Genomic DNA, 46,748 nt, shown 5'->3' on the forward strand with positions numbered 1-46,748 from the left:
TTAAGGAGCAGGCAATGTTTTTAATAAATGGTAAATCAATAGAGCATGTTTCTGTCAAAGATCGCTCCTTTCAATATGGCGATGGTTGTTTTACGACAATGCTAGCGTTAGATGGTGCTATTCAGGATTGGCCTTTGCATATTGAGAGAATGGAACGTTGTCTCGACCTACTAGGTATTGAACATCCTAATTGGCATATATTGCGCGAAACTTTAGATAAAATGTCGGCAACATCGGCTAAAGTGGGGTTAAAACTGCATGTCAGCCGAGGAGAAGGTGGGCGAGGTTATAGTCCTACGTCGGTCAGTGCTCCCACTATTACTTTGAGCGAGTTTCCATTCCCTCCGCACTATGAAATCATGCAATCGAATGGCATTGAGTTAGGTGTGTGCGAACAAAGATTAGGCCATAATCCATTACTGGCAGGACATAAACATAACAATCGCTTAGAGCAAGTTTTGCTAAAATCCGAAATGGATAGGAAGGGATATGTTGATGGCCTTACGCTTGATATTGACGGTAACGTCATTGAGTCAACTATGGCCAATGTATTTTGGGTCAAGGATAACCAAGTATATACACCATCATTAGCAAAGTCAGGCGTGGCTGGGGTAATGAGAACAGTAGTACTCGATTTATTACCTGAAATAGGAATCGATGTAATAATTGGCGAATTTGCACTTTCTCATGTGCTTGAAGCAGATGAGCTGTTTTTAACCAATTCACTTCTTCGAGTTGCGCCAATTGTTAAGGTGAATCAGGCTCCGTTTCCTATTGGCAAGATCACGACACGTATTCAGGAGTATTTAAAACAGTGATAAAAAAAATAATCGTTGGGCTGATTCTTTTCATAGCTGTTGCGGCAGGTTCATTTTGGTTTGTGAATGGCCAAGTTAACCAGTACCTTAATCAACCACTGCTTATAGACAGCTCTCAGCTCGTCACGGTTGATAGTGGCACCAATTTAAAAGAAGTATTAAAAGACTTAACGCAGAGGAACTGGATTAGCTCGAGTCCATATGCGCGCATTGTCGATAGATTTAGGCCCGATCTCACTGATATCAAAGCAGGGACTTATGATTTTAAACCGGATGAAACGCTTGGTAAAATTTTAGCGCTTTTAGTCTCTGGTAAAGAACATCAATTTTCTATTACTTTCATTGAAGGCAGTCGCTTCTCCGAATGGATGAAGCAATTAGAAGATACACCTTATATCGAGCATACGCTAAAGGGCATGTCCGAGGCAGATATTGCCGCCAAACTTGGCATAAAAGAGAAAGATTTGGAGGGGCTATTTCTTCCACAAACTTACAACTATACCGCCGGGACTACAGATTTAGAGATATTACGCCGAGCCCATAAAGCATTGTTTAAGCACTTAGACGAGCTATGGAAAGATAGACAAAAAGATTTGCCGATAAAAACGCCATATGATGCATTGATTTTGGCGTCGCTTATCGAAAAAGAAACGGCTATTGAGTCAGAGCGTATCACCATTGCCTCTGTGTTTGTCAATCGCTTAAACAAACACATGAGACTGCAAACTGATCCTACAGTTATTTATGGTATGGGTAGCGCTTATCATGGCAACATCACCAAAAAAGATCTCAGAACGCCCACTCCATATAACACCTATATTATTCGTGGGTTGCCCCCAACCCCTATTGCTATGGCAGGTTTAGCCTCGATCAAGGCAGCACTGCACCCCGGTGAGAGCCCCTACTATTATTTTGTCGCAAGTGGCACTGGCGGGCATGTCTTTTCTAAAACGCTTACGCAGCACAATATCGCCGTTAGGGCGTATTTACGGAAGTTAAGAAGTAACAAATGAATAATGATGCAAAATTTATTGTTGTTGAAGGTCTTGAAGGTGCAGGCAAAAGTACTGCGATGAAGGCGATCAGAGAAACGCTCTCCCAACGAGGTATCGCTCAAGTTGCCACTACTCGTGAACCAGGTGGAACGGTCCTAGCGGAAAAAATGCGTGAATTGGTCAAGCTTGAAATCGAGGCTGAGGCTTTACAAGACATGAGTGAGCTAATGCTAATGTACGCAGCACGTGTTCAACTAGTGGAGACAGTAATAAAACCCGCGCTTGAGGAAGGCAAATGGGTCATAGGTGATAGGCACGACATGTCTTCTCAAGCCTATCAAGGTGGTGGGCGTCAAATTCCTGCTGAGACCATGATGAATTTGAAAGCAATGGCATTAGGTGAGTTTAAGCCGGATTTAACTTTGTACCTCGATATTGACCCAAGTGTGGGCTTGGCCCGAGCAAGAGGGAGAGGTGAGCTTGATAGAATCGAGAAAATGGATCTTAGTTTCTTTCACCGTACCCGAGAAAAGTACCTACAGCTAGCCAAAAACGATGATACGGTCATCACGATTAATGCGGAGCAAAACATCGATCAGGTTGCTGAGGAGATTGCCCAAAAGCTTAACCAATGGCTAGATGTACAAATAGTATGAAGAATGAATTATACCCTTGGCTAGAAGGGGTTTGGAGTCAGTGGAAGCACAACCTAGACATAGACCAATTTTCTAACGTGAGTTTGCTCGTTGGAGCTTCTGGCTTAGGAACCAACGAGCTGGTGAGAAAGCTTTCTCTTGCGATTATGTGCACCAACCAGACGACAGAACCTTGTGGTTATTGCCATAGTTGTAATTTGATGGCATCAAGTACTCATCCTGACTACCACCTGTTTAGGCCTGAGAAAGAGGGGAAAGCGATCAGTGTCGATCAAATTCGTCAGTGTAATAAGTTGGCTCAAGAATCTTCACAGCTTTCTCATGCTCGTTTGATCGTCATTGAATCTGCGCATTCTCTCAACGAATCGGCGGCTAACGCACTGTTGAAAACGCTGGAAAGTGCCCATTCAGGCTGTTTCTTTGTTCTTTTGACAGACAAATTAAATTTGCTGTTGCCGACTATAGTGAGTCGTTGTCAGCAATGGTCAATACCAACCCCATCATCGCAACAAGTTACTGACTGGGTGCAAAAAGAAACCCGAAAAGCATGCCCACAATATGTGGCTCATATTTGCAATTATGAGCCCTTGAAGACACGGGACTTTATCGAAAGTGATCAGCTAGCTCGATATCAAGATATTGAATCCTACTTTCTTAAATATTTACAAGGCGAAGAAAGTTGGTCGAGCACTGTTGCAACGTTGAATAAAGAACCAGAATTAACACTGACTTGGATTTGGTACTTAATTAGTGACGCGCAAAAATGGCATTTCCAGCTGACTGGAGAACAGGCCACACCAGGTAGCGAGCAGCTTAGCGCACTTCGCTCCTATGATTGCTTATATAAAATGAATGTCGCTCTAACTAACTTGATGCAGCAACTCAAATCTAGCTCTGGACTAAATAGCGAGCTACTAATAGCAAATTGGTTAATTGAATACGAAGAGGACACATGTTTGTAGATTCCCACTGCCACTTAGACAAACTTGACTACGATAATCTGCATACTGGTATTGATGATGTGTTGGCTAAGGCAAAGCAAGCCAAGGTAACAGATATTCTTTCTGTTGGCGTCACTCTCGACTCATTTCCCAACATGTTGGAAATGATTGAACCTTATGACAATGTGCATGCTACTTGCGGAGTGCATCCACTTGATGTGAACAGTGACTTTTCTTTAGAGACCCTGCATGAATATGCTCGTAATCCAAAAGTCGTTGCAATCGGTGAAACAGGCTTAGATTACCACTATCAACCGGAAACCGCTGATCTGCAAAAGCTCAGGTTTGAGCAGCACACTAAGCTGGCCGTCGAGCTAAATAAGCCCCTGATTATTCACACCAGAAATGCTCGCGAGGATACGTTAGAAATTTTGAAAACACATCAGGCAGATCGCTGCGGTGGTGTCATTCATTGTTTTACGGAAGATCTGCCATTCGCACAGGCAGCAATGGCACTTGGTTTTTATATCTCTATTTCCGGTATCGTGACGTTTCGCCAAGCAACAGAGCTTAAAGAAGTGGTCAAAGCCTTGCCTCTAGATAGACTTCTTATCGAAACTGACTCTCCCTATTTAGCTCCTGTACCCCACAGAGGAAAACAAAACCAGCCAGCGTATGTGGTCGAAGTCGCTGCCTATATTGCCCAATTGAAAGGCGTGCCCCTGTCTGAAGTTGCATATAAAACCAGCGAAAATTATAAAAATCTTTTTTTTCGATAAAAAATAAATAATGACGAACCAGTAGAAGCTTAAGCGCGTTTTTTGTGACTTAAGTCAATATTAGTTCGTCATTTGACCATGTTTACTAATTCTGTTGAACCGATCAGTAAAAATTTACCAAGATGTAATTTCGTTACATGAAATAACAAATCTGCTGAATTTATTTACGCAATGAAATTAATGATGAATCTAACATAGACTATAAAAAACATAGAGTTATGTTGGAAATGTAATCTGTTTCACTCGATTTTAGACTGTGATCTGTCTTTAGTTTTGAAACTTATTTTCGTAACTGTCTAGAAAGTTAGATTGACGTCAATATATATTTAGAGCCGAAAAATATAATGCAACATCTGGTTACATCGTAATTGAGTACTAATGTTTAGGCTGCGGGGGTGTGCCTTTAGTACTCAAATATTAAAACTCTAAATATTATATCAGGAGCATATACATGAAAGCTTTTTTCGCTAAGCTGTCGCAATCGTTTGGGTTGTTGATGGCCTTGCAATCAGTAGCGGACATTGTTTCGAGTTTTACTCGGCCAACAACACGTTTGATATTGACCTCATTAAATCGAAATAATCAATATAAATGGAGCGCGTTGTCATGGTAGATAAGAAAAATATGTCTGCTGCTGAAGCCATCATTGACGGCTTGGGTGGACCAGGAAATATTAAGTTCATGACGTGCTGTGCGACACGTCTTCGTTTTGAACTTCATGATGGCTCGTTGCCGGATAAAGCAAAACTAGAAGCCATTCCTGAAGTGATGGGTTGTGTGCCACAGTCGGGTGATCGTTATCAAGTTATTATTGGTGGCGCGGTAATGACTGTCTTCAACCAGATTAAAGCACTGCCATCGATGAGCGGTGAAAAAGGTGGCGAAGATAGTGAAGCCAGTAAAGGCGCTGCTCAATCGAATGATGACCTTAAAGAGTCTATCCGTAAAAGCGGTGTACGTGGCAAGGTAGCGTGGATTGATAGCTTCTTCGAATACCTTTCTGACTCATTCCGTCCAATTCTTGGCGTGCTACTTGGTGCATCTTTGATCATCGCTCTTCGGGCGGCATTGAGCTCTTTAGGCATTGTTGACTTTAATGACCCGTCAGCAGGTTGGGTTTTAGTTAACTCTATGTGGCATACGGTGTTCTACTTCTTACCAATCATGATTGCTTACAATGCGTCGAAGAAGCTAAGTGTTGACCCTTGGGTTGGGGCTGCGATCATGGGTGCTTTGATGACACCTGAGTTTGCTAGCTTGAAAAATCTTGCCTCTACTGTAGTCACAAAAAACCCAGTATTAGGTACTGATAGCTACGTGGCGAATATTTTTGGCCACCAAATGATTTGGTACGATTATTCAGGTTCGGTTTTTGTTCCTCTTATCATGGTGGCGGTTCTTGCCTTAGTATACCGTGGACTGAAGAAGATCTTCCCTGAAAACGTGCACATGGTATTCGTGCCATTCTTGTCGCTCGTTATTATGATTCCATTGACAGCCTTCTTCCTTGGTCCACTAGGTGTGACCGCGGGTACTAAATTAGGTGTTGGTCTAGCTTGGATGAACACGCATGCACCTTTCTTATTCGCGATCATTATTCCGATGCTCTACCCATTCTTAGTGCCACTTGGATTGCACTGGCCGCTCAATGCGTTGATGCTATTGAATATCCAGACACTAGGTTACGACTTTATTCAAGGTCCAATGGGGGTATGGAACTTTGCATGTTTCGGTGCAACAGCAGGTGTTCTATTCTTGTCTTGGCGTGAAAAAGACTCTTTGATGCGTCAGACGTCTGTTGGTGCATTGGCTGCGGGTCTATTTGGTGGTATCTCTGAGCCATCTCTATACGGTATTCACCTTCGTTTCAAGAAAGTGTATTCACGTATGCTTCCAGGTTGTTTCATTGGCGGTGTAGTGATTGCGGTTCTTGGCTCGCTAACCACGCACACTGTTATGCATAATGGCGCGGCGGTAACCGCTAGCGGCGTAACGACCAAAGCATTTGCCTTTACATCACTGCTTACTATACCGGTATTTAGCCCGATGTGGATCTATGCAATATCAATCTTGGTCGCATTCCTAGTACCTTTCTTCCTTATCGTGTTCTTGGACTATCGTACCGATGAAGAAAAAGCAGCAGCGAAGGCCCGAATCAAGGCTGAGTCTAACTAAACTAAGTTAGGTCACGAATTTAAGCCAGCAAACCATTGCTGGCTTTTTTGATCTCACCATTTAAGTACAGAGACTATGTGGTATACAAAGTAATCAAACTGATGGATTGGTGATTATAGTTAGCAGACTTTGTGCTTGAGTTAACAGTATTAATTTTATGAATGGATACTATTTCGCGTTCTGTTTTGCTTTGTAATGGAAGATGAGAATGATGAAAAAAATATGTCTGTTCATAGCACTGCTTCTTTTGGCTTCTACTCAAGCAGTGGCAAAAAATATCAGCTATAACGTTTTCCTAATTCCCTCTGGTGAGGTTGACCAAACCGTAAAGACAATCAGTCAGCAGTTAAAAGGTGAACAGTTACACTCCCTCTATAGCCAGCATTATTTACCCCATATCACGCTTTATCTAACTGAATATCCAAAAGATAATCTAGCGGCAATTAAGAGCAAGGTAGCGCAGCTTGCATCTCAGTTGAAGCCGTTTGATATCACCCTAGGTAGTATCAAACAGACCAAAGGTAATTGGCTGATGCTCAATGTGAAAAATAATCAGCCACTTCAACACCTAGCCGACTTAGTCACTGTTGAACTAGCGCCACTAAGAGCAACCGACCCTAAGCTGCCAAGCTGGGTTTTAGACTATCCCGAAAAGTTGGCGAGCTTTAAGCGTTACGGTAGCCCAAATGTTTTCACCAATTTTGATCCTCACATCACTTTGTTGCCACGAAGTGATGCTGAGTCTCTGAATCGTTTTATGCAAAAGTATGGCAATCAATTTAAGCCAGTCACCGTTCAGGTGAAGGGGATTGGAATTGCTGAAACAAATGCGAACGGTCAAGCCAAGCATGAGCTGGCTGAATATTTTTTTGCCAAGTAAATTTACATAGGAACGTCAATTTATGACTAAAACCAAGCTGTTGCTAAGTACCTTAGCGTTAGCCATTACCAGTACAGTGGTGTCATTGCCTGCACAAGCAGAGGCGAATAACATCAACCCAGGTGTGACAATCAATCAACTGAGTCATCGCCAACCTATTCATTGGGTATCGGTAGAACAAATTGCGGCGAGCTTGAAAGGTAAGCCGCCAATGAATGTTGGATTTGATGTTGACGATACGGTGCTGTTTTCTAGCCCTGCGTTTTTCCATGGCAAGCAAGTGTTCTCACCAAACAGTAATGATTATCTGAAGAACCCTAAGTTCTGGGATGAAGTGAGCAACGGGTGGGACAAATTCTCGATACCAAAAGAGTCGGCGCGGGCTTTAATCGAGATGCACTTAAAACGCGGCGATCATATCTACTTCATTACTGGTCGTCCTAAGCCGTCGTCAGGACATGAAGAGCTGACAGAAATTATACAGAAAGACTTCAATATTCCGGCTAAGCAAATGTCACCGGTTATGTTTTCCGGCCCGAGTCACGGCGCGAAAGTATCCTATATCAAGGATAATCATATCAAACTGTACTATGGGGACTCAGACGGAGACATTCTCGATGCGAGAGCCGCTGGTGCTCAAGCGATCCGAGTTCTGCGACCGAGTAATTCGACCAACCGCCCAATGCCACACAACGGCTCACTGGGAGAGCGAGTATTAGTCAATTCAGAATACTAATTCTTACTTGTAATGAAGTGACGAGTTGGCTCAGATATTTTGCAGTAAAAGCAGCAGGTTTTGCTGCTTTTTGCGTTGTATGACTTGAGTTAATCCCAATTCACCTCTCAAATCGTGATGCGTTATTTTTTACAATGCCATTAGTTGCATTACATTTGTTTAAAGGATGAGGAAACAAGAGAGGGTTGTTCGATGGATAAACTTATTCACTTGATTTATGTCAGTACGGCCACACAAGAGATGTCCCAAGAGCAGATTTATGAATTATTTACCAAAGCAAGCCTAAACAATCAGACGAAAGAAATAACAGGATTGCTACTCCATATTGATGGGAGTTTTTTGCAAATATTGGAGGGGGAACAAGAGAAGGTGACGTCATTATATCAAGAGATTACAAAAGACGAGCGTCATACACATTCTAAAAAAGTATTGTTTGAAGAGATAGAAGAAAGGGGGTTTGCCAACTGGTCGATGGGATTTGCTGGTGTAACACGAGAAGAGTTGCGCTTAATCGACGGGTTAAATGACTTCTTTGTCGGCGGCACAGTACTACAAGATTTAAGCGAAGAAAAAGTGCTCAAGGTGTTGAGTGCATTTAAAGAAGGTCGATGGCGGGAGAAGATTCAATAGCTTCTCAAGGGCTTCTTTATTGTGGCCAGTTTCGCACTCCTTTGCCTAAGTAGCGTTCGACGATGCCATGTAATGTTCCATCTTTTAGCATTGTTTGAATGGTTTCTGTCACTTTGGGGGACAGTTCACTACCTTGACCAAGTTTTGAAAAACCGAGATAACTCGGCTCTTGTATAAGGTGCCTTAAAATTTTTATATCACTCGCGCTACCCCCAACTTTCGGCAGTAGTGAATAGACGACCGCATCATTATCGATAAGAATGTTACAACGCTGGCGAAGAAACTTTTTCAAGTTGAGTGTCGAAGAGTTGGCTAGGTCAATCTTGGTCAGAACTTTGTCTGCAATTGCCGCATCAACTTGTTTACCCGCGCTATAGCCTCTCACCAAACAAAACGTAAATCCAGAAAGGGCATTGATATCGCTGTTGGAGCTAATGGTTGAGTCGCCCGGTACAAACATCGCCATGCTTTCATACACAACCGGTAAGTCCGGGTAACGGCTGAACTGTTGCCTTTCTGCCGTTTTGAACATAGGAAATAGGGCATCTACTTCGCCAGTTTGCATGCCCCGCATTGCTCTGGCCCAAGGCATAATCAGTATTTCATGTTCAACATCAAGTCGTGACATGATCTCACTAACAATATCTACGGCAAAACCTTTTGGCTTATTGTCTTCTAAATAGGTAAAGGGAGGGTAAGGCAAGCTGGCAATTTTGAGGGGTTGTGCCTGAGCCTGAAAGAAGAATATAGAGAAAATAATGAGTAATAAGCGCATGAGCTACCCCTGAATTGATATTTTTAACATTAGGAGAGAGTGGACAGGAGATCCAGTATCGACGCCGACGGTGACTTTTACTTACTCACTGTTAGTTTTCTCCTACTATTAACTCATAGCCATCAGTTTGTGAGAGTGGAATGCAATACGACGTCACCATCATTGTGCATATTTTGAATAACCAAAAATACTTAGTCGGTTACAGAGAAATGCGGCTGCCTTTTGCCCCATTTATTGGTATGTCGATACAAAGTGAGTCAGTGGATTTTGGGGCTCTGGATACGGTGACGTGGATAGAACTTGAGAGTCGATTTAGTTGCACGATCAGTTACGAGAGAGCACACAGCCCAGATGATTTAGAGTATATTCTTAATGAAGCAAGCTCCATGGGGTACAAGTGGGTCGAGCAGGAGAAAGCCACATGAATCACGAGGTGAAACATGTGGCTGTACTGTTAAAAATTATTGTTTGTTCATCGCTTTTCTAAGGCAGAAGGCTGCGCCGCCCCATGTAATCCCTAAGCCTAGAACCATCATAAATATTGCACCTGCAGTCATCTTTCTAGAACTCCTTTTTACTGGTCATATTAATAAATATACTCACGACAAACAGAGCACCGATGAGTACCCAGCCGAGCGTTAAGTCGTATCCGCCATAGCCTTTGGTAAATAGCGTAAAGAACTTAGAGGCGACAATGATGGCTAAGATGATTGGTGTGATAAAACGTAGGCATACATCAAACCAAGTACTGATATTAAAGTCAGAAATGTTATTGACGTAATCACGCACATCCGCAATTTTAAATAGCCAGGCCATCAGGATAACCTCTACTAAGCAGCTTGTGACTATGCCCACGTTATTGGCAAAGTGATCCACTAAATCAAGAAGTAATAGGCCGCCATTTGTAGCAAATGCCATGGAGATAATAAATCCAAGGCCGATGGCAATATTAGCGGCTTTTTTGCGGCTCCAACCAAGTTTGTCAATGATTGAACTGGTTACCGCTTCCATGATGGAGATATGGGAGCTTAAGCCTGCCACGACAAGAGCTAGGAAAAAGAGTGGCCCGAGTATATAGGGAGCTGGCAATAGGTTAATGGCTGCGGGTAGGGTGACGAACGCCAAGCCTACGCCTGAGGTGACCACATCCGTAATCGGCTTATCTTGAGCGTGAGCCATGTATCCTAAGACGGAAAAGATCATGATGCCCGCCAAAATAGAGAAGCCACAGTTAATCAAAACGGTCATGAAAGCGTTGTTACTGATATCGGATTTGGCTGGTAAGTAGCTGGAATAAGCGATCATGATGGCAAAGCCGATACTTAGGGTGAAGAATATTTGTCCGTAGGCAGCCGCCCATACTTTCACATCCCAAATTTTGCTGAAATCGGGTTTGAACATGTAGTTCACCCCTTCAACCGCGCCAGGCAGCATAATCATGCGGCCGATGAGTACCAATACCATAATGAATAAAATAGGCATCATGACCTTAGAGGCCTTTTCAATACCTGATTTTACCCCGCCTACAATCGCTGCATATGTCACTGCCCATGCAATGAGCATAGAAAACGCGATATTCCATTGTATTGAGCCGAGGTGGGTAGGAGAGTTATCACCCAGTGCTAAATACTCCTTGAAGAAAAAGGAGTTGGTGTCTTGTCCCCAACTTTGGGTAAACGACATACCAAAGTAGGAAATAGCCCAGCCTATCACCGCCACATAGTAGACAGCGATGGTGGCCGCTATACCAACTTGAAACCAACCAAGCCACTGAAACTTGGAGTGAATATGCGCTAGAGTTTTTGGTGCCGAGCCTCTGTATTTGTGCCCCATGCTGAACTCTAAGATCATAAAGGGAATACCAGCGGTAATCATTGCAAATAGGTAAGGGATGAAGAATGCACCGCCTCCATTATCATAAGCCATGTATGGAAAGCGCCAGATGTTACCTAAGCCAATAGCAGAGCCTACTGCCGCAAGTATAAATCCGGCGCGAGATCCCCATTGTTCGCGACTCATATGTTAACTCCTGTATGGTAAAAGTAGTTGAGCTTTGTAACGTATAAATTAGTAGGGTGTTTTTCATACAATTAAACTGGTTTCCTACCGTTGTTATTGTATTTTATTCAGCTAAATTCGATTTTTTTGAAATTAAATCCCAAAAATCACGCTAAAGCTCAGGGTATTGTTCTGAATTATTCTTCTCATTCGCATCTTAGCCGAGATATTCAGCTAATAGCCCAAAAAAGATACATAGTTGTAGTAAAGAGCGCAATAAGTGACTGATGTTGCTTTCTTGTTAATGTGATTGGCTTTTGTAGTTAAACCGAATGGAGCTAGCAGCTAAACACACTCTTATTGATAAACTTAGAGTTATATACTGTTAACTGATTAATCCGCAATACAAAGGTCTAAATATCACTAAATATGTAAAATTTAGATGAATGTTCTATTTGTACGCTTTTTGTACACTAATTTAACAATTAAAAGGTGAGAGTCAGACCTAAATTCGTAGAGTATTGGTTGACCCAGTCTGTTTTAAACTGCACAACGCAGCTATTTGATGAGGAGGTGCATGCACCAGTCGCTTGCCCATCGACACTGGTTCCTAACCAACGTAGCTGCCCGTTAAGGTACAGGTTTTTCAGCATTCGGTATTCAAATCCACCAAAAATGCTTGCTGAGAAGCCATAGTCCCTCATCCAATCAGTATCGACGTAGGAACCACCAATCCCAAGCCCCATATAGCTATAGACATCTTTATTTAATTCGTAATGTAGGCTGCTTTGAAAGTGTAAGTAATTCATTTTGACATCGACACTGAGTTGCTTGACCTTGCTACTCTGATAGGCATAGAAAAAACCAATGCGGCCATCGTCAAAGTCACTCTCGATGCTGACTGCACCACTTTCAGAACCTCTGATTCGATAGTCAGTCCCATCTTGATCTTTTACTTCCCCTCCCGCGGTATAGCCAACCCAGGGAGTGATATAAATATCAGCCAAGCTAGTGAAACTGGCGAAAGCGCTACTTAGTAAAATGAGCCTAACTCTTTGCTTCATATTCAGATTCCCCAAGTCGTATTGGGTATAAGTGTGATAGCAACATCAGAATCTAGCATGAAAAAAACTCGAGAATTGAAGATACCTCACATAGATGTTATTAAACAGATGTTATTAATTTGTTATGTAAACAAACCATACAGAGGTGGAGGTACATATGGAGAAAGAACTAAAATATGCGATTATCGTTAGCGTTTTGACTTTAGCGTATTTGTCGAGCTTCGGTATTATTGCAATCACGACCAACTAATAGGGATTTATGGATAATAGCGGAATCATTACTAACGCTGCTTCCGCCGTCGATTTAGATCGACTAGGGAAATATACCGGAGGAAAAATTACTCTTGTTGCCCAAGGAGGTGGGCAGAGAGGCATATTTACCTCTGGTGTGCTTGACGCCTTTATTCTCTCCGAATTTGATCCATTTCATGAATTTTATGGCACGTCCGCTGGTGCATTGAATTTATGCGGATTTTTTTCTCGTCAACATGGCTTAGGCCGATCGTTCATTTTGGATCTCACTACCTCATCTGATTTCTTCAATCTATTTCGCTATATTCGGAAAAAGCAGTTTCTTGGCTTAGACTGGGCATTGAATACCTTGTGTGAGTTTCCCTATCAACTTGATATTGATCTAGGTCGGAAAAAGCTTGGGCAACGGCGGGCGTTTGCGGCTGTGACCCATGCTCACTCTTATCGCGACCACTACTTTCCCATTTTTCGCGAAGATTGGCACAATATTATGATTGCGACGTGTGCTATTCCTCGCCTATACAACCAGTCTGTTGAACTTGATGGGGCTGAATACGTTGATGGTGGAGTGTCAGCTGCGATCCCTGTGCAGCAGGCATGGCGTCAAGGAGCGCGGTGTATTGTTGTTATCCGCACCGAAGGGCAGGATATTGATGATGATTGCGAGGTCAAAGAAATGTCAGTCCCGAATACCGAGATGGAATGGTTTAGAGACTCTTTCAGTAGCATCCAAGAGCAGTGGTCACAGAAGGTCCAACAATGGAAATCAGATTGGAACAGTTTCTTCTACCAGCAGGTTGAACGTTCTAAGCAACAGAAGAAGGATCATATTCACTTGGAGTCTCTCAATGGGGGACGATGGTTATTTGGTGCAGACGACGTCTATAGAGTCAGTCATCTACTAGGGGAAAAGTTTGATTCAGGTTTGGCGGATATGCTAATGGTGCATTACCAAACGTACTCATTAACCCAGGACTTTCTCAACGCTCCGCCAGATGATTGCTTTATTGTTCAGATAAAACCAGAAGGGCCTTTGCGCTCTAGCTCATTGATGAGTAAAGAAGAAAACCTACTGCATGATTATGAAATGGGCTTGGATGCTGGTAAGCGATTTGTTGAAGCGTTTAATTCTATATTCAAAGGGGAGCACCATGGGTGAGCCCGTATGGTTACTGTGATTTCTCTATACGATCAAGGTATTGGGACATAATTTTGTCCACATCTATTTTCTTGATTCCTTGATCAACGATATCTTTCCATTTTCTTCCTACTTTATCGTTCGAAAAAGCAATGAATAGTTTCTTGTCATTCAACATTCTTTCATTCATTTTCAGTAGGTTCTTTTGTTTTTTAAGCGTGTTATCGGTATTAACCAAATACGCAAAAACGTTACTGTCGATGACTGCTAGACGGATTCGCTTTTCAGCGACCTTATGTAAATTTTGTGTATCTCTAATGACTGCTTCGACTTTGATTTCTCCACTAGCAATCATATCATCTAATTCTTTCGTGTTAACGTAGCCACTAATCACTCCAAGCTTTACCGCTTTCAAGTCTTGCAAACTCGACCACATAAACGGTGTTGATTTGTGTTCAACAAGGCCTAATGGACCTGTGCCGATCGGCAGTGAAAAAATAACCTCTTCTGATTCGAAATAATATTCTGGAAAGTAACCCGCATATTTAGGTTGAGTTTTTGCAAGCATCACCGTACGTTGCCAAGGGTAGAACTCAACACGCAATTCATGCCCCATGGCTTCTACTGCCGCCTTTACAACCATGACGCTTGCCCCTTGATGAATAAGATTTGAGCCAGTGTATGGTGGCCACTCTAGTGAAGTTAACGTCAGCATATCGGCTCGCACAAACTGGAGTGGCAGCATAAGAAAATATAAGAGCGTCAGTGTTGTTTTCATGTGGATGAATACATATCGGTCCATTATTAATAAAATAATAGATTATAAATGGGCGCACTAAAGCTTCTCTATTCTATTGCCTTTGTATCCTTCAGCAAACCAAGGTAATCACCGACAAAGCCAAACAAAAAACGTACACGGACAACGATATGTCGGCGGTTGTTACACAATCGAGGTTTGGGACCTCACCGTTAAGCCGATAAAATCCTCATACAGTTCGTTGAACCAATGACATCCATTATGTCACCTTGAGTGATGATCACTAGATCTCCTGCATCCAGTAATCCTTTATTTTTTAACGTGTCGACAGCGGCTTGCGCGGTAGGCAGCCCGGCATCACCGGTGTAGTGAAAATAAACGGGCGAAACGCCTCGATATAATGTACTTAACTCTAAAGTACTTTCGTTTCGGGATAAGGCAAATATCGGTAAACCCGAACTCAGGCGGGACATCATTAATGCGGTTCTGCCTGACTCTGTCAATGTAATCATTGCCTTGACCCCTTTCATATGGTTTGCGGCAAACATGGTTGACATGGCTACCGTTTCTTCTCCCGTTTCAAAAGTACGATCGAGTCGGTAGGTCGAGCGGTTGATGGCAGACATCTTTTCAGCGCCAAGGCAAACTTCAGCCATAGATTTAACGGTTTCGACAGGGAACTGACCGGCGGCTGTTTCTCCCGAAAGCATGACGGCATCGGTACCATCTAACACGGCATTGGCAACGTCCATGACTTCTGCTCGTGTTGGCACTGCATTTTCTATCATTGACTCCATCATTTGGGTCGCGGTGATGACCGTTCTATTGAGGCTTCTTGCACGTCGAATTAATTGCTTTTGAACACCGATTAACTCTGGGTCACCGATTTCTACTCCTAAGTCTCCACGAGCCACCATTACCGCATCCGAGGCCATGATGATCTCATCAATGTTTTCGACACACTCAACGGTTTCCGCTCGTTCAACTTTTGCGACCAGCTTTGCCTCTAATCCTGCATCTCTAGCCAGACGCCTAGCATACTTCATATCTTCGCCATTGCGTGGGAAAGATACCGCTAAATAACTCACGTTGATTTCGGCAGCGAGTAAGATATCGGCTTTATCTTTGTCTGTCAGCGCGTCGGCCGATAAGCCGCCCCCTTTTTTGTTGATGCCTTTGTTGTTGGACAATATGCCACCCATCGTGACGCGGGTATGCACTTTATCGCCTTCGACAGACGTCACTTTGAGCTGAATCCGGCCATCATCGAGCAGCAGCAAATCGTTAGGTGAAACGTCATTAGGCAACGCTTTGTAATCTATACCTACCGCTTCTTGATCGCCTTGTCCATCTTCAAGTGCGGCATCTAGGACAAAGGCATCGCCCACATTTAGGCATACTTTTCCTTCTTTGAAAGTAGAAACTCTAATTTTGGGGCCCTGTAAATCGCCTAGGATAGCCACGTGTGTCCCCAGCTTGGCGGCGATGGTTTTGACTTTTTGCGCTCTGTGTTTGTGTTCTTCAGGTTTACCATGAGAAAAATTGAGTCTGACTACGTTGGCTCCAGCGGCAATTATTTGCTCCAAATTATCGTCTTTATCTGTCGAAGGGCCGAGGGTCGCAACAATTTTTGTGCGTCTTAAAGTTGATGTCATGATGGCGTCCTAAGTTCCTGATTGGCTCTGGTAAGTATAAGCAAAGTATAGGAATTTAAGTCACAAAGTCTGAGATTTTTGTGTGGTTTTGACGTTAGGCCCCACAAGGGAGCGTCTGTCATAAGATGTTCATTGTTGTGAATTATATTTTAAATAAATGTAATCTCGCTGACCTATACTCACTCAAATTTGGAATTGTATCGCTATATCCGTGACCATGGTCACGATGGCATATCAAATCACTTCACAATTAGTTCGCAAAGTAAAAAAATCACCGGGTTGTTGAATTTCGGAGTACGCAATGTACATGGCTCATCCAGGCCATATTGACCATATTAAACAGGTCAATGCTGGTCGTGTGTATAAACTCATAGACCAAAAAGGTCCCATTTCTCGTATTGATCTCTCCAAGGAAAGTGAGTTAGCACCTGCGAGTATTACTAAAATTACCAGGGAGCTTATTGCCGCGCACCTTATCCATGAAACTGTTGTTCAAGAGGCGGTGAGCCGAGGGCGTCCGGCGGTTGGATTGCAAGTGAATAATTTGGGCTGGCAGTTTTTGTCGTTGCGTTTGGGTAGAGGCTACTTAACGATAGCGTTGCACGAGCTTGGTGGCGATGTATTAATTGATACTAAAATTGATATTCACGAAATTGATCAAGACGATGTACTCGAACGTTTATTACATGAAATTGATGAGTTTTTTCAAACATATGCTGATCAATTAGAACGGGTGACCAGCATCGCGATTACCTTACCAGGCTTGGTGAATTCTGAGCAGGGAATGGTGCTGGAGATGCCGCATTATGACGTGAAAAATCTCGCCTTAGGCCCTGAGATATTCAAAGCAACTGGGCTACCTGTGTTTGTTGCTAACGATACCCGAGCATGGGCGTTAGCTGAAAGCTTGTTTGGACACTCTCAAGACACCGACAACTCAATTTTAATTTCGATTCACCATGGACTGGGTGCAGGTGTTATCTTGGACGGACAGATTCTTCAGGGTCGATTTGGCAATATTGGTGAGTTGGGACACATTCAAATCGATCCTAAAGGCAAGCGGTGTCACTGTGGGAATATCGGCTGCCTTGAAACAGTTGCAAGCTCACAAGCGATTCGAGACGAGGTATTTGATCGTATAGAAAAAGGCGAAGATTCCATTTTAAAAGGCATGGGGGATATTACTGTTGAAGGGATATGTGAAGCCGCTGATGGCGGTGACCCACTCGCAGTAGAAATTATTATGGAGTTAGGCCATTACCTTGGTACGGCGATTTCTATTGTCGTCAATTTGTTTAACCCAGACAAAATTTTAGTGGGCGGGGTGATCAATCAGGCAAAAGAGATTTTGTATCCACAGATACTTAAATGCATCAGAAATCAAACTCAGCCTTCTTACCACCAGAACCTCGATATTGTTGAATCTCGTTTTTATAAGCAAGCGACCATGCCCGGTGCTGCTTTGGTGAAGCAGGCCCTATACGATGGACGACTTTTGATGCGGTTGGCTGAGGGGTAAACCGCAAACGCTATTTTGCGTTCAAAGTGATATTCGATAGCGGGTATTCGATTAAATTTTGAGTAAATGGTCAATACACCTTAACTATTCAACTAATTTTTTGTCTTAGCGGCTCGCTATAGGCTATTTTAGATATAGAAAAGATTTTGTGAGAATCCTTATGTCTGGAGTGTTGAATACCGTTGATCAGCGTACTAACCTCGTCGGTGAGAACCGACTTGAGTTGCTATTGTTTAGTCTCAACAGTACGCAGATTTTTGCTATTAATGTCTTTAAAGTTAAAGAAGTCATTAAGTTACCTCCATTGACTAAAATGCCAGGATCTCACCACCACATTACCGGCGTTGCCTCTCTTCGAGGTAACCCTGTTCCAGTCATTGATTTAAGGGGCGCGATTGGGTTCCCACCTTCTCGGCTTGAAAATCAAGAAGAAAACTTGATCATCACTGAATATAACCGATCAGTCCAAGGTTTTTTGGTTGGTCAGGTGCGTAATATCGTCAATACGACTTGGACAGAAATACAGCCTCCACCTAAAACGTCAGGGCGTTCAAACTATTTAACGGCGATTACCCAGATCACAGAGGACGATATCATGCATATTGTCGAGATCATTGATGTGGAAAAAGTGCTGGCTGAAATCGTCGATTATGACGTGTCAATTTCCGAAGGGGTATTGGACGAAGGCTTAAGCCACCAAATGATGGGGAGAAATGTGCTCATTGTTGATGATTCATCAACGGCTCGAGCACAGGTTAAAGGTACCCTGTCGCAGTTGGGTCTAAACATCATTGAATGTCGGGACGGATTGGAAGCACTGACCTTGCTAAAATCTTGGTGTGATGAAGGGAAAAAAGTCACCGATGAATTGTTGTTGATGATTACCGATGCTGAGATGCCGGAAATGGATGGCTATAAGTTGACGTATGAAATTCGCAATGATAACCGGATGAGTGATTTACATATTGTACTCAATACCTCTTTAAGCGGTAGTTTCAATGAAGCTATGGTCGAGAAAGTCGGCTGTAATGATTTTATTTCAAAATTCCAACCTGATCTTCTTGTTGGCGCAGTACAAGAATGCTTGCGTAAACAAGTTCCCTAGCGACTATAAAGCTAGCGATGGTCGCTGTTTACATTTAGTGAAAATCTCGCGAGCGACTTGCCAGCGTATCTAAATAATGTGTGAGATCGGTTAGCCGACCCGCAATCACATGCGTCACTTCACCTTCTCGTTCTAGTATGCCTTGTACTTTTAATATTTTGGCGGTCATATAGGCTTTTTTCTGGGCTCTAGCGGTCGCTTTCCATACCACCACGTTAATGTTGCCTGTGTCGTCTTCTAAGGTGAAAAAGGTGACCCCTGCTGCTGTACCTGGAGACTGCTTGCCAGTCACGACTCCTACCACGGTTACCATCGAGCGATGATTTTTTTCAGTGAGTTGGTTCATTCGAGTAAAACGCCCGAGTGGGTAGGTTTCATCAAGTATCTGGATGGGGTGTTTTTCTAGTGAAAGCCCTATAGTGGCATAGTCCTCAAGTAAGTTGTCCATTTCTGAAGGGAAGCGGAGGAAAGGGCTGGCTGACGCATTCTGTGACTTAAATAGCGGCAATTCGGTTAGGGAGTCCATCATAGACCATCTTGCTTGGTAGCGATCTAAGCCTAAGCAACGCATAGCGCCTGCGGATGCGAGCTTTTCTATCTCATGGCTATTTAAGCTAATATGTTTTAGCTCGCTCGGATGTTGGTAGCCACGCTGAGGCCTTGCTTGCAGTAGCTTTTGGCTGGACTCTTGACTCAGGCCTTTTATTCTTCTTAGTCCAAGCTGAATGGCAAACTTGTGGTTGTGTCGTACAACATGGTGATCGTATTGTGAACGATTGATGCAGACAGGTAAGACAGTAATATGATGCCGACGTGCATCTTGCACCAGCTGAGATGCGCTGTAGAACCCCATTGGTAGACTGTTGAGAAGGCAAGTATAAAAAATGTGTGGGTAGTAATATTTGATCCAAGCTGAACAGTAGGCCAAGACAGCAAAAGAAGCCGAATGACTCTCTGGGAAGCCATATTCACCAAAACCACATATTTGATCGAAGATGCGCTCAGCAAACTCTAATTCGTAGCCACGCTCTAGCATGCCATTAATAAGCTTAGATTTAAACTTCGCCAGATCACCAGTTTTCTTCCACGCAGCCATTGCTCGGCGGAGTTGATCGGCCTCACCACCACTAAAACCTGCAGCCACCATCGCGAGTTTAATCACTTGCTCTTGAAAAATAGGCACACCCAAAGTTCGTGAAAGGACGGCTTTAACCGCTTCAGAAGGATAAGTAACAGGCTCTATTCCATCCCGCCTTTTTAGAAAAGGGTGGACCATATCACCTTGAATGGGGCCAGGGCGGACAATGGCAATTTGGATAACTAGGTCGTAGTAATGGGCGGGTTTGAGGCGCGGTAGCATGCTCATTTGTGCCCGTGACTCAATTTGGAATACGCCAATGGTGTCGGCTTTTTGAATCATCCGATACACATTAGGATCATCTTGTCTTCGGGTGATTTCAGCAATCGATAATCGCTCACCATGGTGCTCCTCGATGAGAGAAAAGCATTTGCGAATGGCGCTGAGCATACCCAATGCGAGTACATCCACTTTGAGTAAAGAGAGACTTTCCAGATCGTCTTTATCCCATTGAATGACAGTTCGCTCTGCCATTGTAGCGTTTTCTACTGGGACTAACTCATACAAAGGCCCCGCTGAGATGACAAAGCCTCCAACGTGCTGTGACAGATGTCTAGGGAACCCCATGATTTCGTGAACTAAGCCTATTAACTGTTTTCCCTTTAAGGACTCTGGTTGAATCCCTAAGTCGGTTAGCTGGTGAGCCCAGTGATCGCTTCTATCGCGGCGGTTGACATTTTTGATAAAAAAGCTGAGCTGCTCTTCAGCGATACCTAACGCTTTTCCAACTTCTCTTAGTGCACTTTTAAAACGATAAGTGATGACGGTTGCCGCCAAGGCCGCCCGCTCTCTGCCGTATTTTTGATAGATGTATTGGATGACTTCTTCTCGTCGTTCATGTTCGAAATCGACATCAATATCGGGCGGTTCGTTACGTTCTTTGCTAATGAAGCGTTCAAATAAGACGGAAATCTGCCTAGGGTCGACAGCGGTGATCTCTAGGCAGTAGCACACCACAGAGTTAGCCGCAGAGCCTCGGCCTTGATAGAGAATGCCTTGGCGCTTAGCAAACATAACAATGTCGTGAATTGTGAGAAAATAAAACGGATAGTCCAGCTCTTCAATAAGAGCCAGCTCCTTCTCAATGGTTTGTAAAATATCTGGCGGTACACCTTGAGGAAAGCGCTGTTGTTTGCCTTGTTCAACCAAGCGGCGTAAATAGCCCATTGGTGTTTCGCCATCAGGAATCAGCTCACTGGGGTATTCATAACGAAGCTCACCTAGGTGAAAGTCGCATTGCTGAGCAATGACTAAGCTCTCTTTAAGCCATTCTGATTTAAAGAGCTTGCTTAATTTATGTATAGGCCGAAGGCTGCGCTCTGAGTTGGTGAGTAGATGAGGGCCGATGTTGTCGACAGACTCACCGAGTCGAATAGCAGTGAGCACATGCTGAAGAGGTAAACGCTCTGGTGAGTGCATCAATACTCCTCCACAAGCACATATGGGCAGTGAAAGCTCTTTCGCTATCGTTTGGCAGTGATGGAGATATTCATATTCAGAGCGGTTTAAGTGGCGCTGTATCCCCAACCATAACCTCTGCTGGTGATATTGAACTAGCCAGTTTCCCCAGCGGATATCAGACGCTTGATGACAAGGTAGCCAAAGGATAAAACAATGTTGTATGGACATGAGGTCCCATTCTGATAATTGATATTGCCCTTTTTCTGCACGTCGACGAGCATTGGTAATGATACGGCACAGCTCTGCATACGCCGCTCTATTGGGACACAATAAAATCACTTGGCACTCTGGGTTTAGCCAGAACATACTGCCGATAATTTGCTTAATGGGAAGCTGGTGCTCTTTAATCGCAGTGTGTGCACGAACAACGCCAGCCAGTGAGCATTCATCAGTAATGGCCAGCGCACGATAGCCGAGTTGATTGGCTTGGATGACCAATTCTTCGGCATGGGAAGCCCCTGTTAAAAAAGAAAAGTTACTTTGACAGAAAAGCTCAGCGTACAGTGTGTTGTTGTTCATTGTGCTTGTGTTATTAGCTGAAGTGTCCATGCACATACCATTGCTGATTTTTTGTGCGAAAAACCCATAGCCATTGGCCAGAGTGATTGCGAGCGATAAAGTAGTCTCGGGCGATATTGCTTCCATCCCACCACCCGGTCACAATTCGTTCTGGCCCTTGAATGATTTGAATGCTTTCCTTTATTTTTTGTGGGGCTGGTAATAGAAAACTGGGTCGCAGACATCGAATGCTGTCATGTTTAGCCGCGAGCCGCTTTGGCGTAGTCAAAGACATTGGGCTGTAAAAGTGTGTAGCATGCTCTGGCCTAGGATCACCGCTTAGGCCAAGTTTTTTTACTCTATCAGGACCGAGCTTTGCTTGCAGGTATGAAATCAGCGCCAATTCGTCTTGCTGGCCTTGGCGTTTAGAAAACAGATCGGCATTATTGGTTTGCTTCTCGCCTGTGCGAGTGGCGCACAATGTTAAACCTTGGATAGGGTGAGTTAGAGTGAGAGATTCTAGAGAAAGTTGACACAGTGTTAGCCATTGAGAGGCTTGACTTTCACCACACGCAGAAGTGAAGGCTAACTCATGGTGTTCTGCATCCCTTAAGTGTAAAGAAAGCTTAAGCTCGTAAGCGACCAGACTTCTAGGCTTGAGGAACTGCTCTAGTCGATGAAGTAATTTCTCCAATGGCTTTTCTAACCATTGTACATTCTCAATATCAAATAGCATCTCCAAATGGCTTTCAAAGTGCTCTGGTGGCGAGTAAAAGTCGATAAGGTGCTTAAATTGCCCGGTGAGTCTTCCTATGTAATTGATCAGGTCGATATTAAATCGCTGAGCAATATCGGCTAGAGGAATGGCAAGAAGATCGCCGATCGTTTTGACTCCGAGCCGTTGAAGAAGCTCAAGGTGTGCACTGGAAATATCAGCGGATGAAATTGGCTGACACTTAAGTGAATATAACATAGACGACTTTTCATACATTAGCTGGTCAGTCGCCGATTGGGCTAAGAGCTGAGCGGAGAGTGGGGAAAACCCTGTCGAAAAATGATAAGTGATATTAAAGAGAGCAAGAGAAGATCTGACCGCTTGCCAATAATTATCTAAACCTTGATAGAGCGTGAGCATATCCGTGACTTTTAATAACAGCCCGTTTGGTGGCATCAGCATCATATCTGCTGTGGTTAGGTATAAGTGCTGAGCAATGCTCTCCAGAGCCGTTGTTTCGGTGAGTTTGTCATAAGGATGCACCTTGAGATCCGAACAAAGAGCGGCAGAGCTTCCTAACCCCATTGCTAGTTGTAGTCCTTGCTCTTTGGCAGAGGCGTTCATTTGTACAATACAGTGTGTTTTTTCATCGACAATCGCCATAGGCTGATCGCAGTGTTCAGAAAACAAGCTCTCGAGTTGTAGTCTAGGAAAATGTAAGTAGAGCCATAACTGCATAACTACCCCAGCTTTCGAAGGTGTGTTGAGAGAGTGGGGGAACGTAGCGGCATCGTGAAGGTATTCATAGGAATAATAAATCGACTTTGCGGCCAGCCTCCTCGCCGTTTAGTGATAGCGACTTCTAAACCATTTAAGTGCGGCAGTAGCGTCATACTCAAACTTACGGGTAATGAGAAGGTGTAGTGGTTTTTTGCTTTAAATAAAAAGTGCAGGCAGTTCCTTTGCTCACTGGCTACCTGAAGGCGCTTAGCATGGTGAACATCAAGTTTGTCTTGCCAGAGTAAAACATGACTACAAGCACCACTTTTCAAGCACTGTTCAGCGGCCCAGAGAGCATCTTTAGCACATTTAGGGTAAACAAGGAGCACATTGGCAAGATTGATACCATCAGAGTATAAACTTTCAGCACACAATTTGCCCGGAGGCTGGATCAGCACGATGCTTCTACCACTACTGTGCCTTTTGATATGCGGCCACAATAATCTCAGCTCACCAATCCCGTGAGTTGTTTTAATCTCAATAACACCTGAAGTGGGAAAACCACCGCCGATCCGATCATCCAGTGATCGAAAGCCTGTTGATAGGCACTCAGTAGAGGCCTGAGAGTGAGATCCCTGCCAGATCAATTGTTTAGATTTAAGTTGATTGATGAGTTCATGCATGACAAGTTACCTGTATATATATACAGTATAAATGGCATAAAAAAGGATTCAATAGCGGAGAGAGAAAATGATCTCCGCCGGGACGATAACACTAGGACTAGGAAACAAAGTTATCTTATAAAATCAGGAAGTTTCTCGGCATAGGTTGAGAGTAAAAAATGACAAATTAACCTCCCGATGCTTTCTCACTCCATATTACCTTTAGCCATTAGTTCGGCCATAAAATCGATAAACACCTGCGTTTTCTTATGAAGGTATTGTTTTGATGGGTAGACAGCAAACATATCAAACTCGGTATTCGTACACTCTTGCAAAATGGGGATTAACTTTCCTGTACGTAACTCGCTATGCACGGAAAAAGTGGGCAAGTACGCAATACCTAAGCCGCTGGATGCCAACTGACATAAATCCATACTGCTATCGACGGATATGTTTCCATTGATAGGGATAGAACGAATGTTCCCTTTAATGTGAAAGTTCCAGATTCGCTCGGTGTTATCAAGGTGATCTAGGCAGTTATGGTTTTGCAGCTCTTCAAGGTTATTTGGTGTACCAAATAGAGATAAATAGCTTGGAGCGGCACAAAGGACCTTTCGCCAAGTGGCAATTTTTTTGTAGTAATACGACACGTTGGGCAGTGGTCCGCAGTGCAGTATACAGCTGAAACCGTTATCTAATAGGTTAAGCAGGTGGTTACCATTAACGATTTGTATGTGGAGAGCGGGGTATTTTTTCAAGAATTGATGAAGGTTGGCGCTGACAAAGCGGTTGCTGATAGAAACGGGTAACCCCACCTTTAAATGGCCGCTAACTTGTTCATTACTCGTTCTAATATCATCTTCTAATGTTTTTAGTGACAGCAAAATATCGTGGACCGAGTCGTAATATCTCTGCCCTGAGTCTGTAATGGTGAGCTGTCGTGTGGTCCTTTCAAATAAACGAGTGTTCAAGCGTTGTTCTAAGCGAGCTAAGCGTCTAGTCACAATAGAGGGGGATACGTGCAGATCTTTGGCCGCTTTGCTTAAGTTTTGTTGTTTTACGATAGTGCAGAACACTTCTATATCATTCAGCATCAGTTTTTAATTGCATATCTTGAAAAAGTGTATTGATGATAATGCTTATTCTTAAATTTTTGTCAATAGATACAATGGGTTCTCAGAGTTAATCAGTAGGGGAACATCATGGATAAAGCACGTTATGAATTGGGCCAAAAGACTTTAAAAGCCATTCACGGAGGCCATGTTGGTGAAGCAATGGTCAATGAGCTCAGCGAAGTTTGCCCAGAGTTTGTTGATATGACCATAGAATGGGGATTTGGAGAGATAGCAAGCAGAACCGGGATTGATCTAAAAACACGTGAGCTCGTGATTATTGCTTCATGTGTGACACTTGGCCATGCTATGCCTCAGCTAGCTGCTCATATCGAAGCGGCCTTAAAAGTAGGCTGTACAAAACAAGAAATTGTGGAAGTGCTTCTGCAAATGGGGATTTATGCGGGAATGGCTAACGCCAGCAATGCCTTTAGAGTCGCCAAGGATGTATTTGACCAACAACAATAAGTACACTAGTGCCAGAACACTCTGGCACTTTAACCTTTATTATGGAGATTGACCATGTCTCAAATCGCTGAAACACCTAAGCCCCCATACTATGCTGTGATCTTCACTTCTGAAACCACTCATGATCTTGCTGGTTACGAACAAATGGCAGAAAAAATGGTTGAGCTAGCCTTAGAGCAGCCGGGGTTTTTAGGCATAGAATCCGCCAGAGAAGAAGTTGGCATCACGGTTTCTTATTGGTCTGATCTTGATTCTATCAAGCAATGGAAAGCCAATGCCGAGCACAAGCTTGCCCAGCAGGTAGGAAGGGAAAAATGGTATTCGGCCTATAAAACCCGAGTGTGTAAGGTTGAGCGTGATTATGGTGTTTAGAGGTTGATTTGTTAAGCATGGGAGTCGCTCTATCGGATTTCAGTTCGAGCTGTAAGATGGTGGCCTTTTGGTCAAGGCTGATCAAACAGTCTGAAAACGTTAAATCACATCAGAAGTAATCATGGCCAAACTTTACTCCGTGATGTCTTAATATAATCCACTTAGATTTTGAAGAGTCATACTTTAATAATATCGATGAACCGCGAACTATCTTTATTTTTTTATAGTGAGTTTCTATATTCTCAACGGCTAACCAGGTATCGTAAAGAAATCTTATTGTATCCGAACGAATCAAAATTTGAGTGCCATCATTTAGTTGAATGCTATCGTTAACTAGATCTCCTTCAACTTCTTCATTACTAGGAAGAGTAATTCTTGGGCTCCAGTGCCAATTCCATAACTCAAAAAATAAAAGGTGGTAGGGTTGACCATTATATACTTTAGGTATGGTCAATTTAGCACGATCTTTTCCGCCAATATCTACAGGATCTGATTTTATTAAAGAAAATGAACCTGATTTGTTATTTAGGCTAGCGGTAACCTTGTGCTCACCTGTACTCCCTTTAAGATTGACTATTCTTCCGTTAGGTGAATTTGGGCTCCAAGTAGCACTATCATTGACTATTTCCTTTGTACCATCAGAAAATTCAGCGGCGGCTATAAAGTGTACTGAAACAGGTGATGAACTAGGAGCGGGAACCACACTCTCATCTAAACTTAGAGATAAATTGGTTAAAAACGGATCCGTCACCGTATAAATCGTTGAACCCTTGGCTTCAGCAAACACGGCTGTAATAGTAATTGAGTTACCAAGTTCTTCTATTGCATGGATAAGCCCTTTAGGGGAAACAGTTAAAGATGATGCATCAGAGCTTGTCCAAACAGCTTGCTCAGTGATGTCTTGCGTCGTACTGTCTGACAGTTTTGCTGTCGCTTTTAACTGGCGTCTCAACCCCTTAGCAATCGTATTCTCTTGTGCATTATTTGCCGAATTCTGCTCTGTTATACTGATGGATTGGACAATAGCATCAACCACGGTATAACTCATGGCTCCCTCTATATTACCAAACTTGGCAGTAATAACCGTCGGTTCACCAATAACTTCCAGTGCATTTATTCGTCCTGTTGGAGAAACAGATAAAGATGATGCGTTAGAACTTTTCCACGATGCTTGAGCAGTAATATCTTGTGTTGTCTCATCTGAGAAATTTGCTGTTGCTTTTAGCTGCTGTCTGAGCCCTTTCGCGATGGTATGTTCTGTAGCACCATCAAGTGGGTTTTGCTCTATTATACTAATGGATTGAATAACGGCACCAGTCACGGTATAAGCCTTTGAGCCTTCTCTTTCATCAAACTTGGCAGTAATAGTCGTCAATTGGCTACTCTCACCTAATGCATGGATAAGCCCTGTTGGAGAAACAGTTAAAGATGACACATCAGAGCTGACCCAAGAAGCCTCATTAGTAATATCTTGTACTGTATTATCAGAGAAGTTTGCTGTTGCTTTTAGTTGCTGTCTCAACCCCTTAGAAATGGTACTATCACCTACACCATTCACAGGGTTTTTCTCTGTTATGCTGATGGACTGAATAACGGCTTCCACCACGGTATATCGGCTTGAACCTCTATTTTCGTTAAGCACGGCAGTAATCGTAATGGGTTCATCATGAGCTTTCAAAGCATGCATGCGCCCTTGACTAGAAACAGTGATAAATAAAGGATTGGAACTTATCCAAGCTGCTTGAGCAGTAATGTCTTGTGTTGTGTCATCTGAGAAGTTTGCGATAGCTTTGAGGTTTTGGGTGAGGCCTAAGGCTATTTCATTATCAGTCACCCCCAAAACTGGGTTATCCTCGATGATGCTGATTGATTGAATAATAGCGTCGGTTACTACATAATTTCTCTGGCCTTGTACTTGATTTGACGTCGCAGTGATAGTGATTGATTCTCTTGAATTTTTCAACGCATGAATAAGCCCTGTTGGAGAAACAGATAAAGATGATGCATCAGAGCTCACCCATGAAGCCTGAGCAGTAATATCTTGAGTTGTGCCATCAGACAAGTTTGCCGTCGCAACTAATTGTTGCCTAAGCCCCTTAGCAAGGATATTTTCATCAACACCATTCACTGGGTTTTTCTCAGTTATATTGATGGTTTGAACAATTGCATGCGCTACAGTATAGATGCTTGAGCCACTCTTCCCATTAAAGTTAGCTGTGATAGTAATTGGCTTACCAATATTTTTGACTGCATGCATTAACCCTTTATTAGACACCTTATTGGAAACAGAAATAGAGGAGGAATCAGAGCTTAGCCAAGCCGCCTGAGTAGTAATATCTTGTGTGTTTCCATCAGATAGGTGTGCTATGGCTTTGAGATTCTGGCTAAGACCTATTGCTATCTGATTTTTTGTCACACCTAAGATAGGATTGTCTTCTACTATGCTGATCGACTGCAAAACAGCATTGGTTACAATAAAAGCAATAGACCCTTTTTTGCCTTGGAGTCTCGCCGTAATTTCTACCTTTTCATTGCTCTGCTTTATAGCACGTATAATACCTTTATTTGATACGCTTACAGATGGGTCAGTACTTCTCCATAAAGCATCATTAGTAATATCTTGCATAGAATTGTCAGACATTATCGCAGTGGCTTTTAACTTTTGGCTAAGGCCTTTAGCTATTGTAAATTTTTTCCCCCCAGAAGCAGAAGACGCCTCAGTGACACTTATTGACCGTATAAACAAATCGACTACATTTACTTTAAAAGTCCCATAGACCCCATTTGGGAGAGTCGCCTTGATTGAACCAACCCCAAAATTTACACCAAACACTAGACCTTTATCCGTCACACGGAGAACTTTTTCATCGGAGCTGTTCCACACTACTTCTTTTGTAATATCTCTGGTTGTGTTATCTCGATACACCGCTGTAGCAATGAGTTGTTCACTAAGTCCTCGAGTAAGTCTAGGTGACGTAGCCCCGTCGCTTATTTTTTCTTGGGTTATAGAAATGGCAACGACATCATTATAATGGGACGCTTTATGCTGTGAGTCAGTGTCAGAATCAGAAGAGTCGGTCTTGCATGAAGATAAAACCAAACAAAATATGAAGACTAACGGATATTTACTGCTTTTCATATAATTAAGCCCATTCCATGAAGTATTGAATCGCTTTAAGGGCTGTCGAGTCTAAGAGAAATGCTTTCTATAAACCTCGATAATTCCTTTTGTACATTCTCTTGAAGAGCATAGTAGGTCTTTTGACATGCTTCAAAAAACAGCTAGGGATGGACTCAAGTTCTATTGCAAACTTTAATTGCATATGATAGTGCTCTTTTGGAGATATAAGGTTATCATACGACGCCATTTTACAGAGAGCGGAAATATTATGAGCTTAAGAGTGGTCGAAGTCATCGAGCATAACGATGAATGGCAACGTAATTTCAATCAAGAGAAAAGTCTGTTAAGTGGCGTGCTAGAAGCTTCAAATGTTGCCCAAATACATCATATTGGCAGCACTTCAGTGGAAGGACTATGCGCAAAGCCTATTATCGATATTCTTCTTGAAGTGCATAGCCTTGAAGAATTGGACGCGAACACTAAAGAGATGGAATCTTTAGGTTATGAAGCCAAAGGCGAATTTGGTATTGAAGGGCGACGTTACTTTCAGAAAAGTGCCGAGAAGAGAACGCATCAGGTTCACGCATTTTTGCTGGACTCGCGACAAGCGAAGCGGCATTTAGCGTTTCGGGATTATCTAAGAGCATTTCCCGATATCGCCAGCGAATATGGGCGCATCAAAAAGGAAGCTGCCGCCATGTGTCAAAATGATATTGAAGTCTATATGGACTACAAAGATGGCTTCATTAAAGAGCATGAAGCGAAAGCTCTTGAATGGATTAAGTACCAGAAAGCTTGAGTAAACTAGGTGCTGGTGTCGCAGCACCTGTTCACATCCTTACAATATTTTAGAGCTAGTCAATTTGAGTCATTTCATTGAGAGTGAAATTTTCTACGCAACCCTCGGTGGCTTGCATGTAATCTTGTAGATGTTGAGTTTCCATATGAACTTGCCAAAGTTCACGAGAGGCCCAGTTTTCGTAAAACATGAAATGAGCTGGGTTTTCATTGTCTTGGTGAAGGTCATAGTTAATACAACCTTCTTCAGAGCGAGTGATATTAATCAACTTTATAAGTTCAGCTTTCACAAGTTCCACTTTCTCTTCATTAGCGACAATATTGGCCACAATAGTTAGCTTAGTCATGATGTTTTCCTATATTTTGAACGGTTTTGCTCTTGCGAAAGAGCGCGATTGATAAAGCAACATAGTAAAGCGGTTATTGTTCGTTGGAAACACGCTATACTTTGAATTATTGTCAAAAATAATTTGACAATAATAGGTTGTTTGGAATGACAAGGGCGTAGGTCGTGCTAATTGAAGATTTAGAAATCATATTAAAAGTGGCGGAATTTAGAAGTATCACGGCAGCGGCTACCAGTCTCGATATGCGCACTGCTACCGCTAGCGCTGCCGTAAAGCGAGTTGAGACTGCGCTAGGGGTCGAGTTGTTCATCCGTACTACTCGCCGTTTAAAGCTATCGGCGGCTGGTGAAAAGTATCTGCCACAATGTGAGCAAGCCTTAATGATGCTTGCACAAGCAAAAATGAATATGCAAGAAGATCTCGGCATTATTGATGGCAAAATTCGCATTGCACTGTCTTCGGATCTTGGCAGGAATTTAGTAGTACCATGGCTTGACGATTTTGTGCTGGAATATCCAAATGTTTCGCTCAATGTTCACATCAGTGACAGCAATATTGATTTTTATAGAGACTCGGTTGACATGGCGCTGCGTTATGGCTCACCAACCGATGCCAATATGTATGGGTTTAAAATATGTGACGTACCACGAGTGATATGTGCAAGTCCTGACTACTTGAGTAAAAACGGTACGCCAACTAAGCCAAGCGAGCTACTAGAGCACAATACTTTGTGTTACCAGCTCCAGGATATCTTGCAAAATGAATGGTTGCTAACCAATGGCAAACGTAGCCATAAGGTAAGGCTTAAGGGCAACCGAGAATCTAACGATGGAGATCTCGTGAGACGTTGGTGTGTGGACGGGAAGGGTATTGCTATAAAATCTAGCCTCGATATGTCAAAGGATCTGTTGTCCGGAAACGTCGTTGCCATCATGCAAGCTTACAAACCCACCCCAACCGAGTTGTGGCTAGTGCTTCCTAGCCGACAATCGATTACTCCCACAGTTAGGCTATTAAGAGATAGGCTAAGAATGAAGTCTAAGCAGCTTTTGGAGAAGCTCGAAGTTGCAGGAATTTTAATGGATTAGTCCGCTGTTTATTTTTCTTAGGGTAAACTTTGAGCACTAAAAAACAGCATGCTTATCAAGCACTAGTAGCTCAAGGGTATTGGAGCTCTGTTAAATATAGGCGTCTTATTTCATCCTGATACTGGATGTGAAGCCATAAAGGAAGGCATGTAAGTTCTGCTTGGGACCGAAACTAAATAGTTCAGAGATGATCAAATTTATAATAAAACCAATGTGTTACTCTTCTTAGGGCTTTAGTGAAAATTTAAACTACCAGTCATGAGTATATACAATGAAGAAAGTCGCGATAACTTTGGTTTGTTATGCATTATTGACAACGCGTGCATTCGCAGGAATAAGTGATCCTGGCTTTTACGTTGGTGGCGGTATAGGGCTAACGAAAAGTAAAATTACTCATCTAGATTCGAATACCAATTCAGATACTTCTGATGGCGGTGAGGCAACGAAAGTATATGGCGGTTATGTGTTTGATCGAATTGTACATATCGAAAGTTCCTATACCGAATATGGAAAGTCCAATTCTATGGATATCAATTCGCTAGCCTTGTCGATGAACTTGGGTTACACGTTTGATAATGGGCTACGACCATTTACCACTTTCGGGTTGGCTTCTATAGATCTAAATGAATCAGGTGGACAATCTTTTACAGAAGGTTCTGGCGCTGGCTTTCACTATGGAGTTGGCCTCGAATATACGTCAACACAAATAGAAGGACTTGGAATCCGAGTGGCTTATGAAGCTGATGCAATTAACGTGAAAACGTCAGAGTCATCTGATGATGAAACGCTCAATGCTAGCTCTTTTTATATGGGAGCGTCTTACAAGTTCTAATAAACGCTAGCGTAGTAATAATTAATGGACGTCCAGCCCCACCGATAGTTTTGAGATTCATTTAAAGAGGACAGCCTTGCCAAAACTGGCGGTATAACAAGCACCTAATTATACCAAATGTTTGTAGTCAAGCTATCCTTCATAGGTGAAAGGCAGAGTAGCTAATCTAAGGCTCCGTTGCAAAGATTCTTTAACGACAGAGCCTTGGCATCACTAGTTGGAAAAGTAGCGCATTATTGCGTCTTGTAAGTTTTTGGGAGAACTGAGTAAACTACTGCCTACAGACGAGAGGCCTCCATACACTAAACTCGCATTTTCAGAAGCAGAGTTATTTGAAACCAAGAAGTACGTGTAGAGTGCTTTTTCGAAGTAGCCAGTTTCTTTACTTTTGATCCTTCCTTGCCCTACGGCAGCCAGTAGATCAGAGTTCCATCCAATCGCTTGCAGTATTCGCCATACTATAAAGAGAATGTCAGCGCTAAAGTAATTGTTACTATTGTAGTCAGTTTGCGAGAGTCGCCTTGTTAATACTTCACGGCTTTGTTGATCCATATTGGCTGGTGGTATATTTCGATTGTTCCACAGAGCAGTAAATTGCTCAAACCCGAGTGAAAGCCTTGCATAGACATTGTTGGTAAGTTGGTAACCATCACGAATGATATTATCCATGACATCGGATAATATCGATGACAAACTGACCATTGACTCTAAGCGGATTCGGTCAAGGACTTGTAACGTTGTGAGAATATCAGTCTCATTTAATCCATCACTAGATAATCTCGCAAAAAATTCATTAACTAGATTATCAAGTATAGGAGAATGAGCTTTCGGTTGTGATGGGTCTTGTAAAGTGCTTATCATTTTATACAACCTTCTATATTTAAAGGCAGACTTCACGATATTTTTACTTAACCGTATTGTGTGTACGTCTTCTCTCCAAAGTATATCTCGTTCAATTTTCGTACTGCTTTTATTAATATGCTCTTCGATGTTGTACAGCACCAAAACCCGTGCCTTTTGAAAAATAGCCAAGTGGCCAGTATGAATAAGGACACTAATAGGGCATCGATTATCATAATATTTTACGCTGTCCATGTTGATGACGAGCCTAAACTTTGTCTCTATATTAACATCTAAATCGGTTATACCAGTATCCTGCTGTAAAACATCAGGCGCTAGGGCTTCTTCGCTAAATGTATCCTGTGGGCCTAAGATCTTATCTTTGGAGCGATCATAGTTGAGCTCAATTTGGTTATTCCGTACGGGTACGACAGTAGGGTCGCCATAACGTAGGAAAAGCAAAAAGGAAAGCTTTTGCAGCCTATGGTTTTCATTGAGCACCGAAAGGCTGATCGGTAAGCTATGGTAAATTGGGGCATAACTTTTAGGCTTCTTATATTCGATGTCAGATAAGAATGCTTCGTCTTCATACACATCTGAGTATTTTAAATATGGAACGATTTGCTCTACAAGTGAGCGTAGTAATGCTAACTCATTGCTGATACTTTCTTTGGGTAACTCACTATGAAATTCTTTTAAGGAATCATACGCATCTTTTATATATTTGATCGCATCCTTATACGATAAGTCGTCTCCATCTACTGAAAGGTTCATATATAACCAATGTAATATCTCTATTTTCCTCTTTTTTGAGTTAGAGTGGTAAGGTTTAATTTTCAAACTTTTGCGAATTTTCTTCAATAGAGCTTGTCTTTTGATGTCACGAATAAGCAATTCATTAGTTCTAAATGGTGCAAGTATTTTCAAGCAGCGCTGGATCATGATTTCAGATCGACCGTGCCCCCTTGCTTTATGAGTTTTTTCTAAGCTTATGAAAGTACGACTACAAATTCTAATGGCGTCGATGGCCTGATCTACGGTTGTATGTGTGTCGCTTATTCTTTGTCTAAGTATTCGGGCCGTATTCTTTTTCGCTTCAGTAAGTTGACCATCCATGAACGCTTTTTTAATTGAACTCGGTTGAGAGTTAATATAGCCGTCTATCGATTGTTGTAAACGAAATCTTGTTGTTTTTGGAATATATTGAAATGGCATTTTAAACCTTGTTAACATTTTGAGTAAAATGTTATAGAAATTATTTGTTACTCCTTAAATTTATCCTATTTAAAGTCTATAAGCTAGTAGAAGATAACATCAATAGAAAAAATAAAGATTTCTATGGACTCTCGGCTAGTAATTTAAATTCATTCGACATAAATTGATGATTAAATAGACTGAGACGCCAAACTTATAGTTTCATCATACATTGTTTCTAATTTGGGGGAATAGATAACTTTACTAGAGTATATGTAAAGTTATCGTTATTTATATTGAGTGAGCGTGTTATCTATAAGCCAGTGAAGCTGCGTCTACAGTTAGTACATTTGACTCAAAGTATAATAATCCATTTTTTTACTATTGCTTCTTGTAATGTCAATGTTTTCATCCATGCGTATAAATGTTAATAAATCGGGGTAACTAAATTGTCGGTTAAGACTTAAGAAATTAGCAAACATGGTTTTTAGTCTTGGAAAGGTATTGCTGTTAAGCAACGTAATTATCTTATTTCCTGTGGTTGTTTTATTATTTGTACCTCTGACAACGATTGCGGTTTTTATGATTTGACAAAAAATATCATAGGTAGAGGTAAACTCATGGAACAAAATTCTACCTATAATTATATCATCGATGTGATTTTTAATTTCTATAAGAGAATGGGATTTTCTATTGCTCCTTAACTTTCCGCTGTAAAATCCATTCGGAAGTATTTTATCTATTAGCCTAGTGAGTTCACTCAACTCACTAATCGTTACTTCATCTCTGTTAACTTCTGAACCATCAGGTACTCTATCAATCGTACAGTCTGGGTAAAATATATTCGACTTTCTATCTTTTAACTTTGAAGGTAAGCGGCTAGTCCAACCAGAGCTTTGAGAAAACACATTCCAAGATAGTGCGGAATTTAAATTCTTCAAATCATACAAATTAAATCTTTCTGCCTTATTCCAAAAGCTATTAAATAATGATTCATATAGACTACTAATATTACTTGACTCAACCAAAATCATATTTTCATGACTTCTGAGAAATGATTGGCCATCTAAATTATGAGTGCCAGTCATTAAAAAGTCTTCACGTCCTAATCTAGATGATTTTAACCCATAGACCTTTGCATGATCCACAAATCCATTTTCTAAAAGCCCAATATCATTTTCGCTATTGTGAGTGACTCTATGGAAGTCATTAATGGTTTTATCGGGGCACAGAAACCTTAGCTCAAACCTAGCCCCAGGTAAAAAATGTACATCTTTTACGAAATTATACAAATAACGGAATCTGTTAGACATATTACGGTGGTCACCGTTATAAAAAGGCATAAGAAGGTTTACACGACACCCCTTTGATAAGGCCTTTTTAATGAGATCTATTATTATATCCCCCCAAGATCCATTTCTAAGAAAAATAGTATCTCCTTGTTGAGCTTGATCGAACATTTCCTCAAAAGCAATCCTTATAGGTTGTTTAGAGCGGAAAGAGGAGAAATTTCTACCAATATTATTAATCCACATTAAGGATTGATAGTGGAGGCTTCTAGCCTCAGGAATAAATAATAGACACCTATGTTTGTTCGGGAAATGAGATAAGTCACGCGAGTAATTTAGATTTCTCTTATATATCCCTCTCAGGATTCTAGCTGATGTGTCTATATCCTCTGGTACTAGAGTACCACGATGACTGATTCTCGTTATATATGATGCAGTTGATAGCTGATATTTTTCAAAATACTCAATCATATAACGAGTTAACTCATAGCTTATGAAAGCTAGCCCAGAGTCATACCAATGTGGCTTTGATTTGTTACCTAAACTAGCCCCTAATGTTGACGAGAAGCAATTATCATTAATACAGTATTTGTTATGATGGGTTCCAAGAACGCTTGGACTTGCTGCGATGAAGTTTACTCTGCATCTAATGCCATCTATTCTTATTTTTCTAGCACTTTCGAATAACGATTTATCAAAATTATCATCTTCAATTTGATTGTTATAGGTGTTTATTACATCATCCCATGAATATTCATCACTATCATGGTTTTCTCTCGTACTAATTGTGGTTTTTTTTCCAACAACAACACGTTGAATTGACGGTGCATTGTAAAGAAAATAGAAGTTGAAGTTACGATCGTTCTGCCTTTCTCCTATAGCCCTCAGTATCGCAAACATAGTATTTGATACCCTGCCTTCTATTTTTTCATTCCCTAAAGGTTTAATTCCATAGGTTGTTATTATTGCCAGTCTGTCTGCTAACATAATACAATCGTGTGCCAAGTAACATTGTTCGGGCTCACTGCCTATTGTTTGATTGAAAACCAATGCATCTCTATTATCTATTCTTGATGCAAATTCATGCCCAATTTCATGTTTTAGCTCTTGAAGCATACTAAATATCACCTGACTCCTAACATTTAAAATACCAGCCTTTATATTCTCCCAGCATGTAGGCGGCGAACACGCTTTACTTTTTGCAACTCAAAGAATATTTTTACTTGATAATCCTCACCCTCTGGTTCATATGCAATAATATCATAGTGAAACTAGTGCATTGGTTGTAGTTGCACATTGTTTTGACACGCAACAGAGATGATGTATGGGTTTAAAATATGGTGAAGGACCACGAGCGTAGTGCGCCAGTCCCAATTACTTGAGTATAAATGGCACACTATCTGAGCCGAGCGAGCTATTAGAGCAAATACCTTGTGTTACAAGCTTCAGGATATTTTGTACAATGAAAGGTTGCTAGCCAATGGCAAACGTAGCCATAAGGAAGGTTTAAGGGCGACCGAGAATCGATTACTCCTACAGTTAGGCTATTAGGAGATAGGCTGAGAATGAAGGCCAAGCAGTTTTTGGAGAAAAATAACGTGCAGGGGTTTTAATGGGATTAGGCAGCTTAATAGACGCATAATGCACCGCCATCTATTAAGCTACTCTGCCAGTAATATTAAATTAATCCCCAACCCATCCGCTATTTTTTCGGCTGCGCATCAATGCATTGGCCGTGCACTTCTTTGCCCTCTGGAGCCATCAGGTATAGGTACAGTGGGATGATATCTTTTGGCGTTTTTAGTTGCTCTGCATCTTCAGCAGGAAACGCTTGCGCGCGCATGCTGGTTCGTGTGCCGCCTGGGTTGATAGCGTTAACACGAATAGAGGTGTCACTTAGCTCATCGGCGAGCACTTGCATCATCCCTTCTGTGGCAAATTTTGAAATGGAATAAGTTCCCCAAAACGCACGCCCAATGTGTCCAACTGTGGAAGAGGTGAAGACAATGCGAGCATCGTCTGACTTACGCATTAACGGGATCAGCGCCTGAGTCATTAAGAATTGGGATTTGACATTCACTTGCATCACTTGGTCGAACGTTGATTCTGAGATTTGTTCGAACGGGCTTAATACACCTAATACTCCAGCGTTGTGCAAGATGCCATCAAGTCGGCCGAACTGGCTTTCGATAGTATCGACCATGTCTAAATAGTTTTGTTTGCTTGCGCCGTTCATGTCCAAAGGGATGATGGCTGGGGTAGGATAGCCTGCGGCTTCAATTTCGTCGTAAGTCTGCTCAAGTTTTTTTACGGTACGACCCAGTAAAATAACTGTGGCCCCGTGTTCTGCGTAGCTCAATGCGGCTTGCTTGCCGATGCCTGCTCCGGCACCCGTAATCAAAATAATTTTATCTTTCAGAGCATTTTCAGATACTGAGTAGTTCAATGTGAGCATCCTTATAAGTAAAATAAGAGTCTTTAGAGGTGAAGAGTACCGATAGAAGTGACAAGTTACGCTGCCTTACCGTTCTCTCTACTCTAGGAAGTTTACAAGTCACGAGCAGGTTTTCAGCAGGACGACTGCCTGAAATCATCATGTTCGCGGGAAGGCTATGATGCCTTGGTCTCAAATAACACTTATCGAAACAAGCATCTTGAGGTCACTTGGGTATACAATACACGAATTCACTCAATTGGGGATAATACATTGGAATTTTTGTTGGATTATGGGCTATTTCTAGCCAAGATTGCGACAGTCGTGATCGCGATAATTGCGATTTTAGTTATCGTTAAAGGACTAGGCGGAAAAAGTGCAGCGGCCAAAGGCGAGCTGGAAGTGACCAATCTCACTGAGCAGCATAAACACACCATAGAGCAGTTAGAGCACCATCTGCATGATGACGCTTTCATCAAAGCTCGTGATAAAGCCGAGAAAAAAAGCGAAAAAGAAAAAAATAAATCCCGTGAGAAGGAAGTGAAAAAGGCGGCGAAAGAGGGAGAGCTGGATACTAAGCGTGAACCTCACTTATTTGTGCTCGACTTTAATGGCAGTATTGATGCTAAAGAAGTCTCATCACTTAGAGAAGAAGTGACCGCTATTCTTGCCGTCGCGAGAGAAGGTGATGAAGTATTGCTACGTTTAGAGTCCGGTGGCGGAATGGTTCACGGCTACGGTTTGGCCTCTTCTCAGTTAGACAGACTTAAAAATGCCAGCCTTCCTTTAACTATCTCGGTTGATAAAGTGGCGGCGAGCGGCGGCTATATGATGGCGTGTATAGGCGACAAAATTGTGTCTGCACCATTTGCTATTGTTGGCTCTATTGGTGTTATCGCGCAGCTACCTAACTTCAATAAGCTTTTGAAAAAGCATGATATCGAGTTTGAGCAGTTAACAGCAGGCGAATACAAGCGTACGCTCACCATGTTTGGTGAGAACAGCGACAAGGCACGTGAAAAGTTCAAGCAAGAGCTTGAAGAAACTCATGGCTTATTCAAAGACTTTATTCGCCAACACCGTCCAGAGCTTGAGTTAGACAAAGTGTCTACTGGTGAGCATTGGTATGGGACTCAAGCTAAAGAGCTTGGTTTAGTCGATGATATTAAAACTTCTGATGATATTGTGGTTGAAGCCTGCAAAGATAAAACGGTACTTGCCGTTCGTTACGTGCGCAAGAAAAAGCTGGCTGATAAGCTTGTTGGTGTGGCCGGAAATGTGGCGGATGGCGTTTTACTGAAACTTGCTAATCGTGGCCAAAGACCCATTGTGTAAGTTGTTAAATAAGTTACTGAACGCACACGATTATAATTGATTAGTGTTCGAAATATAAAATAGTAAGCTCCAAAGATATTTATATCTCTGGGGCTTTTTATTTAAATGAAAAATGTGATCTTGTTTTTATAATAGCCAATGGATATCTATTGGACTTGTATATATTAAAAAAAGCCGAGCCATAAGGCTCGGAAAATAATACAGGAAAAATAGAAGAGTAGAACTAGGGTTAACTAAATTAGAACAAAATTGTCATTAAGAGGGCATGACTTGACCACGGATCTCACCAGCCTTATTCAGCTTGGTGTGAAGGTTAATATAGATGTCACCTTCGAGAAGCTCTTTCACTTCATTCTTAGGCACAGTCCATACACCTGTTAACACGCCGTAATTGTGCTCTTGTTTCTCAGTCACGATAGGTTTTGCTGGCTTATCTGGCATACCAAAAATGGTTTGAGCAATTGGTCCATCAGTGGTCGCATAGCCTTCATGGAAATGAGCCATAAACGGCGTGCTGCTTAGGCCTGCGTAGTCGATGGTAAAAGAAAGCTGTCTGGTTTTTGGGTTAAACAAGAATGCGCCTACACCTCTTGCAGTTGCCGGTGTTTTAGGGCTGGTTGCCGTTGCTTCTTGTGGGACAGTCAATGTGGCTTTCATGATGATGGGTGTGGTGACGGGGACAGGGGCTGGCATTTGCATTGCGTTAGCTGACATCGAAAATGCGGAGCCGACCACTAGAGCCGCAGACAATACAGAAAGTTTTTTCATCTTCATCATAATATAGCCTTTATTAATAAGTTAACGTTGGGAGTTCGATTAAATTAGCAATATTAGGCTGTAATGGGAAATAGATTCTATCGATAGTTGTCATAGGGAAAATCTATTATACTTTCTTTCGTAAAATACAGAATGTCGTATTTTATAATTGTGTGAGAAACTATATTTGTGTTAATTTGTCATGTTTTTATGATATGAATAATATTATCATTTACAGATATAGAGTTAGCAAATACCAGTATGAAATACTGTAAATGAGTCTGAAAATATTTTGTGAGCATATTTTATAAGACTATTTGGAGATATGTCGATATCGGCTTGCTAACGCCAACAGTAAGCCTCCGATAGTCCCAGCTAAATGTGCTTGAATAGCGATAGGTGCGTCTATCCATTCACTGGTGGTTGAGGATGGACCAAATACATGCTCCCAAACCACTTTACCCACCACACCGATGACCAATAGCCAGCTTGAACGCCTGCCACTTAGTGCCTCTTGCAGAGCGTAATAGGCGAATAAGCCATGCAGTATGCCAGATAGCCCGAGATAGCTGGTGATATTGGTGAAGAGCAAGCTAATGCCAACTACGATTGAAAGATAGAAAAATACCAGGAGAAAAGATTTTGTTTTAGGCTGAAATAGAAAACAAATGATCCATAATCCAGCCAAGTCCATAGCAAGGTGAGCAAGGTTGGTATGAGTTAAGTTTCCTGTTACGATCCGCCACCACTGGCCTTGATGGATATCGTATACGTTCCAGATAACAGCACTTTTCATTGGCTCGAATTGAAGGGCCAGGCAGATGATACTAATAACAGCTAATACAAGGTATAAAATCACGATATGTCTCGATATTGTTTAACGTGTGGCAAAGCTCAAAAAGCCTGTATTTGTCAGTGGATACAAGTGCTCGCATCGGATGCAGAGCTGATCATCCTGCAACATCCAAGTGAGCAACACAAACCGCTTGGTACCGCCAGAATTTTGCAGCTTTCACTGCCAAATTGCCAAATCATTGTCGGTGAAAACTTTTCAAACAATGAGCGAGTGAATCAGCTTTTGTTAGAGTCAGACACGTTGAATTGCGTCTTGTTCCCCAATGAGCAATCTCAGCTGGTCTCTCATTGTCTAACTACTCCCAGTCAACAAAAAACGTGCATTTTCCTCATAGATGGTACATGGCGTAAAGCCTATAAGATATGGCAACTGTCCACCAACTTACAGACGTTACCGAGTATACACTTACCCGAAGAGCTTAGGGGACAATACTTAATTCGAAAAGCCCCAACCCAAAACAGTGTATCTACGGTGGAAGCGGGGTATTGTATTTTATCGATGTTAGAGCCAGATAAAGATTTCACACCACTACTGAATACTTTTCAACGTATGATTGAGTATCAAATCAAGCAAATGCCGGAAGGTGTGTTCGAGAAAAACTACCGCAGCTGAAACACGTCCCTGTGTTTCGAATAAGCGCAGTTAGCAAGGCAGTTTAAGAGATTGGTTATATTTAATGACACTTGAATCAAGGTCATTGAGATCTTTAATCTCCGAAACGGAAGTGTGGAATTTGTTTGCAATACCCGACAATGTATCGCCAGATTTCACTTTGTAGTCAAATCCTGCAGGGTAGTTCGACTGACGCACTTTTAGTACTTCACCAATACGAATGACATTGTTCTTCAGGTGGTTATCTTTTTTCAGTTGATCGACTGAGATAGAGAAATGGCGAGCAATCTTATCTAAGCTATCCCCTGATTTAACGGTGTGTTCAAGCCAGCTGTAACGCAAGAAGCAAGCACGGACGTGACCTTTTCGGAAGGCTTCACCATGTCTGTCAGCAAGGAGTTTTGCTTGTTCTGCTGCTTTTCTCGCAGCCTCTTCACGTGCTTTCTCTTTTCTGATTTCGGCTGCTCTTGCCGCTTCCTCACGACGTTCTTTCTCGATTCGGGCAACGACGGTGCGGTTAACTTCTTCGTTGATGTTTTGGGTACGAACTTGCAAAGCTTGTTTCAGATCTTTAATGACATCGTCGTTGGCCACCACGCGGCGAGCCTGCCAATAATCTTTCACCCAATATGGGTGTTTTAAGCTGCTCATGGCAACACCACGGCTGCTTGTTGAGCTAATGAATTTGTTATTGCCGAGATAAATTCCAACATGACGTTCGTGAACGCCCGTTTTGAAGAAAACAAGGTCGCCGATTTGCAAATCGTCCTTTGGTATTTCTTTGCCTAGTTTGACTTGCCCTAGCGTGGTTCTTGGTAAATACACGCCCAATGCTCCAATGTACACTTGGCGAACAAAAGCAGAGCAGTCGATACCTTTGGAGCTATCACCACCATATTCATAAGGTGTTGCAGCCCAAGTTTGGTAGCTGTTAATTAAGCTGATTTTATAAGCCATTTGTTCTGCGGACGTGAGGTTCTCTGGCTCCGATTTGGTGATGTATTTATGGTCAGTGTTGCGAGAGTCTTGTGCTTGAGTGGTAACAGGTGCCTGGGCTGCGTGATCTACAACTTGATGTGTTGGATGCATTTGATTGGTCTCATTCGATTTAGCTGCGGTGGCAGAACCTGAAGAGGTAGTTGGTATGCTTGCACAACCCGCCAGCAAAAGAGCAGGCAGCGGCAAAAGCATTGGGTGGCGACAAACAGACATTCAAACTCCTAAAGTCAGGAAACGATAAAAGGGCATTTACTTCAACGTGTGAAGTATTAATAAAATGTGATTTCGTTTCTCGGGTTATAATTTATATGTTACGAAAGTGCTTAATGAACGCATTAGACGGTTTGTGGGTCGGAAAAGTCTGTGATGTTGGGGGATAAGTTTTATTAACATAAGAAAAACAACTACAACTTCATTAATTCAAAAATATCAACGTCATGTAACATAATCATTAACTTGCATATACAAATGCAAACGATTTAGATTATGGATTCTCCTTGAAATCCTGCGGACAAATGTTCGAAAAACGTCAATTTGTCACAAATATATGCGTAAGTTTATCATTTTAGATAGACATTACACATGAGAGTTTTTTATTCATTAAGGTTTTTATACTAAACGATGCCTATTCTCTGAGTTAAGTTATCGTGTGGTGTCTCTGATGTCGTTAACAATCATATGGTTATAAAAGAAAACATGGCTCTAGTCTTATAGAGCATAATTATCCGTATGATGAGTTCTTAATAGGCTATCTTTATCGGCTGGCTGAGAAAAGTTGTTGGTGTAAGCGCTGAGCATGTCCATCGGTCATGGATGAAATGTAATCGGCTATCACGCGGTGTTCATCATCGGTGTTACCAGCAGATTGTTGCCATTTTTGCTTGTCGGCTAGCGGTAAGAGGCGCTCGGGCGCGGCATTAAGCGCTTCAAAAATATCCATGATAATCTGCTGGCCTTTGTATTCGGCGATTTGAACGTCAGGAATTTGAATCACAAACTCACTGACAAACTGCTTTAAGATATTTAACGCCGTGTTCATTTCCTCGGTTAAAACCGCATTGTGGCTGAGCAATGGCTCTGAGAAGGTTTCGTCGACAGGCTGAATGGTGACGCTGGTCAGTAGCGCATTGACAATGCCACCTATCGCGTCTTTACGTAGATAATGCTTGCCAGAAAATAGTTTTTTACCTAAAGACGAGATATGTTCGCTGAACCATTCATCGCCAGTGTTTTTAAGTTGCTGCTCTGCTGATTCATACCACTGAGAGTAGGTCACCATGCCTAACACAATGGCATCTTCCAAATCGTGAACACCATAGGCGATATCGTCGGCCAGTTCCATTATCGAGCAATCCAAAGATTTAAATCGAGTTTTATTGTGTACGTTGCTTGGACAGCGTTTATCTCTTAGCGCTGTAAATTTTTGCTGATCTGAAGACGAAAAAGGCGATAACACCCAATCGAGCAAATCACTGTCGCAATCGTAAACACCTTTGGCTGGGAACCAATCACGAGGCTTTAATGTTCTTTGATCGGAAGGCGGGTTAGGGGACTGTTTCTTATGGGTTTGGCTAATTAATGCCGGGTATTTAAGCAAACCCAATAAAGTGCGCCTAGTGAGGTTCATACCGTGGTGTTCAGTGTAGGGTTCAAGCTGAGTCACTATGCGAAAAGTTTGTGCATTTCCTTCAAAGCCGCCATGTTTTCGCATCATAAAATTGAGCGCGACTTCTCCACCATGCCCATAGGGTGGATGACCGATGTCGTGAGCTAAACATATCGCATCAATCAAGCTATCCGACGGCAATATCGGTGCTAATTCTGGATGCTTAGATTTGACCTGAGCTACAATGCCTGTGCCAAGCTGCGCGACTTCCAATGAATGCGTTAAGCGAGTGCGGTGAAAGTCGTTCACACTGGAGCAGTGAACTTGAGTTTTTGACTGTAAGCGACGAAATGCCGCGGAGTGAAGAATTCTCGCTCTATCGCGTTCATATGGATTGCGGTGATCATTGCGGCGGATTTTGTTTTCTTCGTTATTTCGTTGCTGCCAGTACCGATCCATGTTCGTTGTCATCCATCCATCCTTATCGATAAGCGTTATTTACATAAGCAATTCAATATTCTCAACTGATTTCATCTAGGGACAATTTAAAGCTTGGAGCAAAGGTGTCGAGAAAATATTGCATCTCTGGCGATCGCCTTTCTTGCAAGGTCACTTCCAAGCGCTTTTTGGCCAGCGCAAATTCATGGTTTCCAGCGCTGAGCTCTTCGAGACATTTCAAGTAAGCACATATGGTATCAGCTTGTTTTACAATCTCAGTATCCTCTACGTGAGAGGATTGGGATATTAAAAAAGGCGCAAAGTCGTCGCGAAACTCTTCCGGCAGCATCGACAGCAACTTTTGCTCCGCTGCGGATTCTATTTTTTTGTACTCTTTGGCGATTTCTGGATTGTAGTATTTAACGGGTGTCGGCAAGTCGCCAGTGAGTACTTCGCTGGTGTCGTGGTACATGCCTAAAATGGCGATGCGCTCTGGGTTAAGTTGCCCGTCGAATTTTTTGTTTTTAATAACGGCTAAAGCATGAGCGACGAACGCGACTTGAAGGCTGTGCTCAGACACGTTTTCTTTGGAGATAGAGCGCATGAGTGGCCATCGCTGGATATGCTTCATTCTTGCAAGGTGAGCAAAAAAATGACTGTTCTTCATAATCGTGAAATCACCTATATAAACAATTATATAAAAGGGCAAGCCTGTCAAAATTAAGCTCGCCCTAATAAGCATATGAAAGAATGATAAGAAATACTACTGGCTATAGGTAGATAAGAACTGACCAAAGCGGCCGATCGCCGCTTCTAAATCTTCAACATGCGGCAAGGTCACAATGCGGAAATGATCCGGTTTTGGCCAGTTAAATCCGGTTCCTTGCACCAGTAGGACTTTTTCCTGAATTAGGAAATCGAGTACGAGCTTCTGATCGTCTTTGATGTTGTACATTTTGGTGTCGATTTTAGGGAAAAGGTACAAGGCCCCCTTTGGTTTCACGCATGAAACACCAGGAATCTCATTGATCAGCTGCCAAGCCCTATCTCTTTGCTCGAGTAGTCGGCCGCCAGGAAGAATCAGTTCATTAATACTTTGATAACCGCCTAACGCTGTTTGGATCGCATGCTGCATAGGAACATTTGCACATAAACGCATGGATGCGAGCATTTCCAATCCATCAATGTACTTTTTCGCTAAGTGCTTCGGGCCAGTTAAAAACATCCAACCACTGCGGAATCCACAAACGCGATAGGCTTTAGATAAGCCATTAAAGGTGGTAACTAAGACGTCGTCAGCCAAGGTTGCTACGGACGTGTGGGTGGCACCGTCATAAAGAATTTTGTCGTAAATTTCGTCAGCAAAAATAATGAGCTTATGTTGCCTAGCGACTTCAATGACTTCCAATAAAAAGTCTCGGCTGTAGACAGCACCAGTCGGGTTGTTAGGGTTGATGAGAACAATACCACGAGTTTTTGCGGTGATTTTGCTCTTTATATCGTCAAGATCAGGATACCAGTCTGCTTGTTCGTCGCACAGGTAGTGAACAGCTTTGCCGCCAGAAAGAGACACCGAGGCCGTCCAAAGCGGATAATCTGGTGCTGGGACAAGCATTTCATCGCCATCATTGAGTAATGCCTGCATTGCCATGACAATGAGCTCTGACACGCCGTTGCCAATAAATACGTCTTCCACGTCCAAAGCGCGCAGGCCTTTACGCTGGTAATGTTGCACGACGGCTTTTCGAGCAGAGTAGATGCCTTTAGAATCGCAGTAACCTTGAGAGGTAGGCAAATTTCGAATGACATCGACCAGTATTTCGTCAGGCGCATCAAAGCCGAAGGGCGCGGGGTTACCGATATTGAGCTTTAGAATTTTATGGCCTTCTTCTTCCATGCGCTTAGCATGTTTCAATACCGGACCACGAATATCGTAGCATACATTATCGAGTTTTGATGACATCCCGACATTTTGCATTATAGAACCCTTAGAAAATTACAAAAACTAAGACTAAATTACACCAGATCGGTTTTTTTTAGTATAAAAAACTGAAAAATCTTTGATGGACGCTATCCATGCTGTGAAATGACTACGCCTCACATCCCTGTCTAGCATTGAGCCTTATCCATCTTGCTTGATCTCACCTCGCAGTAATTTGGGCTTCAAATTGGTTCTAATGGGTA

Annotated in this window: 43 protein-coding genes; 22 read left to right on the forward strand and 21 right to left on the reverse strand. The window is 42.3% G+C overall.

Annotation, left to right across the window (positions count from 1 at the left end; genetic code table 11):
* From pabC to M9194_RS19410, 10 genes are all read left to right on the forward strand, one after another.
* Positions 1 to 818 (forward strand): aminodeoxychorismate lyase (pabC, locus tag M9194_RS19365; protein ID WP_348772072.1); only part of this gene is annotated, 818 nt, incomplete at its 5' end.
* The gene (gene mltG / locus M9194_RS19370) at positions 815 to 1,831 is read left to right on the forward strand and encodes an endolytic transglycosylase MltG (protein WP_250614346.1); all 1,017 of its coding nucleotides are present in this window, start codon (positions 815 to 817) and stop codon (positions 1,829 to 1,831) included. The genes pabC and mltG, both read left to right, overlap by 4 nt.
* Positions 1,828 to 2,469, forward strand: coding sequence for a dTMP kinase (gene tmk / locus M9194_RS19375; RefSeq protein WP_250614347.1), 642 nt, complete (start codon positions 1,828 to 1,830; stop codon positions 2,467 to 2,469). The genes mltG and tmk overlap by 4 nt, the downstream gene beginning before the upstream one ends.
* Positions 2,466 to 3,431 carry a DNA polymerase III subunit delta' C-terminal domain-containing protein gene (locus M9194_RS19380; RefSeq protein ID WP_250614348.1) on the forward strand — a complete coding sequence of 322 codons (966 nt, stop codon included), beginning with the start codon at positions 2,466 to 2,468 and terminating at the stop codon, positions 3,429 to 3,431. The genes tmk and M9194_RS19380 overlap by 4 nt, the downstream gene beginning before the upstream one ends.
* On the forward strand, positions 3,422 to 4,189 hold the full coding sequence (locus M9194_RS19385) for a TatD family hydrolase (protein WP_250614349.1): 768 nt from the start codon (positions 3,422 to 3,424) through the stop codon (positions 4,187 to 4,189). Before M9194_RS19380 ends, M9194_RS19385 begins: the two co-directional genes overlap by 10 nt.
* A gap of 451 nt (positions 4,190 to 4,640) precedes the next feature.
* Positions 4,641 to 4,802, forward strand: coding sequence for a hypothetical protein (locus tag M9194_RS19390; protein ID WP_250614350.1), 162 nt, complete (start codon positions 4,641 to 4,643; stop codon positions 4,800 to 4,802).
* Positions 4,796 to 6,364 (forward strand): PTS transporter subunit EIIC, encoded by a 1,569-nt coding sequence (locus tag M9194_RS19395; protein ID WP_250614351.1) that lies wholly within the window; start codon positions 4,796 to 4,798, stop codon positions 6,362 to 6,364. The genes M9194_RS19390 and M9194_RS19395 overlap by 7 nt, the downstream gene beginning before the upstream one ends.
* 208 nt (positions 6,365 to 6,572) lie before the next feature.
* On the forward strand, positions 6,573 to 7,244 hold the full coding sequence (locus M9194_RS19400; protein ID WP_250614352.1) for a 2'-5' RNA ligase family protein: 672 nt from the start codon (positions 6,573 to 6,575) through the stop codon (positions 7,242 to 7,244).
* Positions 7,245 to 7,266: 22 nt separating this feature from the next.
* Positions 7,267 to 7,980: an acid phosphatase AphA gene (gene aphA / locus M9194_RS19405; RefSeq protein ID WP_250614353.1), complete on the forward strand. Its 714-nt coding sequence runs from the start codon at positions 7,267 to 7,269 to the stop codon at positions 7,978 to 7,980.
* Positions 7,981 to 8,172: 192 nt separating this feature from the next.
* A complete protein-coding gene (locus M9194_RS19410) occupies positions 8,173 to 8,610 on the forward strand; it encodes a BLUF domain-containing protein (protein ID WP_250614354.1) in 438 nt (145 codons plus the stop codon).
* A gap of 16 nt (positions 8,611 to 8,626) precedes the next feature.
* On the opposite strand, the gene M9194_RS19415 is transcribed toward M9194_RS19410, so the two are convergent.
* Entirely contained in the window at positions 8,627 to 9,385 is a 759-nt protein-coding gene (locus tag M9194_RS19415; RefSeq protein WP_250614355.1) for a substrate-binding periplasmic protein, read from the reverse strand.
* A gap of 140 nt (positions 9,386 to 9,525) precedes the next feature.
* Here M9194_RS19415 and M9194_RS19420 point away from each other — a divergent pair, with 140 nt between their 5' ends.
* Complete coding sequence (locus M9194_RS19420; RefSeq protein WP_250614356.1) at positions 9,526 to 9,810, forward strand: hypothetical protein; 285 nt, start codon at positions 9,526 to 9,528, stop codon at positions 9,808 to 9,810.
* Between the two features lie 36 nt (positions 9,811 to 9,846).
* Here M9194_RS19420 and M9194_RS19425 read toward each other — a convergent pair whose 3' ends face one another.
* From M9194_RS19425 to M9194_RS19435, 3 genes are all read right to left on the reverse strand, one after another.
* Positions 9,847 to 9,942 (reverse strand): MetS family NSS transporter small subunit, encoded by a 96-nt coding sequence (locus M9194_RS19425; RefSeq protein ID WP_250614357.1) that lies wholly within the window; start codon positions 9,940 to 9,942, stop codon positions 9,847 to 9,849.
* 4 nt (positions 9,943 to 9,946) lie between these two features.
* Positions 9,947 to 11,404, reverse strand: a complete 1,458-nt coding sequence (locus M9194_RS19430; protein WP_250614358.1) for a sodium-dependent transporter — start codon at positions 11,402 to 11,404, stop codon at positions 9,947 to 9,949.
* A gap of 464 nt (positions 11,405 to 11,868) precedes the next feature.
* Positions 11,869 to 12,447, reverse strand: a complete 579-nt coding sequence (locus M9194_RS19435; RefSeq protein WP_431769430.1) for a porin family protein — start codon at positions 12,445 to 12,447, stop codon at positions 11,869 to 11,871.
* A gap of 157 nt (positions 12,448 to 12,604) precedes the next feature.
* On the opposite strand from M9194_RS19435, the gene M9194_RS19440 reads away from it, so the two are divergent.
* Together M9194_RS19440 and M9194_RS19445 are read left to right on the forward strand one after the other, a co-directional pair.
* A complete protein-coding gene (locus M9194_RS19440; RefSeq protein ID WP_250614360.1) occupies positions 12,605 to 12,697 on the forward strand; it encodes a YnhF family membrane protein in 93 nt (30 codons plus the stop codon).
* A gap of 9 nt (positions 12,698 to 12,706) precedes the next feature.
* Positions 12,707 to 13,858, forward strand: coding sequence for a patatin-like phospholipase family protein (locus M9194_RS19445; RefSeq protein WP_250614361.1), 1,152 nt, complete (start codon positions 12,707 to 12,709; stop codon positions 13,856 to 13,858).
* Between the two features lie 10 nt (positions 13,859 to 13,868).
* Here the strand turns inward: M9194_RS19445 and M9194_RS19450 are convergent, their stop codons facing one another.
* Entirely contained in the window at positions 13,869 to 14,615 is a 747-nt protein-coding gene (locus tag M9194_RS19450; RefSeq protein ID WP_250614362.1) for a substrate-binding periplasmic protein, read from the reverse strand.
* Between the two features lie 191 nt (positions 14,616 to 14,806).
* Complete coding sequence (gene pyk, locus M9194_RS19455) at positions 14,807 to 16,249, reverse strand: pyruvate kinase (protein ID WP_250614363.1); 1,443 nt, start codon at positions 16,247 to 16,249, stop codon at positions 14,807 to 14,809.
* Positions 16,250 to 16,550: 301 nt separating this feature from the next.
* On the opposite strand from pyk, the gene mlc reads away from it, so the two are divergent.
* Positions 16,551 to 17,768: a sugar metabolism global transcriptional regulator Mlc gene (gene mlc / locus M9194_RS19460; RefSeq protein ID WP_250614364.1), complete on the forward strand. Its 1,218-nt coding sequence runs from the start codon at positions 16,551 to 16,553 to the stop codon at positions 17,766 to 17,768.
* A 160-nt stretch (positions 17,769 to 17,928) separates the two neighbouring features.
* Positions 17,929 to 18,873, forward strand: coding sequence for a chemotaxis protein CheV (locus tag M9194_RS19465; protein ID WP_250614365.1), 945 nt, complete (start codon positions 17,929 to 17,931; stop codon positions 18,871 to 18,873).
* A 34-nt stretch (positions 18,874 to 18,907) separates the two neighbouring features.
* Here M9194_RS19465 and M9194_RS19470 read toward each other — a convergent pair whose 3' ends face one another.
* The 4 genes from M9194_RS19470 to M9194_RS19485 all read right to left on the reverse strand — a co-directional run bounded on the left by M9194_RS19470 (position 18,908) and on the right by M9194_RS19485 (position 25,161).
* On the reverse strand, positions 18,908 to 22,021 hold the full coding sequence (locus tag M9194_RS19470; RefSeq protein WP_431769431.1) for an error-prone DNA polymerase: 3,114 nt from the start codon (positions 22,019 to 22,021) through the stop codon (positions 18,908 to 18,910).
* A complete protein-coding gene (locus tag M9194_RS19475; protein ID WP_250614366.1) occupies positions 22,005 to 23,423 on the reverse strand; it encodes a Y-family DNA polymerase in 1,419 nt (472 codons plus the stop codon). Before M9194_RS19475 ends, M9194_RS19470 begins: the two co-directional genes overlap by 17 nt.
* Before the next feature lie 2 nt (positions 23,424 to 23,425).
* Complete coding sequence (gene imuA / locus M9194_RS19480; RefSeq protein ID WP_250614367.1) at positions 23,426 to 24,088, reverse strand: translesion DNA synthesis-associated protein ImuA; 663 nt, start codon at positions 24,086 to 24,088, stop codon at positions 23,426 to 23,428.
* 185 nt (positions 24,089 to 24,273) lie between these two features.
* Entirely contained in the window at positions 24,274 to 25,161 is an 888-nt protein-coding gene (locus M9194_RS19485; RefSeq protein ID WP_250614368.1) for a LysR family transcriptional regulator, read from the reverse strand.
* Between the two features lie 108 nt (positions 25,162 to 25,269).
* Between M9194_RS19485 and M9194_RS19490 the strand changes: the two genes are divergently transcribed.
* Positions 25,270 to 25,647 carry a carboxymuconolactone decarboxylase family protein gene (locus tag M9194_RS19490; protein WP_250614369.1) on the forward strand — a complete coding sequence of 126 codons (378 nt, stop codon included), beginning with the start codon at positions 25,270 to 25,272 and terminating at the stop codon, positions 25,645 to 25,647.
* Positions 25,648 to 25,701: 54 nt separating this feature from the next.
* Positions 25,702 to 26,019 (forward strand): antibiotic biosynthesis monooxygenase family protein, encoded by a 318-nt coding sequence (locus M9194_RS19495; RefSeq protein WP_250614370.1) that lies wholly within the window; start codon positions 25,702 to 25,704, stop codon positions 26,017 to 26,019.
* A gap of 109 nt (positions 26,020 to 26,128) precedes the next feature.
* Here M9194_RS19495 and M9194_RS19500 read toward each other — a convergent pair whose 3' ends face one another.
* A complete protein-coding gene (locus tag M9194_RS19500; RefSeq protein ID WP_250614371.1) occupies positions 26,129 to 29,158 on the reverse strand; it encodes an Ig-like domain-containing protein in 3,030 nt (1,009 codons plus the stop codon).
* 250 nt (positions 29,159 to 29,408) lie between these two features.
* On the opposite strand from M9194_RS19500, the gene M9194_RS19505 reads away from it, so the two are divergent.
* Complete coding sequence (locus M9194_RS19505; RefSeq protein WP_250614372.1) at positions 29,409 to 29,939, forward strand: GrpB family protein; 531 nt, start codon at positions 29,409 to 29,411, stop codon at positions 29,937 to 29,939.
* Between the two features lie 55 nt (positions 29,940 to 29,994).
* Here M9194_RS19505 and M9194_RS19510 read toward each other — a convergent pair whose 3' ends face one another.
* Positions 29,995 to 30,285 (reverse strand): putative quinol monooxygenase, encoded by a 291-nt coding sequence (locus M9194_RS19510; protein WP_250614373.1) that lies wholly within the window; start codon positions 30,283 to 30,285, stop codon positions 29,995 to 29,997.
* A 164-nt stretch (positions 30,286 to 30,449) separates the two neighbouring features.
* Between M9194_RS19510 and M9194_RS19515 the strand changes: the two genes are divergently transcribed.
* Entirely contained in the window at positions 30,450 to 31,373 is a 924-nt protein-coding gene (locus M9194_RS19515; RefSeq protein WP_250614374.1) for a LysR family transcriptional regulator, read from the forward strand.
* A 271-nt stretch (positions 31,374 to 31,644) separates the two neighbouring features.
* The gene (locus M9194_RS19520) at positions 31,645 to 32,205 is read left to right on the forward strand and encodes a porin family protein (RefSeq protein WP_250614375.1); all 561 of its coding nucleotides are present in this window, start codon (positions 31,645 to 31,647) and stop codon (positions 32,203 to 32,205) included.
* 213 nt (positions 32,206 to 32,418) lie between these two features.
* On the opposite strand, the gene M9194_RS19525 is transcribed toward M9194_RS19520, so the two are convergent.
* From M9194_RS19525 to M9194_RS19535, 3 genes are all read right to left on the reverse strand, one after another.
* Positions 32,419 to 34,260, reverse strand: coding sequence for a hypothetical protein (locus M9194_RS19525; protein WP_250614376.1), 1,842 nt, complete (start codon positions 34,258 to 34,260; stop codon positions 32,419 to 32,421).
* A gap of 320 nt (positions 34,261 to 34,580) precedes the next feature.
* A complete protein-coding gene (locus M9194_RS19530; RefSeq protein WP_250614377.1) occupies positions 34,581 to 36,644 on the reverse strand; it encodes a phospholipase D-like domain-containing protein in 2,064 nt (687 codons plus the stop codon).
* Positions 36,645 to 37,230: 586 nt separating this feature from the next.
* Positions 37,231 to 37,974, reverse strand: a complete 744-nt coding sequence (locus M9194_RS19535; RefSeq protein WP_250614378.1) for a YciK family oxidoreductase — start codon at positions 37,972 to 37,974, stop codon at positions 37,231 to 37,233.
* A 261-nt stretch (positions 37,975 to 38,235) separates the two neighbouring features.
* On the opposite strand from M9194_RS19535, the gene sohB reads away from it, so the two are divergent.
* The gene (gene sohB, locus M9194_RS19540; protein WP_250614379.1) at positions 38,236 to 39,297 is read left to right on the forward strand and encodes a protease SohB; all 1,062 of its coding nucleotides are present in this window, start codon (positions 38,236 to 38,238) and stop codon (positions 39,295 to 39,297) included.
* 255 nt (positions 39,298 to 39,552) lie between these two features.
* Here sohB and M9194_RS19545 read toward each other — a convergent pair whose 3' ends face one another.
* A complete protein-coding gene (locus M9194_RS19545) occupies positions 39,553 to 40,074 on the reverse strand; it encodes a CHRD domain-containing protein (RefSeq protein ID WP_250614380.1) in 522 nt (173 codons plus the stop codon).
* A 292-nt stretch (positions 40,075 to 40,366) separates the two neighbouring features.
* Positions 40,367 to 40,849, reverse strand: coding sequence for a rhombosortase (gene rrtA, locus M9194_RS19550; RefSeq protein WP_250614381.1), 483 nt, complete (start codon positions 40,847 to 40,849; stop codon positions 40,367 to 40,369).
* A 66-nt stretch (positions 40,850 to 40,915) separates the two neighbouring features.
* Here rrtA and M9194_RS19555 point away from each other — a divergent pair, with 66 nt between their 5' ends.
* Positions 40,916 to 41,521: a tRNA-uridine aminocarboxypropyltransferase gene (locus tag M9194_RS19555; protein WP_250614382.1), complete on the forward strand. Its 606-nt coding sequence runs from the start codon at positions 40,916 to 40,918 to the stop codon at positions 41,519 to 41,521.
* Positions 41,522 to 41,551: 30 nt separating this feature from the next.
* Here M9194_RS19555 and M9194_RS19560 read toward each other — a convergent pair whose 3' ends face one another.
* From M9194_RS19560 to M9194_RS19575, 4 genes are all read right to left on the reverse strand, one after another.
* Complete coding sequence (locus M9194_RS19560) at positions 41,552 to 42,733, reverse strand: C40 family peptidase (RefSeq protein WP_250614383.1); 1,182 nt, start codon at positions 42,731 to 42,733, stop codon at positions 41,552 to 41,554.
* A gap of 541 nt (positions 42,734 to 43,274) precedes the next feature.
* On the reverse strand, positions 43,275 to 44,597 hold the full coding sequence (locus M9194_RS19565) for an anti-phage deoxyguanosine triphosphatase (protein WP_250614384.1): 1,323 nt from the start codon (positions 44,595 to 44,597) through the stop codon (positions 43,275 to 43,277).
* A 49-nt stretch (positions 44,598 to 44,646) separates the two neighbouring features.
* Positions 44,647 to 45,231 carry a 5'-deoxynucleotidase gene (yfbR, locus tag M9194_RS19570; RefSeq protein WP_250614385.1) on the reverse strand — a complete coding sequence of 195 codons (585 nt, stop codon included), beginning with the start codon at positions 45,229 to 45,231 and terminating at the stop codon, positions 44,647 to 44,649.
* Between the two features lie 96 nt (positions 45,232 to 45,327).
* On the reverse strand, positions 45,328 to 46,542 hold the full coding sequence (locus M9194_RS19575) for a pyridoxal phosphate-dependent aminotransferase (RefSeq protein WP_250614386.1): 1,215 nt from the start codon (positions 46,540 to 46,542) through the stop codon (positions 45,328 to 45,330).
* Positions 46,543 to 46,748 lie beyond the last annotated feature (206 nt).

This window comes from Vibrio sinus (genome assembly GCF_023634645.1).
Lineage (GTDB): Bacteria > Pseudomonadota > Gammaproteobacteria > Enterobacterales > Vibrionaceae > Vibrio > Vibrio sinus.

Excerpts from the sequence above, each read along its gene's own strand:
- tmk (WP_250614347.1), top strand. The coding sequence starts at position 1,828 with ATGAATAATGATGCAAAATTTATTGTTGTTGAAGGTCTTGAAGGTGCA.
- M9194_RS19380 (WP_250614348.1), top strand. The coding sequence starts at position 2,466 with ATGAAGAATGAATTATACCCTTGGCTAGAAGGGGTTTGGAGTCAGTGG.
- M9194_RS19385 (WP_250614349.1), top strand. The coding sequence starts at position 3,422 with ATGTTTGTAGATTCCCACTGCCACTTAGACAAACTTGACTACGATAAT.
- M9194_RS19390 (WP_250614350.1), top strand. The coding sequence starts at position 4,641 with ATGAAAGCTTTTTTCGCTAAGCTGTCGCAATCGTTTGGGTTGTTGATG.
- M9194_RS19395 (WP_250614351.1), top strand. The coding sequence starts at position 4,796 with ATGGTAGATAAGAAAAATATGTCTGCTGCTGAAGCCATCATTGACGGC.
- M9194_RS19400 (WP_250614352.1), top strand. The coding sequence starts at position 6,573 with ATGATGAAAAAAATATGTCTGTTCATAGCACTGCTTCTTTTGGCTTCT.
- aphA (WP_250614353.1), top strand. The coding sequence starts at position 7,267 with ATGACTAAAACCAAGCTGTTGCTAAGTACCTTAGCGTTAGCCATTACC.
- M9194_RS19410 (WP_250614354.1), top strand. The coding sequence starts at position 8,173 with ATGGATAAACTTATTCACTTGATTTATGTCAGTACGGCCACACAAGAG.
- M9194_RS19415 (WP_250614355.1), bottom strand. The coding sequence starts at position 9,385 with ATGCGCTTATTACTCATTATTTTCTCTATATTCTTCTTTCAGGCTCAG.
- M9194_RS19420 (WP_250614356.1), top strand. The coding sequence starts at position 9,526 with ATGCAATACGACGTCACCATCATTGTGCATATTTTGAATAACCAAAAA.
- M9194_RS19425 (WP_250614357.1), bottom strand. The coding sequence starts at position 9,942 with ATGACTGCAGGTGCAATATTTATGATGGTTCTAGGCTTAGGGATTACA.
- M9194_RS19430 (WP_250614358.1), bottom strand. The coding sequence starts at position 11,404 with ATGAGTCGCGAACAATGGGGATCTCGCGCCGGATTTATACTTGCGGCA.
- M9194_RS19435 (WP_431769430.1), bottom strand. The coding sequence starts at position 12,447 with ATGAAGCAAAGAGTTAGGCTCATTTTACTAAGTAGCGCTTTCGCCAGT.
- M9194_RS19440 (WP_250614360.1), top strand. The coding sequence starts at position 12,605 with ATGGAGAAAGAACTAAAATATGCGATTATCGTTAGCGTTTTGACTTTA.
- M9194_RS19445 (WP_250614361.1), top strand. The coding sequence starts at position 12,707 with ATGGATAATAGCGGAATCATTACTAACGCTGCTTCCGCCGTCGATTTA.
- M9194_RS19450 (WP_250614362.1), bottom strand. The coding sequence starts at position 14,615 with ATGAAAACAACACTGACGCTCTTATATTTTCTTATGCTGCCACTCCAG.
- pyk (WP_250614363.1), bottom strand. The coding sequence starts at position 16,249 with ATGACATCAACTTTAAGACGCACAAAAATTGTTGCGACCCTCGGCCCT.
- mlc (WP_250614364.1), top strand. The coding sequence starts at position 16,551 with ATGTACATGGCTCATCCAGGCCATATTGACCATATTAAACAGGTCAAT.
- M9194_RS19465 (WP_250614365.1), top strand. The coding sequence starts at position 17,929 with ATGTCTGGAGTGTTGAATACCGTTGATCAGCGTACTAACCTCGTCGGT.
- M9194_RS19470 (WP_431769431.1), bottom strand. The coding sequence starts at position 22,021 with ATGGACACTTCAGCTAATAACACAAGCACAATGAACAACAACACACTG.
- M9194_RS19475 (WP_250614366.1), bottom strand. The coding sequence starts at position 23,423 with ATGCAGTTATGGCTCTACTTACATTTTCCTAGACTACAACTCGAGAGC.
- imuA (WP_250614367.1), bottom strand. The coding sequence starts at position 24,088 with ATGCATGAACTCATCAATCAACTTAAATCTAAACAATTGATCTGGCAG.
- M9194_RS19485 (WP_250614368.1), bottom strand. The coding sequence starts at position 25,161 with ATGCTGAATGATATAGAAGTGTTCTGCACTATCGTAAAACAACAAAAC.
- M9194_RS19490 (WP_250614369.1), top strand. The coding sequence starts at position 25,270 with ATGGATAAAGCACGTTATGAATTGGGCCAAAAGACTTTAAAAGCCATT.
- M9194_RS19495 (WP_250614370.1), top strand. The coding sequence starts at position 25,702 with ATGTCTCAAATCGCTGAAACACCTAAGCCCCCATACTATGCTGTGATC.
- M9194_RS19500 (WP_250614371.1), bottom strand. The coding sequence starts at position 29,158 with ATGAAAAGCAGTAAATATCCGTTAGTCTTCATATTTTGTTTGGTTTTA.
- M9194_RS19505 (WP_250614372.1), top strand. The coding sequence starts at position 29,409 with ATGAGCTTAAGAGTGGTCGAAGTCATCGAGCATAACGATGAATGGCAA.
- M9194_RS19510 (WP_250614373.1), bottom strand. The coding sequence starts at position 30,285 with ATGACTAAGCTAACTATTGTGGCCAATATTGTCGCTAATGAAGAGAAA.
- M9194_RS19520 (WP_250614375.1), top strand. The coding sequence starts at position 31,645 with ATGAAGAAAGTCGCGATAACTTTGGTTTGTTATGCATTATTGACAACG.
- M9194_RS19525 (WP_250614376.1), bottom strand. The coding sequence starts at position 34,260 with ATGCCATTTCAATATATTCCAAAAACAACAAGATTTCGTTTACAACAA.
- M9194_RS19530 (WP_250614377.1), bottom strand. The coding sequence starts at position 36,644 with ATGCTTCAAGAGCTAAAACATGAAATTGGGCATGAATTTGCATCAAGA.
- M9194_RS19545 (WP_250614380.1), bottom strand. The coding sequence starts at position 40,074 with ATGATGAAGATGAAAAAACTTTCTGTATTGTCTGCGGCTCTAGTGGTC.
- rrtA (WP_250614381.1), bottom strand. The coding sequence starts at position 40,849 with ATGAAAAGTGCTGTTATCTGGAACGTATACGATATCCATCAAGGCCAG.
- M9194_RS19555 (WP_250614382.1), top strand. The coding sequence starts at position 40,916 with ATGTCTCGATATTGTTTAACGTGTGGCAAAGCTCAAAAAGCCTGTATT.
- M9194_RS19560 (WP_250614383.1), bottom strand. The coding sequence starts at position 42,733 with ATGTCTGTTTGTCGCCACCCAATGCTTTTGCCGCTGCCTGCTCTTTTG.
- M9194_RS19565 (WP_250614384.1), bottom strand. The coding sequence starts at position 44,597 with ATGACAACGAACATGGATCGGTACTGGCAGCAACGAAATAACGAAGAA.
- yfbR (WP_250614385.1), bottom strand. The coding sequence starts at position 45,231 with ATGAAGAACAGTCATTTTTTTGCTCACCTTGCAAGAATGAAGCATATC.
- M9194_RS19575 (WP_250614386.1), bottom strand. The coding sequence starts at position 46,542 with ATGCAAAATGTCGGGATGTCATCAAAACTCGATAATGTATGCTACGAT.